This is a genomic window from Agromyces zhanjiangensis (genome assembly GCF_040496055.1).
Taxonomy (GTDB): Bacteria; Actinomycetota; Actinomycetes; order Actinomycetales; family Microbacteriaceae; genus Agromyces; species Agromyces zhanjiangensis.
This window is the reverse complement of sequence record NZ_JBEPKB010000004.1, coordinates 226,599-280,702: the sequence shown is the minus strand read 5'-3', so window position 1 is coordinate 280,702 and position 54,104 is coordinate 226,599. Positions and strand designations below refer to the sequence as shown.

Here is a 54,104-nt window from a genome sequence, read left to right as displayed (position 1 = left end):
TCGCGGCCGTCGCCGACCCGGTGGACGAGACCCGCCTTCTCGAGTGCGGCGGTGTGCTTGTTGAGCAGTTGCGGGGACACGCCCCGATCGGCGGCGACCTGCGACATGCGCGGCGAGTCAGCCCTGGCGGCGAGGTAGACGACGAGGTCGCGTCGCGACCGGTGCGAGAGCGCCGCGAAGACCGCGTCGAGGCGGTCGGCGTCCGGGTCGGCATCGGTGCCCGTCGCGGCGCGCGGCCCGTCACCGCCAGTTGAGTAAACCATGTGGTTTATTATCGGCCGCGTTTCGGCCGAGCACAACCCCCTCGCGGGTCAGCGGACGTCGTCGTCCCAGACCGGGTCGTGCAGCTGCTCCTCGAGGACGCGCGCGGGGAGGCCGGGCGGCACGTCGTCGAGCGTGGGCGGGTCCCACTTCGGCGAGCGGTCCTTGTCGATGACCTGCGCGCGGATGCCCTCGTGCAGGTCGTGCTGCCCGATGAACCAGGACACGGCTCGGAACTCCTGCTCGAGCGCGTCCTCGAGGCTCGGCAGCGTGCGTGCGCGCCGCACCGCCTCCAGCGTGACGGCGAGGGCCGTGGGCGAGAGCGTCTCGAGCTCGTCGGCGGCGGCCGCCGCGTAGGCATGAGCGGGCTGGTCGGCCGGGTGCGCGGACCCGTCGCCCACGCCGGGCACCGCCCCCGCGACATCCATGCGCCCGTCGGCGAACGCCCGCAGCCGGTCGATGATGCCGTGCACGGTCGGCGCCGAGAAGCAGGCGTCGACCCAGGGGCGCGCCGCAGCGAGCACGGACGGTCCGGGCGTCTCGTCGAAGAGCATGACGATCTCGGACGGCGTGCCGGGGTCCGCACGCTCCTCGAGGGCCTGCAGGAGGTGCGGGATGCTCCCGCTCGGCACGAACGCGTCGGCGAAGCCGGCGTGCATGGCGTCGGCGGCGTCCATGGTCCGGGAGTTCAGCGCGAGGTGGGTGCCGAGTTCGCCGGGGGCGCGGCCGAGCAGCCACGTGCCGCCGACGTCGGGCGTGAAGCCGATGCGGGTCTCGGGCATCGCGACGCGCGAGCGCTCGGTGACGATGCGGATCGACGCATGCCCGGCGAGCCCGATGCCGCCGCCCATCGTGATGCCGTCCATGATCGCGACGACGGGCTTCGGGTAGCGCGCGATGGCCGCGTTCAACCGGTACTCGTCGCGGAAGAAGCGGAGGGCCTCGGCGACGTGCCCGCCCGTGGCGTACATGTAGAGCTCGCGGACGTCGCCGCCCGCGCAGAACCCGCGCTCGCCGGCCCCGTCGAGCACGACCATCGAGACCTCGGGGTCGTGCCGCCACGCGTCGAAGACGGCGGTGAGCGCCCGGATCATCTCGTAGCTGAGCGCGTTGAGCGCCTGTGGCCGTTCGAGCGTCAGGTGGCCGACCCCGTCGGCGACGCTCGCGGAGATGTGCTCGCTCACGGTGCAACGGTAGCGGCATCACCGCGCGCCGCGTAGCGTCGGGCGCGGGAGGAACCATGATCGAATCCGCGTTCCCGATCGTCGAGGTGCCCGACATGGAGGCCGCGATGCGGTTCTACCGCGACGGGCTGGGGGCAACGGTGACGTACCGGTACCCGCCGGAGGGCGAACCGCTGTTCGCGACGCTGCAGGCGGGGGCGTCGCAGATCGGCCTGGGTCTCGCCGACGGGGCGACGGCCGGCGAGGGCGCGGGCATCCTGCTGTGGTTCTACGTCGACGACGTCGACGCGGTGACGGCCTCACTCGCGGAGGCCGGGTTCCTCGTCGTGGAGGAACCGTCGGACAGCCAGTGGGGCGAGCGCGTCTCGCTCGTGTCCGACCCGTTCGGCACCCGCGTGCGACTGGGCCAGCCGATCTCGCCGCCGCCCGACGAGGAGTAGCCCCCGGAGGAGCCGCCCGCCGAGGAGCCGCCCGCCGAGGAGCCGCCCGCCGTCGGCGAGCGTAGGATCACCCTCGTGCTCCCCGCATCCAACCTCTGGGCGTTCGTGCTGGCCTCGGTGGTGCTCATCGTCATCCCGGGGCCGAGCGTGCTGTTCGTCATCGGCCGGTCGCTCGCGCTCGGTCGCATGGGCGGGCTCCTGAGCGTCGTCGGCAACGCGATCGGCATGCTGCCGCTCGTCGCCGCCGTCGCGCTCGGCGTCGGCACGGTCGTCGCCCAGTCGGTCGCCCTCTTCACGGCGATCAAGATCGGCGGTGCGCTGTACCTCGCCTACCTCGGCGTGCAGGCGATCCGTCATCGAGCGGATGCCGAGGACGCCGTCACGCGCCAGGTCGCGCCGCGCTCACCGTGGCGCCTCCTCGGCGAGGGCGTCGTCGTGGGCGTCACGAACCCGAAGACGATCGCGTTCTTCGTCGCCGTGCTGCCGCAGTTCGTCGACTTCCACGCGGGCGGCATCCCCCTGCAGATGGCGATGCTCGGCACGGCGTTCGTGGTGCTCGCACTTGCGTGCGACTCGGTCTGGGCGCTCGCGGCCGGAACGGCGCGCGACTGGTTCGCGCGGTCGCCGCGGCGGGCGTCCCAGCTGGCGGCCTCGGGCGGCGTGATGATGATCGGACTCGGCGGAGTGCTGGCGCTGTCGGGGAACAAGCACTAGAACGGTCGGTGGAGGGCCGGCACCGGGGATCGGAGGAGCCATGGCCAAGGCGAAGCAATGGAGCGACCTCAGTCGAGGGCAGCAGGCCAGGGGCGTCATCGGCGCCGTCATCCAGCTCGCACTCGCGTCCGCCGCATGGACCGACCTGGCCCGGCGCGACGCGAGGGACGTGAACGGACGCAAGTGGGTGTGGGCGATCGTCATCGCCGTGAACTACCTCGGCCCGATCTCGTACTTCCTGTTCGGACGACGCGTCGACTGAGGGCCCGGACGCGTCAGTCGCGGTTGACGGTGCCGGTGAGGATGCCGCGCGCCAGCGCGTGCGAGAAGCAGCGGATGCCGAGGACCGCGGGCGTCGAGGCGGGGTCGAGCTCGAGGCTCGGCACGTCGAGCGCGTGCACGACGAACACGTAGCGGTGCTCGCCCGTGCCGCGCGGCGGCGCCGCGCCGCCGAACCCGCGCACGCCGTCCTCGTTCGCGAGCACCATCGCGCCGCCGGGCAACGGCGGCCCGCCCGGCGAGCCGGCGCCCGCCTCGAGGCTCGTGGTCTCGAGCGACAGGTTCAGCACGGCCCAGTGCCACCACCCCGAGCCCGTCGGCGCGTCGACGTCGAGGCAGGTCACCGCGAAGCCGCGCGTGCGCTCCGGGAACCCGCTCCACGCGAGCTGCGGCGAGCGGTCGACGCCGCCGGCGCCGTGGCTCCACTGGGGGCGCGCGAGCGGCCCGCCGTCGACGAAGTCCGTGCTGGTCACCGTGAACGAGTCCACGGGTCGGAGTCGCTGCAACGCTCCGTAGGGGTCCACGTCGAGCATGCGCGATCCTCCTGCTCGGTCGACGGTCGGCCGTGTCGCTGACCGGGTGGTCGTGCGGGCAGGGTACGTCCGACGCCGATGACGCCGCCCGCGCACACGCCGCGTCGCGGCATCCGCCCAGCCTCCGCCCCTAGGATCTCGGGGTGCCGACGCCCAAGATCCTGCTGTTCTACGCCTTCACGCCGCTCGCCGACCCCGACGCGATCCGGCTCTGGCAGCGCGACCTCGCAGAGTCGCTCGGGCTGCGCGGTCGGGTGCTCGTCTCGAAGGACGGCCTGAACGGCACGCTCGGCGGCGAGATGGGCGCGCTCAAGCGCTACGTGCGCAAGACGAAGGAGTACGCGGGCTTCCGCGGGCTCGACGTGAAGTGGAGCGGGGGCACTGGGCTCGACGACGGCCTGCGGAGCGTCGACTTCCCGAAGCTCAGCGTCAAGGTGCGCGACGAGATCGTCTCATTCGGCGCACCGGGCGAGCTCCGCGTCGACGAGGGCGGCGTGGTCGGCGGCGGGGCGCGGCTCTCCCCCGACGCCCTGCACGAACTCGTCGCGGAGCGCGGCGACGAGGTCGTCTTCTTCGACGGACGCAACGCCGTCGAGGCCGCGATCGGACGGTTCCGCGACGCGATCGTGCCGCCGACCGAGACGACGCGCGACTTCATCGGGCTGCTCGACTCGGGGGCGTACGACCACCTGAAGGGCCGCCCGGTCGTGACCTACTGCACCGGCGGCATCCGCTGCGAGGTGCTCTCGAGCCTCATGGCGAACCGCGGCTTCGGCGAGGTGTACCAGCTCGAGGGCGGCATCGTGCGCTACGGCGAGCGCTTCGGCGACGACGGGCTCTGGGAGGGCTCGCTCTACGTGTTCGACGGGCGCGGCTCGGTCGACTTCAGCGAGCACGCCGCGATCGTCGGCGTCTGCGAGGGCTGCGGCGCGGCGACGAACCGCACCGTGAACTGCACGGATGCCTCGTGCCGGACGCAGCTCGTGCGCTGCGACGCGTGCACGCCGGCGCGGTGCGCCGAGCACGCGGCATCCGCCGCCTGACGGGCGACTTCGGCGATCGCCCCGCGCCCACGGCGCTTCGCGGATCAGGGGTCGCCCGCGCGCCATCCGCCGGCGCCCGAGACGCCGTCGAGCAGCGACACGGCGAAGCGATCCACGTGCTCGGCCTCGTTCGAGAGCACGACGACGGCCTGCCCGGCCTCGCGATCGACGAAGAGGGCCGCGGCGAAGCCGCTCGTGATCGCCCGCGTGCCGGTCAGCGTCCGGTCGCCGTCGCGTGCCAGGAACCAGAGATAGCCCATGTGCTGCTGGGAGTTCGGGCCGTCGGCCATCGGCTCCAGCGCAGGGCTGTCGGCGAACGGCCCCGAGAGGATCGCCCGCGCCAGCGCGACGAGGTCCGGGAGCGTGGCGTGCATGCCGAACGTGGGGCCCCAGCCGGCGCCCGTCCACGCCTCCGCCGGGTCGCCCCGCGAGGTGTACCCGTCCGCGTGCGCGCTCGCGACCTCGCCGGGGTCGGCGGGCACGTCCGCGCCGTCCATGCCGAGCGGCTCGAGGATCCGGTCGCGCAGGAGCGAGGCGTAGTCGGTGCCGGCGCCGGCGGCGAGGGCGTGCCCCAGCAGCGCCGCGCCGAGCGAGCTGTACACGGCGCGCTCGGAGGGCTCGGCCGACTCGGCGGCGGCGAGTTCGAGCAGCCCGGCGACGGAGAACGGCGGGAGCGCCCCGCCCGTCGCCACCGCCACGCGGATCCCGGTCAGCAGCTCCTCATCGGTCGTGATCGGCGGCAGCCCGGCGCGATGCGTCGCGAGCTGCTCGAGCGTGCGGGCGGCCACCGGGGCGTCGCCGAGCGGCAGGTAGCGACCGACCGGGTCGTCGAGCGCGACCTCGCCCCGCTCCACGGCGATCGGCAGCAGCAGTCCGGTCACCAGCTTCGTGATCGAGCCGACCTCGAACACCGTGCCCTCGTCGGCGTTGACGTACCCCGTGTGCAGGCGGTCCGCCTCGACGATCGCCGCGGCCGCGCGGTCGCGGTCGGCGGAGAAGTGCGTCTCGAGCTGCCGGATCAGGCCGGGGTCGAGTTCGTCCTCGTAGAACTCGATGCAGCCGGAGAGCGCGAGGACGCCCATGGCGAGCACCGCGGCGAGGGCGGTGCGCCGGAGCCGCGCGGCGAGCTGCACGCCCATGCCAGCAGGCTACGCCCGCTCGCGGGCGCCGTCATCGTGCCCGGCGCGCCGATCTCGACTGTCGCGCGAAGGCCCGCGCGTCACGGCTCGAGAGCGCGAGCAGCAGCAGGATGTCGAGCGCGACGGTGACGAACGTCGTCCGGACGGTGACCTCTGCCGAGCCGGCGAACGACGCGGCCGCCGCGCTCGAGATGCTGATCGTCGCGAAGAGCATCACGGCGATGCGGGAGAAGTTGCCGCCGGCCCAGATCCGCCAGGCGAACAGGGCCTGGATCGCGAGCGAGAGGCCGAAGAAGACGACCACCGCGATGAGCGCACCCCTCGCGATCGCAAGGGACTCCGGGTCGGACGAGACGTCGACGCCGAGTTCGTCCTGCAGCACCTGGTCCCACTGGAGGGCGAGCGCGGCGACCCAGACGATGCCCGCGAGGACGCGGAGGACGACCACCACGACGCCGAACGCGGTCGCGCTCGGCCGGGGCATCCGCCGCACCGGCTCGCGTTCGGCGAGGCGCAGGGGCGACTCGAAGGCGGCGCGCTTCGCGACGCCGTCGGCCGCGCCGGCGGGCTCGGCGACCGTGCGCGAGCCGGCGACGGATGCCTCCGCCTCGCCGATCGCCGAGTGCGGCGCGGCATCCGCGGCCACGACCTCGGTCGGCGCGCCGACCTGCACGACCGGCAGGTCGCCGTCGGTGCGGATCGTGTCCCCGCCGCCGTTGCGCGAGTGGTACCCGGTCGAGAAGTCGCGGAGGACCTCCACCCGGATGCCCGGGACGGACTCCACGAGGGTCGTGACGATGTGGTCGCGCTCGACGTCGATGTCGGCGTCGATCTTGTGCGTGACCTGCAGCGTGAACAGGGAGAACCCGACGGAGCGGTCGAACGTGCCGGCGGCCAGCCAGTCGACGCGGCGCCCGCCGGGCAGCAGCCAGCCGTCGGGCGTCCGCCAGAACCGCACGTGGTGGCGCTTCGCCGGGTTGCCCGCGACCTCCTGCTGGTAGGCGAAGTCCTGCTTCATGCCGAAGAGGAAGAGCGGGCTCACCGGGGCTTCGTCGTAGCTGCGACGCGTGATGGTCGACGTGATGATGCGGCGACTCGAGGAGAGCGTGACGTCGTCGGCCCTGGTCCATCCGGCCGCCCGCATCGCGGCGTGCAGGGCCTCCTCGTCGCCGTCGAACGCGAGGTTGACGGGGTCGCCCAGCAGGCCGTCGCTCGTGCGCGTGCGGCCGATGAAGTAGTCGGGCACGTAGATCGTCGTGAGGATGCGATGCAGCCGGGGCAGCACGAGGTAGGCGAGCACGAGCCAGAACGCGAGGAAGAACCCGATGCCGGCCCAGCCGAACTCGAACGACTGGTTGACGATCAGCCACGCGAGCCAGACGGCGGCGGCGCCGGCGAAGACGAAGAAGAACCCGTCGAGCAGGCTCGTGAACGACGTGCGGGGCGGCAGCGGCGGCGGCGGCTTCTCGTCCGCGACATCCGCCCGCATGCCTGCATGCTAGTCGGCCCGACCGTCCGCCCGCGCGCGTCGCGGGGCCGGGCGGCGGCGCGGCCGATCAGGCCGGCCGGAAGCCGGTCGTCTCGGGCGGCGGCGCGTGCCGGATCATGAGGTGCCGCGTGACCGAGTAGTCGAGCAGCGGCTCGAGCGACATGTCCTTGCCGAAGCCGGAGCCCTTCACCCCGCCGTGCGGGGCCTCCGAGGCGATCGGCAGGTGGTCGTTCACCCAGGTGACGCCGACGTCGAGCGACTGGCTGACGCGCATCGCGCGGGCGACGTCCGAGGTCCAGACCGATGATGCGAGCCCGTAGGCGCTGTCGTTGGCGAGGCGGATGCCCTCGGCCTCGCCGTCGAACGGGAGTGCGACGAGCACGGGCCCGAAGACCTCGCCCTGCACGATCTCGGACGACTGGGCGGCGCCCACCAGGAGCGTCGGCTCGTAGTACGACCCGGTGCGCTCGATCGCGTGGCCGCCGACGAGCGCTTCGGCTCCTTCGGCGACGGCCCGGCGCACGAACCCGTCGACGCGGTCGCGGTGCCCGGGCGAGATGAGCGGGCCGATGTGGGTGTCGGCGTCCATCGGGTCGCCGGCGACGACGCCCGAGAGCGCCTGTCGCAGCGCGGCGACGCCGTCGTCGAACACCGAGCGCTCGAGGTAGACGCGGGTCGCAGCCGTGCAGTCCTGGCCTGTGTTGTAGGTCGCGCCGAGCGCGACGGCCTGCGCCATCGCGCCGAGGTCGGCGTCCGTGAACACGATCACGGGCGCCTTGCCGCCGAGCTCCAGGTGTACGCGCTTGACGCCCTCGACGGCGCCGCGCATGACGGCCTTGCCGGTCTGCGTCGACCCGGTGACGCTCACCATGTCGACTTCGCGGTGCGCGACGAGCGCCTGGCCGACCTCGGCGTCGCCCGTGACGACGTTGAGGAGCCCGGCGGGCAGCCCCGACTCGACGGCGAGCTCCGCGAGGCGGAGCGTGGTGCGCGGCGTCGCGGGGGCCGGCTTCACGATGACGGCGTTTCCCGCGGCGAGCGCGGGCCCGGCCTTCCAGACCGCCATGATGAGCGGGAAGTTCCACGGCGTGATGCCGGCGACGACGCCCACCGGCCGGCGCGTGAGGATCGACGTGTAGCCGTTGGAGAACGAGCCGGCCCCGGTGCCGTCGAGCGAGCGCGCGGCGCCCGCGAAGAACCGCAGGTTGTCGACGGCGAACGGGAGCTCTCCGTCGAACGCGGTGGTCCACGGCTTGCCCGAGTCCTCGACCTCGAGCGTCGCGAGGTGCTCGGCGTCGGCCTCGATCGCGTCCGCGAGGCGGAGCAGGGCGAGCGAGCGCTCCCCCGGCGTCTTCGCCGCCCAGTCCGGCTGCGCCGCGCGGGCCGCGGCCGCCGCCTCGTCGACGTCGGCGAGGCCGGACTCCCGGTAGGCGGCGACCGCCTCCTCGCTCGCGGGGTTCACGATGACGGCGTCGCCGCCCGTGCCGGAGCGGTACTCGCCGATGAAGGTGCCGGTGGTGGTCATGGAGTGGTGCCTTTCAGGAGTTGAAGCCGAGTCCGAAGCGGTCGAGCGTGCGCAGCCAGAGGTTGCGGCGCCCCTGGTGCGCGTCGGCGGCGAGGATGCTGCGGCGCGTGAACTGGATGATCGGGTTGCGGAAGGGCTCGGGCGGGACCGGGAACGGCCGTCGGCGCACGATGTCGTACCGGAGCCTCGACGTGGGTTCGCCCGCGAGGAGGTCGAGGGCGACGTCCGCGCTGAACCGCGAGGCGCCGACGCCGAGGCCCGTGTGCCCGACCGCGTAGGCGACCCGACCGCCGCGGGCCGTGCCGTAGGCGGCGGTGAACCGGGTCGTCGAGTCGATCGGCCCGGCCCAGCGGTGGGTGAACCGCACGCCCTCGAGCTGCGGGAAGGTCTCGGCGAAGTGGCGGGCGAGCAGGGCGTGCGATCCGCCCTGCTGCTCGTACACGCTGTCGACCCGTCCGCCGCGGTGGTAGACGGCATCCCAGCCGCCGAAGAGGATGCGACCGTCGGAGGTCGGCCGGTAGTAGTGGAACTGGTTGCCCGCATCGGTGAGCCCCTGGCCCTCGGCCCAGCCGATCGACCCACGTTGCGCGGCCGTCAGCGGCTCGGTCATCAGCACGTGGTCGTAGAGGGGCATGATGTACGACCCGAGGCGGCGCAACGGACCGGGGTACGCGGCCGTCGCGACGACCGCGCCCCGCGCGACCACCTCGCCGGCATCGGTGCGGACGATCACGCCCGCGCCGTCGCGATCGAGCCCGGTGACGCGCGACCCGTCGTGGATCCGCACGCCGCGCCGCTCGAGCTCGGCCGCCATGCCCCACGCCAGCCGTGCGGGGTCGACGAGCACCGTGCCGGTGCGATCGCGCAGTCCGGCGAGGTAGGTCGGCGAGTGCACGTCGGAGCGCACCTCGTCGCGCGACTGCAGCTCGAGCGCGACGCCGTGCCGGTCACCGAGCTCGACCGCCGCGCGGAGGCCGGCGACCTGCCACTCCTCGACCGCGAGGGTCGTCTTGCCCACCCGACGCAGGTCGCAGTCGATGCCCGCGGCCTCGATCGTCGCGACGAGGTCGGCGAGGTTCCGCTCGCCCTCCTCGTGCAGCGCGCCGACCTGGTCGGGCCAGACCATGGTGCCGTGCGCGAGCCCGTGCGTCAGCGACGAGGCGACGAAGCCGCCGTTGCGCCCGCTGGCCCCGTAGCCCACCCGCTCGGCCTCGAGCACGACGACGGATGCCGCGGCCCCGCGCTCGAGCGCCCGCCACGCGGCCCACAGCCCCGTGAACCCGGCGCCGATGACGACGAGGTCGGCCTCGTGGCGACCGGCCAGCGCCGGACGCGGAGCCGGCGCCTCGGGACGGTCGGTCCAGTAGGGCCGCGGTGCGGCGTCCGCGAGTGCCGCGGCTGCGGCGTCCGTCGTCGAAGGGCTCACTCGGCCCCCGCTGCGGCCGACCCGACACCGGCGCCGACCGGGAGCCCGACGCCCGCGATGATCTCGGCGGCCTTCGCCACGCCGTGGCGAGAGCGGATGGCGGCGCCGGCCGCCTCCGAGCGCGCGCGGAGCGCATCGTCGGCGAGGATGCCCGTGACCGCGTCCCGCAGCTCGTCGGCCGTGAAGCCGTAGGTGTCGAGGCGACGGCCGTAGCCCTGCTCGTCGACACGCTGGGCGTTGTCGTACTGGTCCCAGAAGAGCGGGAGCAGGATCATCGGCTTGCCGAAGTGCATGGCCTCGGTCGTGGTGTTGTTGCCGCCGTGCGTGATGACGAGGTCGGCGAGCGGCAGCAGCTTCGTCTGGGGCAGGAATTCGGCGCCCCACATGTTGTCGGCGAGCTCGAACTCGTCGTGCAGCGGGCCCTTGGAGACGATGACGTTCACGGGCAGCGCGGCGAGGGCGTCGATGACGCGCTTCATGAGGTCGACGTCGGCCGAGCCGAGCGAGCCGAGGCTGAAGTAGACGAGGGGCCGGCTGCCGTCGGTGAACGATGCGGGCAGGTCGGCGGGAGCCTGCTCGGTCTCGCGGACCGACGAGTCGAGCCGGTGCCAGGTCTCGTCGAGCGGGCGCACGTCGGTGTAGTCGAGCTCCTCGGGGAACACGTAGAGGTTCGCGTCGCCCGTGTGGATGAACTCCAGGTCGGGCAGCGGCGGCGCCCCCTGCTCCTGCACCCAGGCGTCGAACGACTCCCAGAGCGGACGGTGCGTGCGGTCGTACTCGGCGCGGAACGCCGACCAGCCCTCGCGGTCGTCCTTGCCGAGTCCGGAGAAGACGGGGGCGATGTCATCGCCAGGGACCTCGAGCGGGTTGCAGCTGACGATGCGCACGAAGGGGACCCCCGCCGTGACGAGTGCGGGGAACGTCAGCACGTTGTCCTCGATGATGACGTCGGGCCGCACGCGGCCGATGATCGCCTGCAGCTGCGGTTCGCAGAACTTGGCGCCGTTGACGAGCTCCTCCCAGATGGGGAGCGTGACGGTCTCGAGTTGCTCGGCGGTGGTCTTGCGGAACTCGGGCGCGACCTCCTTGATGTAGTCCTTCCAGAACTGGCCGGCGTCCTGCTCGACCTCGGCCTCGCCCTCGGCCGGTTCCTCGACAGGCGCGAGGTCGACGAGGTCCTCCTCGAAGCCCAGCGCGGTGAGCTTGCCCTGCCATGACCGCTCGGCGGCGAAGACGACCCGGTGGCCCTGCTTCAGCAGTTCGTTGGCGATGCCGATGCAGTTGTTGGTCGGGCCGTAGGCGCTCTCGGGCATGAAGAGGAAGGTGCGGCGAGCGTCGGACATGGCGACTCCGTTCATCGATTCTTTGCAGCAGGTTATAGAGAATTCAGCGCGGTGAAAACCCTGTATTACTAAGGCATTTCGGGCTAACATTGCGGGGCAGTGCAGACAATCTGTCCGCTCGGGAGGGAGCACCATGGCGAGGCCCAAGCGGCAGGAGGAACGCCGGAGCCAATTGGTGGCCGCGGCACAGCGCGCGATCGCGGCGCACGGTCCCGACGGGGCCCGCCTCAACCGCGTGGCCGAGGAGGCCGGGCTCACCTCCGGCGCGGTGCTGTACTACTACCCCGACATCGACGAGCTCATGTTCGAGGCGAACCGCGCCGGCATGGAGCGCTTCTACGAGGGCCGCGTCCGCATGCTCGAGGGCCTGCCCGACGACCCGGTCGTGCGCCTCGTCGCCCTCATCGACTCCGGCCTGCCGAGCGGCTCCGACGACACCGAGGTACGCCTGCTCTGCGAGCTCGGCGGGTCGGCCGGCCGAAACCCGCTCATGGCGTCGCTGCTCACCACGCTCTACGACCGCCAGGTCGGCATGTACCAAGTCGTGCTCGAGCAGGGCGCCGCCCGCGGCCTCTTCGCGCTCGCCCAGCCGACGCTCGTGATCGCGCGCAACCTCGTCGCGCTCGAGGACGCGTACGGCTACCGCATCGTCGCCAAGCACCCGACGCTCGACCGCGCCGCGGCGGCCGAACTGCTGCGCGAGTACGCGCGGATGGCGACGGGTCACGCGCTGACGTCCTGAGCCTCGTTCACCGGGATCGCGGTGGTCGGCACCGTGGTTCCGAAGGACGCCGGCTGCGCCGGGTCCCGCGTCACGGCCGTCGCCCGCCCGAAGGTCACGCCCACCTCGGCGCCGCGTGCCAGTCGGGTCGCGCCGTGCACGCTCGAGAGCAGCGGCGCCGGGAGCCCCGGGACCTCGACGGAGAGCGTCGAGGCGCCGCCGAGGAAGTACGTGTCGACCACGGTGCCCCGGAGTCCGCCCGAGACCTCGGCGCCGACCGTGACGTCCTCCGGCCGCACGACCGCGGTCGCGGGAGAACCGGCGGACAGGGCGTGCGACGCCGACACGAGCCCGATGCCGGGCACGGCGACCCCGTCGGCGGTCGCGTCGCCGTCGAGCAGGTTCGCGGTGCCGATGAACGCCGCGACGAACCGCGAGACGGGCTCGGCGTAGAGCTCCTGCGGGCTTGCGAGTTGCTCCAGTCGGCCCTCGTTGAGCACCGCGATGCGGTCGGCCATCGACATGGCCTCCTCCTGGTCGTGCGTGACGACGACGAAGGTGAGGCCGACCTCGTGCTGCAGGCGCTTGAGCTCGAGCTGCATCGACGCGCGCACCTGGCGGTCGAGCGCCGACAGCGGCTCGTCGAGCAGCAGCAGCTTCGGCCGCTTGATGATCGCGCGCGCGAGCGCGACCCGCTGCCGCTGGCCACCCGAGAGCTGCGACGGCCGGCGCTTGGCGAGGTGCCCGAGCCGGACGACCTCCATGACCTCGCCGACGCGCGTGCGGATCTCGGCACGGCCGACGCCCTCCGCCTCGAGCCCGTAGGCGATGTTCTTCTCGACCGACAGGTGGGGGAACAGCGCGTAGCTCTGGAACATCATGTTCACGGGCCGCTTGTGCGCGGGCAGCGGCAGCAGGTCGAGGCCGTCGACCGTGATGCGCCCGGCGGCGGGCGTCTCGAAGCCGGCGATCGAGCGCAGCAGCGTCGTCTTGCCGCAGCCCGACGGCCCGAGCAGCGCGAAGAACTCGTTGTGGGCGATGTCGAGCGAGATGTCGTGCAGGGCGACGGTGTCGCCGTACACGGCGCGGACGCCGTCGACGCGGAGCAGGGGTTCGGCGGTCATCGGGAGGTTCCTGTCAGTCGGGTGAGGCGCTGCGCCGAGATCACCGCGACGATGCTCACGAGCAGCAGGAGGGTGGCGAGGGCGTTCACCTCGGGCGTGACGCCGAAGCGCACCATCGAGTAGATGACGATCGGCAGGGTCGGCTGGGTCGGCGCGGTCGTGAAGAACGCGATCACGAACTCGTCGAGCGAGAGCGTGAAGGCGAGGAGGGCGCCCGCGACGATCCCCGGGGCGAGCTGCGGCAGCGTGATCCGCACGAAGGTCTTCGCGGGCCCCATGCCGAGGTCGCGCGAGGCCTCCTCGAGGCTCGGGTCGAGGTTCGCCATGCGCGCGAGCACGATCGCGGTCACGAACGCGGTCGCGAAGACCCCGTGGGCGAGGATCACGGAGTGCAGCCCCAGCGTGAAGCTCAGGAGCGAGAAGAAGGTGAGCAGGCCGATGCCGAGCAGCAGGTCGGGCAGGATCGCCGGCGCGATCGCGAACGCCCGGATGAGCCCGCCCCGCGTGTAGTGGTGGATGCCGTAGGCGAGCAGGGTGCCGAGCACGGTCGCGATCAGGGTCGCACCGGTCGCGACGATGAGCGTGTTCGACAGGCCCTGCATCATGGCGCCGTCGGCGAAGAGCTCCGGGTACCAGCGCAGTGAGAACCCGGTCCAGACGAACAGGTTCCGCGACTCGTTGAAGCTCATCACGACGACCACGAGGATCGGCAGGTATAGGAAGACATAGCCGAGCCACAGGGGCACGAGGATGCCCCGGCGCTTCCGGCCACGCGCGGCCGGAACGGCCGGCGTGGGCACGGCATCCGTCATCGCGGTCTCGTCGGCGCGATCGGTCTCGCGGGCGGTCGACTCAGCCACGACGCGGTCCTTCCGTGATGCGGCGCGACACCGCCGACTGGATCACGATGACGACGACGAGCAGCATCGTGAGCACGAGAGCGAGCGTCGCGCCGAACGGCCAGTCGCGGGCCTCGTAGAACTGGTCGCGCACGAGGTTGCCGACCATGACCGTCTTGCCGCCGCCGATGAGCTCCGGGATCACGAAGTTCGACATCGCCGGGACGAAGACGAAGATGCACCCCGTGAGCGCACCGGGCAGCGACAGCGGCAGCGTGACCGTGCGGAACGCGCGCCACGGCGATGCGCCGAGGTTCGTCGCCGCCTCGCGGAGCGAGGGGTCGAGCTGCTGCAGCGACGCGTAGAGCGGGAGCACCATGAGCGGCAGGTACATGTAGAGGAGCCCCACGACGATGGCCTGCGGCGTGTAGAGCATCGAGATCGGCTCGTCGGTGAGCCCGAGCGCCTGCAGCCACTGGTTCACGAACCCGGCGTTGTTGAGCAGCAGGATCCAGGCGTACGTGCGGATCAGGAAGTTGGTCCAGAACGGCAGCACGACGGCGACGAGGGCCACGGTCCGCCACTTGGGCGAGAGCCCGGCGATCGCGTACGCCATCGGGTAGCCGAGGAGCAGCGCGAGCAGGGTCACGACGAGCGCGAGCCCGATCGACTGCAGGATGACGCCGACGTAGAGCGGTTCGGCGAGCTTCGCCCAGTTGTCGAGGGTGAACTCGAACACCAGGCCGCCGAACCGGCCGCGCTTGAAGAACGTGTAGAACGCGAGCAGCCCGACCGGGATCGCCATGAAGACGATGAGGAAGAGCATGCCGGGCGCGAGGAACGGCGCGGCGGCGAGCCCCCGCCGGGCGCGCTGGGCGCGCACGGCGGGGGTCGCCTGCGGGGTCGTGGTGGTCACGGCGCTCCGGGTCAGTTGGTCGCGAGGACTTCCGCGTTCAGGTCGACGTACTTCAGCGAGTCCTCGCCGAGGTCGACGATCACCTCCTGCTCGAAGAGCTCGTCGACCGTGATGCCGAGCGTCGGGTACGCCTCGATCAGCGTCGGGTCGAGGGCCTCCATGGCGACCTGGTTCGGCACCTTGTAGAGGATGTTCTCGACGACCCACGTCTGCACCTCGGGGTCGAGGATGTAGTCGATGAAGGCCATCGCGGCCTCCTTGTTCTCGGAGCTCTTCAGCACGGTCATCGTGTCGACCCAGAGGTCGGCGCCCTCGTCGGGGACCACGAACTCGATGTCGGGGTTCTCGGCGATGCCGTAGTTGCACCAGCCGTCCCACGCCTCGACCATCGCGGCCTCGCCGGAGACGAGCTTCGAGTAGAAGGTCGTGTCGTCGTAGGCGAGGAGGGTCGGCTTGGTCTCGAGCAGCTGCGCCTTGGCGTCGTCGAGCTCGGCGTCGTCGGTCGTGTTCACCGAGTACCCGGCCGCCTTCAGCGCGGGCAGTGCGAGCCAGCGGTCGGTCGAGAGCATCGTGGTCTTGCCGACGAGCTCGTCGACCGGGTTCAGCAGGTCGTTCCACGACGTCGGGTCGAAGCCCGTGAGGTCGGGCCGGTAGCAGAGGCCCGTCGTGCCCCAGGCGTAGGGCTCGGAGTAGACGTTGCCCTCGTCGTAGGCGAGTTCGAGCGCCTCGGGGTAGAGGTTCTCCTCGTTGGGGATGAGGTCCTTGTCGAGCTCCTGGAGCAGGCCCTGCTCGGCGAGCGCCTGCGCGTACTGGCCCGACACGAAGGCGACGTCGATTCCGGGGTCGGAGCTCGCGGTGAGCTTCGCCACCACGTCCTCGTTGGTGGCGTGGTTCACGATCGTGGTCTTCACGCCCGTGGCCGCCTCGAACTGCTCGGCCAGGTCCTCGGGGTAGTAGTCGGCCCAGATCGAGACGGTCAGGGTCTGCTCGGTGATGTCGGCGCTCGGGTCGATGTCGGACCCGTCGCCGCCGTCACCTCCGGCGCAGGACGAGAGGACGAGTGCAAGTGCAGCGGTGCCGGCCGCTGCGATGGAGATGCGACGCATGGTGGGCATGAGGTACCTCCTGGGGACGTCGGAAAGGTTGAGGAATTGTTGCACCGGGCATCAAGAAACCGCAATGGTTTCCGGGACGCTCTAGAGCCGGTTTTGCACAGTTGTTACAATCCGGATTCAATGAACTCGTTGCTCGCGGGCGAGCGGCCCGAGATCGCCGGCCGCGCGCTCTCCGTCGCGCCCACAGGCGAGGTCTCCGTCGACGGCGCCGGGCCGGCCGCGGGTGACGGCGTCGCCCGTGAGCTCGCGCGACTGGTCGATCCGACCGTGGCGGCGGATGCCGCGGAGCGGGCGATCGCCGTCGACCAGACGAACACGTCGGTCATCGTCGACGAGCGCCTCGTCGTGAAGGTCGTGGGCCGCTGGGCCGCGGCCGACCGCGCCGCGCACCTGCTCGGGCGCCTCGCCGAGGCGGGATCGACGGATGTCGCCGGCTACGCCGGCCGCGTCGACTGGCACCACCCCGAGCTCGGCACCTCGACGCTCGCGATCGTCACCGAGTACCTGCCGGGGGCGCTGGACGGCTGGGACTGGGCGGTCGACGACGTGGTCGCGGTGGTCGGGGGCTCCGGTCCGGAGCCCGACTTCCCGGCGATGCTCGGCGCGACCGTCGCGCGACTGCACGACGTGCTCGGCGCCGACGCGGCCGCCGCCCCCGATGATGCGCCCGCGCAGCGCGAGCGGCGCGCGCTCGCGGCGCTCGACGCCGCACTCGAGGCGACCGGCCGCTCCGGCGGCCCGACGGCCGCGCGCCTGGCCAACCGAGCCGAGGCGCTGCGCGGCGGCATCCGCTCGCTCGGTTCGAGCGCGCCCGGCGTCGCCTTCGACCTGCACGGCGACCTGCACGTCGGGCAGGTGCTGCGCTCCCCCGGCTCGCCGCCGCGGTACACGGTCATCGACTTCGACGGCGACCCTCAGCTCGATGCCCCGGAGCGGGGGCGAACGGATGCCGCCGCGCGCGACGTCGCGCACCTGCTCGTGTCGCTCGACCTCGTCGCGGCCGTCGCGCAGAAGCGACTCGGCCGGGCGGAGCCGGCCGCGTTCGCCTGGGCCGACCGGGCGCGCCGCGCGCTGCTCGAGGCCTACCGCGCAACGCTCGTGCTCGGCGACCTGTTCGACCCCACGCTCGTGCCCGGGCTCGAGGCCGAGCAGCTGGCAGCCGAACTGACGTACGCCGACCGCTTCCTGCCGCGCTGGCGCTACGCGCCCGACGCCGCGATCACGCACCGCTACCCCTCGACCGACCAGCTTCCGGAGGACCCGTGGACACCGCCGCCTTTCGAGCCGACCTCGACCTGATCCCGGAGTCGCTCGGCCGGCTCGCCGACGCGCTCGACGCGGGGCTCGCGGGACTCGACCGCCTGGCGCTGCTCGGTGCCTCGCGCGTGCTCGTCGTCGGCATGGGCTCGAGCCGCTACGCGGCCGATGTCGTCGCCCGGCGCTTCCGCGCCGTCGGGGCGAACGTGCTCGTCGAGCTCGCGAGCGTCGAACTGCTGCCGCCAGCCGCACCCGATCTGGTCGTGGTCGCGGTCTCCGCCACGGGCGGGAGCGTCGAGGTGCTGCGCGCGATCGAGCGCTACCGGGGAACGGGCCGTCTCATCGCGATCACGAACCGGAGCGAGTCGCCGCTCGCCGAGGCAGCCGACGTCGTCGTGCCCCTGCACGCCGGCGTCGAGGCATCCGGCGTCGCGTGCCGCACGTTCCGGGCCACGTTCGCCGTGCTCGACGAGGTGCTCGGCGAGCTCCTCGGCACCGCGCCGGCGACACGATTCGACGGCGCGGCACTGCGGCGCGGCGCCGACGCGAACGCGGCGCTGCTCGAGGCATCCGTCGACTGGCTCGACCCCCTCGCCGACCTGCTCACCGGACCCGACGGGACGTGGACGCTCGCGCCCGCCGAGCGCCTCTCCAGCGCCCAGCAGTCGGCGCTCATGCTGCGCGAGGTGCCACGGCTCGGCGCGTTCGCCTCGGAGACCGGCGACTGGTCGCACGTCGACGTGTACCTGACGAAGACGCAGGACTACCGCGCGCTCGTCTTCGCCGGGTCCGCGTGGGACGCGCAGGCGCTCGACTGGATGCACCAGCGTGGCTCGCGCTTCGCGGCCGTCGGCGGCTCCCTCGACGGCGCGGAGCTCACGGTGCGCTACCCGGGTGACGACGACCCGATCGTCGCGGCCCTCGCCGATTCGCTGCTCGGCGAGCTCGTCGCCGACCGCCGGTCGGCCGTGCCCGCTCACCGCGACTAGTCAGCCAGGAGCAGCAGTCGCAGGGCGACCTCCTCCGCGTCGCCCGGGGCATCCCACAGCACGATCGAGGCCACGTCCGCCCCGCGGTCGACGAACAGCACGCTCGAGTAGCCCCCGGTCTGGCCCGAGTGCCCGGTGACCGTGCGTGCGCTGCGCGACTCGACGAACCAGAGGTAGCCGATCGCGAACCGCGTGTTGATCTCATACACCGGATCGAGTGCGGCACTGTCGGCGAACGGACCCGAGATGACCGAGCGCGCGAGGCCCACGACGTCGTCGAGGGTCCCGGCCACCCCCGCAGCGGGCGCGTAGTCGCCGAAGGTCCACGGCTCGACCGGGATCTGTGCGAGCGTGTAGCCCGGCTGGAGGTCGTCCGGCACCTCGGCATCCGTGCCGACGACCACCGCGCCGTCCATGCTCGCCGGATCGAGGACGCGCTCCCGGAGCAGTTGCGAGTACTCCGTGCCGGCCGCCCCGGCGAGTGCCTGGCCGAGCAGGGCCGGGCCCACGTTGTCGTACGAGAAGTCGGCGTCATCGGGGACTTCGACGGTCATCGCCTGCGCGACGAGCGCGCCCGGCTCGTCCGGGAAGGGGTCGTCGTCGGTCGGCGCGTCCGGGACGACCGGCATCCCCGCCCGATGGGTCGCGAGGCGCTCGAGGGTGGCGGACGCCGCATCCGAGGTCCCGAGCTCGAGGAAGTCGCCGACCGGGTCGTCGACGGCCACCTCGCCCCGTCGGACGGCCTCGGCGAGGAGGAGTCCCGTGAGCGCCTTCGTGATCGATCCGAACTCGAACATCGTCGAGGCGTCGGCGTTCACGAACGCGGTGCGCACCTCGTCGTCGATGACCAAGGCGACCGCCGCGCGATCGACGTCGTCGCCGAACGTGCCGCCGACGGCGGCGAGCAGTTCGGCGTCGCCCGTCGTCGCTGCACCGCCAGATGACTGAGGCAGTGGCGTTGAGGTGCCGGCCGAGCCGGCGGTGGTGTCGCCGACCGAGCACCCGGAGACGACCAGCGCGGCCGCGACGATCATCGACGCGGCACCGAATCGGAGCGGCTCCCGCGCGGCCGACGACGCTACGCCCGCATGCATCACCCCACCTCGGTTCGCACCGAATGGTACTCCGGCGGCTCCAGTGCCGCATCAGGGCGACGAGGTGGAATCGGCCTCCCACTCGGGCACGACGATGAGCGCCGAGCGCGAGACGCCGGTCGCCGGGCCGCCGGGCGCCGGGAAGGGACGCCGTGGCGCCTCAGCCGACCACGAGGCCGAGGAGCGGGCGCAGCCGCAGCCACGGCCATGCCTCCTCCGAGTTCGAGAGCAGCACCGCCGCGCGGCCCGCGCGCTGGTCGGCGAGCACGGCCGCGGTGAACCCCTCGGCGGAGCCCGTGACGTAGACGACCTCGCCGTCGTCCGACGAGATGCGCTCCCAGAACAGTCCGACCTCGATCTGCGGCCACCGGGTGGCGTCGACCGGTTCGAGGGCCGCGCTTCCGGCGAAGGGCCCGTCGAGGATCGCCCGGGCGAGCGCGACCGCATCGTCGATCGTCACCACGGCGCCGACGGCCGGCGCATAGGCCCCGGACCCCCTCGCGGCCACACGTTCGCCCTGCCGGTCGTGCCCCTGCGCGAGGCCGTCGGGCAGCAGGTCGCCGGATTCGACCACCAGGGCGTCCGCCATCCCTGCGGGAGCGAACACGCGCTCGGCGAGCAGGTCGGCGAACCGGGTGCCCGTCGCGGCGGCGACCGCCTGCCCGACGAGTGCGGCGTCGAAGTCGCTCGGGTTGTACTCGAGCTCGGGCACGAGGTCGAGCGAGGCGACCCGGGCGATCAGTGCGTCGAGACCGCCCCGGTCGAGGGCCCGCTCCCCGGGCGCCGCGGCCGGCTCGAACGCCGCCGGCCCGAGCGGGTCCTGCGGGAGCGCCGCGTGGTGGGTCGCGAGGCTGCGGAGGGTCAGCCCGGCTGCGGGCGCATCGCCGAGGTCCAGGTGGGCCGAGACCGGATCGTCGAGCGCGACCTCGCCCCGGTCGATCGCGTCAGCGAGCAGCAGCCCGGTGAGCGCGCTCGTCGCGCCGCCCAGCCCGAACCGCGTCCCGGCGTCGGCCGAGACGAAGGCGATCCGCGCCTCGTCGCCGTCGACCAGGGCCATCGCCACGCGATCGCGCGCGTCGGTGTAGTGCTCGCGGGCGATGGCGAGCAGCTCCTCGTCGCCCGTGAGGAGCTGGTCGTACGGCGGGCCCGCGACGCATCCGCCCATCGCCGTCACCGCGACCACCGCGACGACGACGGACGCGATGCGCGGGTGCGGCGTCCGGTGCGCCACCCGATGCGCGGACATGCCGCGCATGCTACGCGCCCTCCCTGATCGCGTTCGCCGATTAGGCTCGCGCCCATGACCCTCGACGTCGCCCGCATCCGCTCCTGGTTCCCCTCGCTCGAGCACGGCTGGGCCCTCTTCGACGGCCCCGGCGGCACGCAGGCGCCGACGCAGGTCGGCGAGGCGATCGCGGCGACGCTGACCGGCCCGCTCTCCAACCGGGGTCCGCTCGGCGAGTCGGCGCAGCGGGCGGATGCCGCGGTCGCGGCCTTCCGCGACGCCGTGGCCGACTTCACGGGCGCCGACCGGCGCGGCGTCGTGCACGGTCGGAGCGCCACGCAGCTGGTCTACGACTTCACGCGGCACCTCTCCCGTGAGTGGGGCCCCGGCGACGAGGTCGTGGTCACCCGGCTCGACCACGACTCGAACGTCCGCCCCTGGGTGCAGGCGGCGGAGCGCACGGGCGCGACGGTGCGGTGGGTCTCGTTCGACCCGGCCACGGGCGAGCTGCCCGTGGGCGCCGTGGCCGCCGCCCTCAGCGATCGCACCCGGCTCGTCGCGGTCACCGCCGCCTCGAACCTCATCGGCACGATGCCCGACATCCCCGCGATCGCCGAGCAGGTGCACGCGGCCGACGCGCTCCTCTTCGTCGACGGCGTCCACTACGCCGCGCACGAGCTGCCCGACCTCGACGCCCTGGGAGCCGATCTCCTGACCTGCTCGCCGTACAAGTTCCTCGGCCCGCACTGCGGGCTGCTCGTCGCCGACCCGGCGCTCCTCGAGAGCATCACGCCCGACAAGCTCCTCCCCGCGACCGACGTCGTGCCGGAGCGGTTCGAGTTCGGCACGCTCCCCTACGAGCTCCTGGCGGGCGTGACCGCCGCGGTCGACGTGCTCGCCTCGCTCGCCGACGACTCGGAGCCGGGGACCGACGGCACCGGCTCCCGACGGGAGCGGCTCGCCGCGTCGTACGCGGCCCTGCACGAGCACGAGTCGCGCCTCCTCGCCCGGCTCGAGTCGGCGCTCGCCGACCTGCCCGGCACGACCGTGCACTCGCATGCCGCGCGGCGCACGCCGACGCTGCTCGCGACCTTCTCCGGTCACGGGGCGTCCGACGTCTCCGACGCGCTCGGCGCCGACCGGGTGCTCGCGCCGAGCGGGAACTTCTACGCGCTGGAGGCGTCGCGGCACCTCGGGCTCGGCGACGAGGGAGGGCTCCGGATCGGGCTCGCGCCCTACACCGACGACGAGGACGTCGACCGGCTCATCGCGGGCCTCCGCCGGATCACCGGCTGAGTCGCGGCGCGGGCCGACCGGACCACGACCGCGACGAACCGGGGCGATTCCTCCGCCGAACCGCGGCCGGGCAATAGTCTGGGACGCATGACCCCCGCCGAGTCCGGTGCCGAGCTGCGCCGACTGCACGTCGACGACGAGCTGCTGCAGGTCGTCAACGTCTGGGACGTCGTGACCGCGAGGGCTGTCGCCGACCTCCGCGAGACCCGGGCGCTCGCCACGGCGAGCCACTCGATCGCCGCCCTGTACGGCTACCCCGACGGTGAGCAGATCCCCGTCGAACTCATGCTCGACATGGTGGGGCGCATCGCGCGCGCCGTCGACGTGCCCGTCAGCGCCGACCTCGAGGCCGGCTACGGCGACGCCGGCGAGACGATCCGGCGCGCGATCGGCGAGGGCGTCGTCGGCGCGAACCTCGAAGACCAGCTGAAGCCGCTCGCCGACTCGGTGGCCCTCGTGGAGGCCGCCGTGGCCGCCGCAGACGCCGAAGGCGTCCCGTTCGCGCTCAACGCGCGCACCGACGCCTGGCTCCGCGGCAACGACCGCCCGCGCGAGGTGTGGCTCGCGGACGCGGTCGAGCGCGGACGCGCCTACCTCGACGCGGGGGCGACCTGCGTGTTCGTCCCCGGGAACTTCGGCGACGACGTGATCGCCGAGCTCGTCGAGGGCATCGGATGGCGCCGGGTGAGCGTGATCGGGCTGCCCGACGTCCCTCCCCCTGATCGGCTCGCCGAACTCGGCGTCGCACGCATCTCGTACGGGCCGCACCCGCAGCGCGTCGCTCTCGCGTCGCTGCAGGACCTCGCGGCCATGCTGTACGGCGGCGGGGTGCTGCCGCGCGGCATCCGCCCACTGAACTAGGCGGCGCCGGCACCCGGCCGGCCCGCACTCGGAGAGGATCGCGCATGGGTGATGGGACCACCATCGAGATCACCGGACTCACCAAGCGGTTCGGCGCCGTGACGGCGGTGGAGGACCTGACCTTCACGGTGGAACCCGGTCGGGTGACCGGGTTCCTCGGCCCGAACGGCGCCGGGAAGACGACGACGCTTCGCACGCTGCTCGGCCTCGAGCGCCCCACGGCCGGGACGGCGACGTTCGGCGGAACCCGGTATCGCGACCTGGAACGGCCGCTCGAGACGGTGGGCGCGGCACTCGACGCGGCGTTCCATCCGGGACGGACGGCGCGCAACCACCTCCGCGTGACGGCCACCGCCGCCGGCATCCGCTCGTCCCGGGTCGACGAGGTGCTCGAGCAGGTCGGCATGTCGCAGTTCGCGAGCCGGCGCGTCGGCGGGTTCTCGCTCGGCATGCGGCAGCGACTGGCGCTCGCGACGACCCTCCTCGGCGACCCGCGGGTGCTCGTGCTCGACGAGCCGATCAACGGCCTCGATCCCGAGGGGATCAGGTGGATCCGCGGGTTCCTCCATGCGCTCGCGCGCGACGGCCGGACGATCCTCGTGAGCTCGCACCTGCTGAGCGAGGTGCAGCAGTCGGTCGACGAGGTCGTCATCATCTCGCGCGGGCGGCTCGTGCGGACGGGATCGCTGTCGAGCCTCGAGCTCGACGCCTCGCCACGGACCGTGGTCGAGTCGCCCGACCGGGCGCGCCTCGCCGCGGCGCTCGACCAGGCCGGACTCGAGTACACGGAGGGGCGCGGCGGGTTCATCGTCGCCGAGCCCGATCCGGGCATCGTGGGGCACGCCGCCTTCGTCGGCGGCGTCGAGCTGAGTTCGCTGCACCGATTGAAGTCGGGGCTCGAGGAGTCGTTCCTGGCCCTCGTCGGCGAAGGCGAGGGTGAGGGGTGATGTCGTTCGTGCGTTCCATCGGCGCGGAGTTCCTGAAGGTCCTGACCACCCGCATGTGGTGGCTGCTCGCGATCGTGCTCGTCGGGTACGTCGCGATGATGTCGGGCGGCTTCGGCGCCTTCCTCGGGTGGGCGGCGCAGAACCCGGATGCCGCGGCCTCGGCCGGCGGCAGCACCGCGATCCCGCCCGGGGTGGAGCTGGCCCCGCTCCTGTACAGCTTCGCCTCCTCGATCGGGTACGTGTTCCCGGTCCTCCTCGGCGCGCTCGCGGTGACGACGGAGTTCCGCCACCGCACGCTGACGACGACCTTCCTCGCCGAGCCGCACCGCACGACGGTGCTGTCGGGCAAGTTCGCCTCGCAGCTCGTCGTCGGCGCGGTGTTCGGCGTCATCGGCTTCGCCACCTCCGTGGGCCTCGGCGCCGCGGCACTGGCCGCGTTCGACCTCGAGACGGGACTCGACTCCGCCGACACGTGGGCGCTCGTGGGCCGCGGCATCCTCGCGATGGCGCTCTGGGGCGCGATCGGCGTGGGGCTCGGCGCGCTCGTCCCGAACCAGGTGGCGGCGATCGTGATCGTCATCGCCTTCACGCAGTTCCTCGAGCCGGTCCTCCGGCTCGTGTCCTCGCTGAACGACGTCACCGCCTCGGTCGGGCGGTTCCTGCCCGGGGCGGCGAGCGACGCGCTCGTCGGCGCCTCGTTCTACAGCGTGGCCTCCCTCGGCTCGGCCGACTCGCTCGAGTGGTGGCAGGGCGGGCTGGTGCTCCTCGGGATCGCGGTCGCGACGACGATCATCGGCGGGGCGACGACGTGGCGTCGCGACGTATCGTGACCGGCCGCCGCGGGCGTAGCATCCGTCCATGAGCGTCCTCGCGATCGTCGGCAGCATCGTGGTGGTGCTCGCCGCGCTGCTGCACGTCTACATCTTCGTGCTCGAGAGCGTCCGCTGGATGCAGCCGTCGACCTGGCGCGTGTTCGGCGTGCGCGATCGCGCGCAGGCCGAGACGCTGCGGCCGATGGCCTACAACCAGGGCTTCTACAACCTGTTCCTCGCGATCGGGGCGCTCGCCGGCGTCTGGCTGTATTGGACCGACCTGCCTCGCGCGGGGCTCGCGCTCGCCCTGTTCAGCACGGCCTGCATGGCGGCCGCGGCCGTGGTGCTGACGACGACCGGACCGGGCTACCTCCGTCCGGCGCTGATCCAGGGCACGCTGCCCCTCATCGGGTTCGTGCTGCTGCTCCTCGCCTGACCCGTCGCGGCGCGGACGGGACGTGCGGCGTCAGTCGCCGCTCGTCTCCTCCTGCGAGAAGTCGTCGGCGGCGTCCGGACCGGGCGCCGCGGGCTCGGTCGCCTCGGAGTCGCTCGAGCCCGGCTCGGTCGAGTCGTCGTCATCGGCGGGCGCGCCGACCTTGAGCCGGTCGATGAGCTCGGCCGCACGGCTCGTGCTCAGCACGAGCCGGTCGAACTCGCCGTCGGAGAGTTCGAGCACGACGGCCTGGCGCTTGCCCTTGACGAGCACGAAGTCGCTGCCGCTGTGCGTCTTCCAGGCACCGACCGCGATGACGAGCGGCACCTCGGTGCCGCGCCGACGGATGCCGCGCACCCAGATCCACGGGTCGTCGGTGATGGTCGCGGAGCGGATGTCGTCGCGCTGCACGATCACGTCGGCGCTGCGCAGCGCGAGCGACTTCTCGGCCGGCGTGAGGTGCACCTCGAGCCGATCGTTGTGGACGCGCAGGTTGGCCATATCTCCCATCCTGCCCGAGCCCGCGGTCACGGGCTCCGTCGACGCTCCACAAAGGCTCGATCGGTTCCGTGCACGAATCCGACCACGGCGCGGAGTCTCCGGTGGACCGAGCGGACCGATGCGGTCAGGCCGCGGGCGGGCGGGCGGATGCCGCGGCGTGCGCCGCCGCCGGGAGGGCCTCGAGGATGCGCGAGACCGCCGCCTCGTCGTGCGCGGCGGTGACGAACCACGCCTCGAACACGCTGGGCGGCAGCGAGACGCCCGCGTCGAGCATCGCGTGGAAGAACGGCGCATAGCGCCACGACTCCTGCGCGAGCACGCCCGCGTAGTCGTGCGCGCCGCCGACGACGGCCTCGCCGAACAGGAAGCTGAAGAGGTTGCCCGCGACCTGCACACCGTGCGCGACGCCCTCGGCCGACAGGGCCGAGGAGACCTCGCGCTGCAGCAGCGCGCTCACCTCGTCGAGCGTCGCGTAGACGGCGTCGTCGGCGAGGCGCAGCGTCGTGACGCCCGCGGCCACCGCGACCGGGTTCCCCGAGAGCGTGCCCGCCTGGTACACCGGGCCGAGCGGCGCGAGCCGCTCCATGATCTCGGCGCGACCGCCGAGGGCGGCGACGGGCATGCCGCCGCCGACGACCTTGCCGAACGTGACGAGGTCGGGCGTGTACGCGGCGTCCGTCTGGGCCTCGAGGCCCCACCAACCGGCCTTCGAGACGCGGAAGCCAGTGAGCACCTCGTCGCTGATCACGAGCGCGCCGTGCGCGTGCGCGAGCTCGACGAGTTCGCGGTTGAAGCCGGGCAGCGGGGGCACGACGCCCATGTTCGCGGCGGCGGCCTCGGTGATCACGGCGGCGATGCGGCCGCCGTGCTCGGCGAAGACCGCGCGCAGTGCGTCGAGGTCGTTGTAGGGCACCACGAGCGTGAGCGCGGCCACGTCGGCCGGCACGCCCGCCGACCCCGGAAGTGCGAACGTCGCGAGGCCCGACCCGGCCTCGGCGAGCAGGCCGTCTGAGTGGCCGTGGTAGTGCCCGGCGAACTTCACGAGCAGGTCGCGGCCCGTGAACCCGCGGGCGAGGCGGATGGCACTCATCGTCGCCTCGGTGCCCGTCGACACGAGCCGGAGCTTCTCGACCGGGGCGACGCGCTGCTCGATGAGCTCCGCGAGCTCGGTCTCGACCGGAGTGGACGCGCCGAAGGAGAGGCCGCGGGCCGCGGCGTCCTGCACGGCGGCGATCACCTCGGGGTGCGCGTGGCCGAGGATCGCGGGCCCCCAGCCGGCGACGAGGTCGACGTACTCGCGGCCCTCGGCGTCGGTCACGTACGGGCCGCGCGCCGAGACGAGGAAACGCGGTGTGCCGCCCACCGAACGGAACGCCCGGACGGGCGAGTTCACCCCGCCCGGGATCGCGGCCTGCGCGCGGGCGAAGAGGTCGGCGTTGGTCGCCGTCGGTGCGGTGGTCATTCGGTCCCCTCCCGGAGCCATCCGGCGAGCTCGGTCGCCCAGTACGTCAGCACGGCGTCGGCGCCGGCACGGCGGATGCCGCGCACCGACTCGATCACGGCCCGGCGGCGGTCGATCCAGCCGTGCATGGCGGCGGCCTCGATCATCGAGTACTCGCCCGACACCTGGTACGCCCACACCGGCACCTCGCTCGCGGCGGCCACGTCGGCGAGCACGTCGAGGTACGACCCCGCAGGCTTGACCATCACGATGTCGGCGCCCTCGTCGATGTCGATCATCGCCTCGCGGAGGCCCTCGCGACGGTTGCCCGGGTCGAGCTGGTAGGTGCGGCGGTCGCCCTCGAGGGTCGACTCGACGGCGTCGCGGAACGGCCCGTAGAAGGCCGAGGCGTACTTCGCCGAGTAGGCGAGGATCGCGGTGTGCGTGAACCCGGCGTCGTCGAGCGCCTCGCGCACGGCGGCCACCTGGCCGTCCATCATGCCCGACAGCCCGAGCAGCTGCGATCCGGATGCCGCCTGCACGAGCGCCATCTCGCGGTAGCGCTCGAGCGTCGCGTCGTTGTCGACCCGGCCCTGCGCGTCGAGCACGCCGCAGTGGCCGTGGTCGGTGAACTCGTCGAGGCACAGGTCGGTCTGCACGACGAGGGCGTCGCCCACCTCGTCGGCGACGACGCGCGTCGCGACGTTGAGGATGCCGTCCGGGTCGACACCGCACGAGCCGGTCGCATCGCGGGTCTCGGGCACCCCGAACAGCATCACGCCGCCGACGCCGGCGGCCGCGGCATCCGTCACCGCCTGCTTCACCGAGTCGAGCGAGTGCTGCACGACGCCCGGCATCGACGCGATCGGCATCGGCTCGGTCACGCCCTCGCGGACGAAGACCGGCAGGACGAGCTCGGCGGGGTCGAGGCGGGTCTCGGACACGAGGCGGCGCAGGGCCGGCGTCTCACGGAGTCGCCGGGGCCGCACGCGGGGCGCGGGTGCGGAAGTCACCCGGCAAGCCTACGCGTGCGCGGCTGGGCGCCCGGTGGGCGCGGGCGCGGCGGCGGATGCCGCGGGCGGGTCAGGCGCTCGCGAGCGCCGAACTCACGACCGCGTCGATGAGCGACTCGGCCGAGCGCTCGGCGGCGATGACGTCGACGCGCAGGCCGAAGGCCGCGGCATCCTTCTGCGTCTGCGGGCCGATCGCCGCGACGAGGGTCTTCTCGGGCACGGGGCCGAGCTGCGCCTGCACCTGCTCGGCGACGCTGCCCGAGGTCACGAGGATCGCGTCGACCTTGCCGGCCCGCACATCGTCGACGACCTTCTGCGTGACCGGCACGCCGACCGTGCGGTACGCGACCACGGCCTCGACATGATGGCCGATGCGCTCGAGGCCGACCGAGAGCACCTGCTTGGCGATGGCCGAGCGGAGCGCGAGCACGCGCAGCGGCACCACGCCCTCGGTCGCGGCCTCCCACTCCTCGAGGAGCCCGCGCGCGGAGTTCTCCTCGCTCGGGACGATGTCGGCGCGGTAGCCGGCTGCGACGAGGGCGGCCGCGGTGGTCTCCCCCACCGCGGCGACCTTCGTCGACTCCGGGATGACCGCGCCGTACGAGGACAGCACGTCGACCGTCGTCGCGCTCGTGACCGTGACCCAGTCGAAGCCGCCCGCGGCGAGCTTCGCGAGGGCCGCCTCGAGCGCGGACTGGTCGTCGGTGGGCGCGAAGTTGATCATCGGCGCGATGACCGGCGAGGCGCCGCGCGCGCGGAGCGACGCTGCGACCGAGTCGCCCCAGGGTCCCCCGCGGGGCACGAGCACGCGCCATCCCGCCAACGGCTTGGAGCCGTCGGCTCCGGGCAGGTTGATCGCGCCGGTCATCGGTTCGAATTCGGTCACGGCGACTCCTGGGCAGGTGCGAGATCGGCGGCGCCGTTGCCGAGGAGGTCCGCGACGACGCGGGATGCGACATCGCGTGCCGCGTCCGCCAGGTCGGCGGCCGAGCGGCTGTCGGGGGTGGCGGCGTGCGAGCTGGTCAACTGCCGCGCCCCGTCGGCACTGTACACCGTCGCCGTGAGGAACAGAAGTTCGTCCTCCACGAACGCGGTGGCCCCGACCGGAGCCGCGCAACCGGCCTCGAGGCCGGCGAGGACGAGTCGCTCGGCGAGCACCGTGGCCCGCGTCGTGCCGTGGTCGACGGCGTCGAGGGCGCGCTGCAGGTGACGCGAGGCGCGCTCGTTGCGCACCTCGAGCGCGAGGGCGCCCTGCCCGGGAGCGCTCGGCCAGTCGCTGAGCGAGAAGCGCTCGGTCGCGGCATCCGCCCGCCCCAGTCGCCCGAGGCCGGCGGCCGCGAGCATGACGGCGTCGAGCTCGCCCTGCTCGACGAACCCGAGGCGCGTGTCGATGTTGCCGCGCACGTCGACGGCGACCACGTCGGGTCGGGCTGCGCCGAGTTGGGCGATGCGGCGCGGCGAACCCGTGCCGATGCGAGCCCCCTCCGGCAGCTCGGCGAGCGTGAGCCCGTCGCGCGCGCAGAGCGCGTCTCGCGCGTCGGCGCGCTTGGGCACGGCGCCGAGGCGCAGCTGCGGATGGTCGGCGGTCGGCAGGTCCTTGAGGGAGTGCACGACCACGTCGCACTGCCCCGCGATGAGGGCCTCGCGCAGCGCGGCCGCGAACACGCCCGTGCCGCCGATCGACTGCAGCGACGCGCGCGACGTGTCGCCCTGCGTGGTCACGGTGACGATCTCGATGTCGGCGTTCGCGGCCGTGCCGAGTCGCTCGGCGATCTGGTTCGTCTGGGCGAGCGCGAGCGCGCTGCCCCGCGTCCCGACGCGGATCACGTCGCGCTGCACCGCCGCGGCGGTCACGGCGCGATCCCCGCGAGGGCCGGCTTGAAGCCGAGGCGGACGTTCTCGCAGCAGCCCGGTCGGCAGACGTCGTACCAGGGGCCGAGGTCGGTCGCGTGCGGGCGCTCGGCGGTGGGCGTGCCGTTCACGCGCTCGAGCACGAGGTCGACCAGCCCGGCGACGTACGCCGGGTGGACGCCCGGCGTCGGCACGCGGACCGCGGCGAGCCCGTGCTCCCCGGCGGTCTCCATGGCCTCCTCGTCGAGGTCCCACATGACCTCCATGTGGTCGCTCACGAAGCCGAGCGGCACGATCACGACGGCCTTCCGGCCCGCGGCGGGCAGCTCGGCGATCGCGTCGTTGACGTCGGGCTCGAGCCACGGCTGCGTCGGGGGGCCCGAGCGCGACTGGTAGACGAGCTGCCACGGCACGTCGCCGGCACCCGCCTCGCGCATGACGACCTCGGCCACGGCGAGGTGCTGGGCCGCATACGCACCGCCTTCACCGAACCCGCGCTCCGCGGGGCCCGACTTCTCGGCGTCGGTCGTGGGGATCGAGTGCGTCGCGAACAGCACCTCGACGTCGGTCGTGGGGTCGAACGACTCGTGGTCGGCCTCGAGCGTCGCGATGGCCTCGCGCACGCCCTCGACGAACGGGGCGACGAACCCGGGGTGGTCGAAGAACTGGCGGACCTTGTCGATCTGCACGACACCGGCCAGGCCGGTGTCCTCCAGCGCGTCCGCGAAGTCCTCTCGGTACTGGCGGCAGCTCGAGTACGAGGAGTACGCGCTCGTGGCGACGGCGATGAGCTTCGTGAAGCCCCGCTCGCCCGCCTCGCGCAGCGCGTCGTTCATGTACGGGTCCCAGTTGCGATTGCCCCAGATGACCGGTAGGTCGATGCCACGACTGGCCAACTCGGCCTCGAGCGCGGCCTTCAGTTCGCGGTTGTGCTCGTTGATCGGGCTCACGCCGCCGAAGTGGCGGTAGTGGTGCGCGACCTCCTCGAGCCGCTCGTCGGGGATGCCGCGGCCGCGCGTGACGTTCCGGAGGAACGGGATCACGTCGTCCTGGCCCTCGGGGCCGCCGAACCCGGCGAGCAGGATCGCGTCGTACGCGACGGGCGCCTCGACGTGCTCGGGACCGGACTGCGCCGGTTCGGTCGCGCCCGGCACGACCGCGCCGGCGGCGAGGGGGGCGGAGGTCGCGGCCGGGGGCTTCACGCCGCGCAGCGGGTGGCCGGCCGAGGCCGCCCGCGCCCGCTCGGGAGCGTCGGCACCCGCACCTCCGAGGTTGGTCGCGGCCATTACTGCAGCACCTCCACGAGCTCGGCGGTCGTGATGCGGCGGCCCGTGTAGAACGGCAGCTCGTCGCGCACGTGGCGACGGGCGTCGGTCGCGCGGAGGTCGCGCATCATGTCGACGAGGTCGGTGAGCTCGTCGGCCTCCATCGGCAGCAGCCACTCGTAGTCGCCGAGCGAGAACGCCGACACCGTGTTCGCGACGACGCCGCGGAACGCGGCGCCCTTGCGGCCGTGCTCGGCGAGCATGCGGCCCCGCTCCTCGGGCGGGAGCAGGTACCACTCGTAGCTGCGCACGAACGGGTAGATCGTGAGCCACGCCTTGGGTTCGATGCCGCGGAGGAAGCCGGGCACGTGCGCCTTGTTGAACTCGGCGTCGCGGTGCACGCCCATGGCGTTCCACGTGGGCAGCAGCGCACGGAACAGCCGCGAGCGGCGCAGTTCGCGGAGCGCCCACTGCAGCCCCTCGGCGGTCGGGCCGTGCAGCCAGAGCATCACGTCGGCGTCGGCGCGCAGGCCCGACACGTCGTAGATGCCGCGGACCACGACACCCTCGTCCTCGACGACGTTGATCACGCCGTCGAGCTCGCCGACGAAGCGCGGCACGTCGCGGCCGTCGAGGTCGTCGGGTCGCGCCGGGTCCTTTCGGAGCACGGCGAAGAGCGTGTAGCCCTCGGGCGAGGGGGTCGGATCGGACTCGGGTGCGCTCGCGGCTGCCCCTTCGGCAGCGGGGGAAGACATGGCACTATCCTCCCCCCGCAAGCTGAAAGCTCAAAAAGCGGCGACGACGGATGCCGCTTCACCGCGCCGCGCGCTCGATCACGAACTCCGGGGTCTCGGCGAGCGATCGCGCGACGACGCAGAAGCGCTCGGTGCCGGTGCGGAGGCGCTCGAGGGTCGCGTCGTCGGCGTCCGTGTCGACGACGGCGGTCACGACGACGTCGAGGAGCCCGACGGGCACGTCGCGGCTCATGCCGAGCGTGCCCCGCGCATCGAAGACGCCCTCGGCGCGGACCTCGGCGGATCGGATCTCGAGGCCCATCGCGGTGGCCACCGACCGGAGCGTGACGCCCGCGCACCCGACGAGCGCCTGGAGGAGGAGGTCGCCCGAGCAGGCGTCGGAACCGTCGCCGCCCGTCGTGGGATGCAGTCCGGTGCGCACCGGACCCGCCCACCCCTCGACGGTCGCCGTGATGCCGGGCTCGGCGAACGTCGCGCGCGCGGCGACGGGCGCGATGGCGGTGTCGGGGTCGGTGCGGTACTGATCCTTCAGCGGCGCCTGCAGCGCGCGGAGTTCGGCCTGGTCCATTGCGCCATCTTGGTCTCGCGGACCCACGGGCACAAACGCGTGACGCACCGCCCGGCGGGCGGGCGCCTCACGGGTGCAGCCGGGTGAACCGGAACGACGCGAATCCGTCGATCGGCAGCACCTCGGCCGAGGCGAACCCCGCGCTGCCCGCGTATCCCGCGAGGGTCTCCGGGCGCATGACGGTGCCGGTGCCGACCGACCCGGGAGTGGAGAGGCTGTCCGGCAGGCAGACGAGCAGGCTGTAGCCGTACATGATCCGCTCGACCGCGTCGCCGTCGGGGGCGAACCGCTCGGCCACCGCCTCGTCCATGATCACGACGGCGCCGTCGTCGCGCACCACGCGGCGGAGCGCCGCGAGCACCTCGACCGGGTTCGGCATGTCGTGCAGCGCCTCGAAGATGAAGGCCGCGTCGTAGGCGTCCTCCTCGGCGAGGGCTTCGCCGCCGCCGAGGTGGAAGGTCACGCGGTCCGCGAGCTCGGCGTCCTCGGCGTGGCCGCGGGCCGACTCGATCGACGGGCCGTCGATGTCGACGCCGTCGACGACGGCCTCGGGATACGCCCTCGCGAGTGCGAGCGAGGACCAGCCGTGCCCGCAGCCGACATCGAGGATCCGCGCCCCCGGCCGGCTCAGCACCGCGTCGAGCTCGGCGACCGAGGCGAGTGCGCCGGCCAGCTCGCGATCGAACCACGGCCGGTTGATGTCGCCCTGCGCATCGCGCATGTCCTTCCCGAACGACGCCCACGGCACGCCGCCGCCGGTGCGCGCGGCGTCGAGCAGCCCGGGCACCTGCGCTGCTGCACTCGCGACGATGCGCGCGATCGGGGCGAGGTAGGCGAGCGACTCGTCGTCGGTCAGCACCTCGGCGTGCGCGGGCGGCAGCGAGTACCGCCGATCCGATGCCGCGGCATCCGCATCGTCGACCGCGAGGATGCCGCTCACGGCCTGGTGCTCGAGCCATTCCCGGGTGTACCGCTCGCCGGTCCCGGCCGCCTCGGCGAGTTCCGACGAGGTGAGCGATCCGCGTTCGGCGAGGGTCCGGTACCAGTCGAGCCGGTCGCCGAGGTGCACCGAGAGCGTCTCGAACGCGCCGAGCGCGGAGGCGAAGATGCGGTCCGCGAACGCGTCGACGGGGTCGGGAGCGGGAGTGGTGGGGTCGGTGGCTGGCACGACGCCTCCTCAGGGGCGGGCCGCTCAGTCGGTGAGCAGCCGGGTGGAGTGCTCGAGATGGGCGCGCATGGCCTCGGGCCCGCGCTCGAGGAGCTCGACCAGCAGGCGCCGGTGGTCCTCGACGAGGTCGGCGACGCTGGCGTGCCGCCGGATGTGGGCGACGAACAGCAGCATCTCGCTGCCGATCGCCGCGTGGGCTTCGATGATGCGGGCGCTGTCGGATGCCGCGACCAGCGCCGCGTGGTAATCGGCGTGGATCCGCTCGATGCGCCGCCACGCGGCATCCGTCGCGCCGCCCGGGCCACCGTCGCCGGCCCGCTCCATCGCGTCGACCGCCGCCCGGGCGGGTTCGAGCACGTGGTCGGGCAGGGTGCCGCCGAAGCGGGCGAACGCGATGCGCAGCGCCTCGATCTCGAGCGCCGCGCGCAACTGCTGCAGCGCGATGATCTCGCGGTCGTCGAAGCTCGTCACGCGGACGCCGCGATACGGCTCGGCGACGGCGAGTCGCTCGGCGACGAGCCGCTGGAACGCGGCGCGAACGGTGTGGCGGGACACGCCGTGACGGGCTGCCGCCGGCTCCTCGCGGAGCGGGGTGCCCGGGCCGAGCTCGCCGCTCAGGATCTCGTCGCGCAGCACCGAGGTGACGCGCTCGACCGCCGTCGATGCCGCGGCGGCCTCGACGCGACCGGGTTCAGCGGTCGAGGTTGGCACGCACCACGAGCCAGACCCCGACGCCGACGGCGGCCGCGACTCCGACCGCGAGCGCGATCGCCGCGCCGGGCTGTTCGTCGGCGAAGCGCTGCATGCGGCGCTTCGCCCTCGCCGTCGCGCGCGCCGCGCGCTTCGGCACGTTGAGCTTCTCCTCGAGCGCGCTGAGCGTGCCGGCGAGCTGGTCCCGCGCGGCCCGCGCATTGTCGTGGGCCTGCAGCCGCGTGAAGTTCCGCTGCTGCTTCCTGTCGAGCCGGACGACGTCAGTGGCCGCCATAGTCGCCCCTTCCGGTGATCGCGTCGATGTCCTTGCGCACGCTCTCGATGGTCTCGAGCGGTTCGCTGCCGCGTCGGAAGCTCGAGAGCGCGACGCCGACGAGGATCGCGATGATGAGCAGCAGGATGCCGGAGACGGTGAGCGCCGCCGCCCATCCCGGCATCACGAGCGAGAGCGCGAGGATGCCCGTCGCGATGAGCGTGCCGAGCAGGAAGATGCCGACGAACGCCGCGGCGATCACGAGCCCCGCGCCGATGCCGAAGTGCTTGGCCTTGTAGCTCAGCTCGGCCTTGATCTGGTCGATCTCGGCCTTGACGAGCGCTTGGATCTGGTCGGGCAGTTCACCGACCAGGGTGAACAGCGACCGGTCGTCGTTGAGTGGTGCAGCCATCGGGTGTCACCTCCGGTGGTCGGTCAGGACGAGGACGAGGACGACCCGGAGGAGCCCGAGGCCTTGGAGCCCGATGCGCCGGACTTCGCCGAGCCCGAGCGGGTCGACGACCCCGAGCCGGACGACTTCGACGTCGACGACTTCGACGCCGTCGACTTCGACGAGGACGACTTCGACGAGGACGTCTTCGACGCCGTCGACGTCGAGCCGCCCGTCGAGGTCGAACCGGTCTCGGTCGTCGTCGAGGCCTCCGAGATCTGCCGCACCAGCTTCTTGGCGTTGTCGAGCACGGCGTCGCTCACGTCGCCGACGCGCGCCATCGCGAAGTCCTTCACGGTCTGGACGCCGTCCTGGACGGCCGGCTGGTTCCAGACGCCCTGGGCGGCCTTCTGGATCTGTTCGTAGCGTTCCCGCCCCGCTCTCGTGCCGAGCACGTAGCCCACCCCGAGACCGACGACGAAGAGGATCTTGCCCTTCATGTGCACCCCATCCCCCGCTGCGGTTCTTCAGACAGCGTCACTCCAGCGTAGACCCCGGCAGGTGCGGCGCAAGGGGGTTGTCGGGCGATCCGGCGGATCGTATGCCGATCCGGCTATGCATCCTCCGCAATCCGGAGGGACCGACGCCGGATGCGCTCGGCGGCCTCGATGGCGTGCGGCACGACCGAGGCGAGCCCGGTCCCCGCGACCCAGGACCCGGCGATCGCGAGCTCCTCCTCGTGCTCGAGGGCGGCCTCGAGCGCACGCACGCGATCGCGCTGGCCGACCGCGGCCTGCGAGAGCGCGTCGCGCCACGCGGAGCGTCCGTGCGCCCGCAGGCGCGAGGCGTCGAGCTCGACGCCGAGCAGGGCGGATGCGTCGCGCAGGGCGAGCTCCGCGACGGCGTCGTCGTCGCGGCCCTCGAACGGGCTCGCGGCACCGGCGCGCCCGTACGAGAGCCGGACCACGTGCCGGCCGCCCGCGGCCTCGGCGAGCCACGGCCACTTGGCGCTCGAGTGCGTGAGTGCCTTGGCCGTCACCCCGGGGGTGCCGGCCGCGACGAGCACGCCGGTCCCGCGCGGCGCGGCGTCGAGTTCGGGCGCGTCGACCACCAGGGTGACGAGTTCGACGGATGCCGCGGCCGGCCACTCCTCGGCGAGCGCGCCCTCGGGCGCGATGCCCGCGAGCAGCGCGCGCGAGACGTGGGCGGGTGTCGCGACGATCGCGAAGCGCGCATCGACGACGACGGATGCTGCGGCCTCGTCCTCGCCCGGCGGATCGGCCTGGTCGAGCACGGTCTCGCCGATCGCCCGCCACGACGGCGAGGCGGCGCGCGGGTCGGCGTCGCGGGCGGGCCGCCGCTCGAGGGCGGTCGCCCGCACGCCGGTCCGGATGTCGGCGCCGAACCGCTCGAGCTCGGCGATGAGCGCGTCGACCAGCGTGTGCATGCCGCCGCGGAGGCCGAGGACCGCGCTGCCCGCGCGACGCGCCTCCACGAGCTGGCCGACGCCGCCCGAAAGCGACCCGGCGCGGGTCATGGCCTCGTTCAGCCCCGGTGCGACGACGTCGACGTCGAGGTCGTCGGGGTCGGTCGAGTACACGCCCGCCGAGATCGGCGTCACGAGCCGGTCGAGGACCGCGTCGCCCATGCGCTGGCGCACGAGCGGACCGAGCCGCTCGGCCCGGCCGATCTTGAGGATCGGCGTGACGCGGTCGCGCCAGGCGCGCCACGCCCCGCCCCAGCCGATGATCGCGCGGACGTCCTCGCCGAGCGGGTTCGCCGGGATGCCGAGCACGCCCGTGCGCGGCAGCCGGGCCGCTCGGCGCTCCCCGCGGTCGCCCCAGGCCAGCCAGGCGCCGGCCGGGTTCGGCGACTCGACGGCGTCAGCGAGCCCGAGCCGCTCGACGAGCTTCGACACCGAGTCGTTTCGCGTGGCGAACGACTCCGCGCCCGCGTCGAGCGCGAGCCCGTCCACCTCGATGCGCCCGACGCAGCCGCCCGGCCGCTCGGCCTGCTCGAGCACGGTGACGCCCAGGCCGAGGCGCGCGCACTCGAGCGCGGCGACGAGGCCGGCGACGCCGCCGCCGACCACGACGACATCGGTGGACCGGTGATCGGATGCGGCGGGCTCGGTCATCGCCCGGCCTCGTGCACGAGCTCGACGACGCGCGTCAGCACGGTCGGGTCGGTCTCGGGCGGTACGCCGTGCCCGAGGTTGAAGACGTGCGAGGGTGCCGTGCGACCTCGGGCGACCACGTCGCGGACCGAGGCCTCGAGCACGGGCCACGGCGCCGCGAGCAGGGCGGGATCGAGGTTGCCCTGCAGGGGCACGCCCTCTCCGACGCGGAGGGCGGCGACGTCGAGCGGCACGCGGTAGTCGACGCCCACGACGTCGACGCCGACGGACTTCATGGCGCCGAGCAGCTCACCGGTGCCGACGCCGAAGTGCACGACGGGGACCGCGTGGCTGCCGGCCGTGCCGGCGGCATCCGTCGTCTCGTAGGTCAGGTCGTGCACGTGCGCGAGCGCGGCCGCCGAGGCGGGGGCGACGTGCGTCTCGTAGTCGGCGAGCGAGAGGGCGCCCGCCCACGAGTCGAACAGCTGCGCGGCCGACGCGCCCGCGAGGACCTGGGTGCGGAGGAAGCGGCCGGTGAGTTCCGCCGTCCACGTCATGAGGGCGCGCCACGCTCCCGGGTCGGCGTGCATGAGCGTGCGCGCGGCGAGGTGGTCCTTCGAGGGGCCGCCCTCGGCGAGGTAGGCCGCGAGCGTGAACGGCGCGCCCGCGAACCCGATGAGCGGGGTCGAGGTCGGCGCACCCGGCGCGGTGAGCGTCGCGAGCTCGGCGACCGTGCGCTGCACGGCCTCGGTGATCGGGCCGGCGGCCTCGTCGAGGCGGGCCGGGTCGATCGCGGTGAGCTCGGCGACGGCCGCGGCATCCGCGTACGCCCGACCGAAGACGGGGCCACGGCCCGGCTGGATCTCGACGTCGACGCCGACGAGCTTCAGCGGCACGACGATGTCGCTGAAGAAGATGCCCGCGTCGACGCCGTGGCGCCGGACCGGCTGCAGCGTGATCTCGGCCGCCATCGCGGGATCGAGGCACGCGTCGAGCATGCGCGTGCCGACGCGGAGTTCGCGGTACTCGGGCAACGATCGACCGGCCTGTCGCATGAACCACACCGGGAGGGTGTCGCTGCGGAGCCCGCGATAGGCGCGGACGAGGCGCGAGTCATGGGTGAGGCCGGCGGCGAGCGGATGCTGCGGGGAGAGGTTCACCGTGACATCCTCCCCCATCGGGGCTGAGGGGGCCCTGATGCCGGGGGCTCCGCCCGGCCCCTGGCAGTCGGACCGTGTTGGCCGGTCGGAGAACTGGGGCTGGTGGCCGCGCTCCCACGCCGCTAGGGTCGGTCGCGTCGTGCGTCCCCGCCACGACGACGCGCGCCGCGCCACCCACGCGACCGCGCGCCTCCGCCACCCACGGAGAACACCACTGTGTCCAGCATCGCAACGCGGCACCGCACCGGACTCATCGTGCTCGTCGCCCTCGCGGCCGCCGCCGTCGTCGTCGCGCTCGTGCTCGGCGGCCGGCAGCTCGAACGGATCGTGCCGACCCTCCCCGACGTGCCCGGCACCCCCGTCGCACTGGGGCTCGCCGCCGTCGCCGGCCTCATCGTCCTCGTCTCCGCCATCGTCAGGGGCGCGGCATCCGCCCGCGCGCGGGCCCGCCATCGCGCGCTCGACTCGGTGCACGCCGGCGCGGTGAGCTGTGGCATCCGGAATCGCGACCTCGTCGCGCGGCTCGACGAGCTGAGCCGCCCCGGCGCCCGCGCGCACCGCCTGCCCGCACGGTTCTCCGTCGTCGCCGACGACCTCGGCATCTCGTTCTGGGGCGGCGGCCGCAGGCCGAGGCGCGTGGCAGCATTCCCCTGGCGCGAGGTGCGGAACATCCGCGCCGACTCGACGGTCGCGGGCAGCACGAGCGTCCCCGTCGCGGTCGTGCGGATCCGCCGGGACGGCTCGAGCATCGAGCTGCCGATGATGCTGAGCGACCCGCGCCCGGGTCGCTACGCGCTCACCGACGCGCCCTTCTTCGCGAACGTACGGGCGTGGAAGGCACGGCACCGCGCCGCACTCGCAGCCGAGGGCCTCGAGCTCCCACCCGTCACCGGTGCGATCCCGATCATCCGGCAGGACCGCCCCGCGGCCTGAGCGGCCGACCGAGGGCGTGTGACGCGGCCGGTCGGAGCCGGTTTCGACGCCGGGTAGAATCGACCGGTGCTCATCTGTCTCTCCGCGAGCCACAAGAACGCCGGCTTCGACATGCTCGAACGTCTCTCGGCGTCCTCCGAGCACGCCGGACCGCGGTTGACCGACGGGCACGAGGCCGTTCGCGGAGCAGTGGTCGTCTCGACGTGCAACCGCTACGAGGCCTACCTCGACCTCGACGTCCCGCACGGCGACTCCCCCGTCGAGGCCGTGCACGACGCGATCTTCGCGGTCGGCGACGTCGCCGGCCTCTCGACCGACGAATTGCGCAGCACCTTCGACTTCGTGCACGGCAACGCCGTCGCCGGTCACCTGTTCTCGGTCGCCGCGGGCCTCGAGTCGGTCGTCGTCGGCGAGGGCGAGATCGCCGGCCAGGTGCGCCGCTCGCTCGAGCGCGCGCGAACCGAGGGAACGACGACTCCCGAGCTCGAGCGCCTGTTCCAGCGCGCCTCGCAGACCTCGCGGAAGGTGAAGAACCGCACCGGCATCGGGCACGAGGGCCGCTCGCTCGTGCGTCTCGCCCTCGACCTCGCCGAGAGCCGCGTGACCGACTGGTCGGACGTGCGCGTGCTCCTCGTCGGCACCGGCCGCTACGCGGGCGCGTCGCTCGCGGCGCTCCGCGACCGCGGCGTCGTCGACGTCGCCGTGCACTCGGTCTCCGGCCGCGCGGGGCGCTTCGCCGCGAACCACGGCATCGAGGCCGTGTCGAACGCCGACTACGCGATGGCCGCCGCGCGCGCCGACCTCATCGTCACCTGCACCACGGTCGAGCACCACGTCGTCGACCGCGACCTGCTCGACCTCGGCCGCACCGAGCTCGCCGTCGCCGACGGGCGCGCGCCCATCGCGCTGCTGCCGGGCCGCGAGTCGACGGATGCCGCGGCGGCGACGGACGCCTCGGCCGACGCTCCCCGCCAGCTCGTGATCGACCTCGGGCTGCCGCGGAACGTCTCACCCGACGTCGTCGAGCTCGCGGGCGTCGAGCTGCTCGACCTCGAGACGATCAAGATCCACGCACCGCTCGAGGAGTTCGGCTCGACCGACGCGGCCCGCGAGATCGTCGACCGCGCGGCACGGAACTTCGGCCGCGTCGCCGAGGAACTCGACCTCGCCCCCGCCGTCGTGGCGCTCCGCCGCCACGTCTTCGACGTGCTCGACGCCGAGATCGAACGGGCGCGTTCACGCGGCGACGACGACGGTCGCACCGAGGCGGCGCTGCGGCACATGGCCGGGGTCCTCCTGCACACGCCGATGGTCCGGTCGCGCGAGTACGCGCGGGCCGGCGAGCAGCAGGCCTGGCTCGACGGGCTCGAGGCGATCTTCGGCATCTCGCCCGACGGCGAGTCCGCGGCATCCGCCCTCGCGGGTGGCGACGCGGGCGACGCTCGCCCCGCGGCCGATGCCCGCTGACCGCACGGAATGACGCTCCGTCGAACGCAGCCGACGGCGACGTACGCCCCGCTCACGTGACGATGGGCCCGGCCGTGCGGCCGGGCCCATCGTCACGTCCGGGGCCTCCTACGCGTACTGCCGCCACACCGTCGCGATGACGACGTTCGTGATCGACAGCACGGCGAGCGTCGGCAGGACCCACCGGGCGAGCGTCTCGCGCTTGCGGTTCACGAGCGCGATCACGAGGATCGCGATCAGGATCACCAGCTTCACCGTGATCTTCAGGTTGTCGGGCTCGCGGCCGAGCGGGTACTGCAGACCGACGAGGATCACGCCGGTCACGAGCATCGTCCACGCGCCGTGGAGGATCGCGGGGATGATCCGCGCGGTGCCGGTGCGCTGCGCGCCGAGCTGGACGAGCACTCCTCCCAGCAGGCTCGCGACGCCGATGATGTGCACGGCGAGGATGACGTTCTTGAGGATTTCCATGGGGCTCCCGTTCAGGGATGCCGACAGTATGTCGGCATCATACCGACAGTATGTCAGGAACGATTCGTCGCTCCGAATCAGGCGCTGCGCACGATGCCGTGCTCGAGCATGCCGATCAGCCCGGAGGCGGTCGATTGCACGGGCACGCCATGCGAGACGAGCTGCATCGCCGACCCGAGGGCTCCCTGCACGAACGCCCCCGTCGTCCGCGGGTCCGCGACGCCGAGTTCGTCGAGCACGCGGACGAGCGGCGCGGTCAGGCGGTCGTGCACGGCCATCATGTCCTCCCTGCTCGTCGGCGACAGGTCGGCCTCGCGAAGCACGTTCGCGATGCGATGCCGCCCGTCGGCCGTCATCGCGAGGGCTGCCATGACGTAGGCGCGCAAGCGCTCGATCCCGGGCGCGGCCGCGGCGAGCGCGTCGTCGAGCTCCGCGTTCCACTCGTCGAAGACCTGCAGGGCGACGGCGACGAGGAGGTCGTCACGCGAGGCGAAGTACTCGTAGAACGAGGAACGCGAGAGGCCCGCGCGTCGCGTCACCGCGGCCGGCGTCGCGGCCCCCACGCCCTCCGCCTCGAGCAGTTCGCGGGCGGCGAGGAGCAGCGCGGTGCGCTGGGCGGCGCGGTGCTCCGCGACGGTCGGTGCGCTGATCTTCGGCATCCCCCGATTATCCGCCCCGCCGGAGCACCCGGGGTCGGCCGCGGCCGCCGTCGCCCCGCTCAGCCGGGCGCGGTACGCTGCCGATCGATGTCCACGACCCTCCACGCGCTGCCCGACGAGGCGGCCGACGCCGGCCCCCCGGCCCTCCGCCTGCCCTACGACGTTGTCGAGGTCGAGCACCGGCCGTTCACGACCGCTCGGATGACGCTGCGACCGCTCGCGGCGTACGACGCCGACGACGTCTGGGAGTACCAGCGGCTGCCCGAGGTGCTCCGCTACATCCCGTGGCCCGAGCGCGAGCGCGACGAGGCGCGGGAGCACACCGAGGCGCGCGCCGGCATGCGCCGGCTGGTCGCCGACGGCGACGCGACCTTCCTGGCGATGGTGCTCGACGGGCGCGTCATCGGCGACCTGATGGTCCGGCTCGCGAGCGCGCAGCACGCCCGACTCGAGATCGGCTGGGTCGTCCACCCCGACTTCCACGGCCGCGGCCTCGCGACCGAGGCCGCCGACGTGCTGCTCGACCTCGCGTTCGGCCGGCTCGCCGCCCACCGCGTCGTCGCCCACCTCGACGCCCGCAACGCGGCATCCGCCCATCTCTGCGAACGCCTCGGCATGCGGCGCGAGGCGACCCTCGTCGAGGAGGAGTACAACGACGGCGAGTGGCAGGACACCGCCTCGTACGGGATGCTCCGGCGCGAGTGGCGCGCACTGCGCGCAGGCCGCATCGCCTGAACCTCCCAGGGGCGGACAGCGACGGAGGTCCGGCATCCGGACCCTCGTGCCCGACTCAGCCGACCGAGAGCGTCCAGTCCTCCGTCGAGCGGACCGTCACGACCGACGGGCCGGCCGCGAGCGGGACGCTGCCGTCGTAGGCGCCGGTCACGTCGATGAGCGCCGCGCCGCCGAAGGCCTGCTGCGGCTGCTGGGCGACGACGAACGGGTCCTCGGCGTCGTCGCCGGCGTGGGTGGCGGCCAGCGTCGCGGCGCCGCCGCCGTAGAGGTAGACGGCGTCGTCCTCGCCGTTGGCCGCGTTCGGGAGTTCGGACGCCGCCGACATCTGCTGGATGGAGATCGTCCACGAGCCGGTCGCCGTCACCTGCACGCTTCGCGCCGACGAGGCATCCGCCACGCCCCACGCGGTCGTGCCCTGGTAGTCGTCGGTCGTGTCGACGAGCGGATTCCCAGAGGGCTGGTTCGACGCGTCGAGCAGCGTCAACGTGAAGGGGGCGTCGTCGTCGCCGTCGAACGTGGCCGTCACGATGCCGCCCGTGATCCCGTCGGGGATCGCGACGACGTCGTCGCCCGTGCCGTTCGCGTCGACCTCCGCGAAGGTGCCCCAGGTCTGGTCGGCCCACTCCTGCACGGTGGCCGTCGGCGTCTCGGTGGGGGTCTGCGTGGGCGTCTCGGTCGGCGAGGCCGACGGCGAGGCGGACGGTGTCGGCGAGGCGGTCGGCTGGACGCCCGCGCCGATCGCGCCGGTGCCGTAGAGCACGGCCACGATGATCGCCAGCACGAGCGCCGCTCCGGAGACGACCGTGCCCGCAGTCGCGACGCCCTTCGGCCGGTCCGCCTTCGTCAGGCCGACGATGCCCATCACGAGGCCGATCGCCGCGAGCACCGCGGCGGCGATCCACGCCCACTGCCACGCCAACGCCAGCAGGGCGACGACGGCCGCGACGATGCCGACGACGAGCGCCCCGACGCCGACGCCGTTGCGTCCCGCGGGCCGGTCCTCGGGCCCCGGACCCGGCGCGTCGAGCACCTCGGTGCGGCCGTCGTCGGGCGGGTTCGGTCCGGATGCGTTCGTCATCATTCCCCCGTGGATGGCTCGAACGTGCAGTCCCGCGCCATGATGGCAGGCCGACGGAGGGTCGGCAACGATCCCGCGGGCGCGTCAGCCGACGCGCGGCAGCGTGACGGCGAGCACCGCGCCGCCCTCCGGCGCGTTCGACGCCGACGCGTCGCCGCCGTGCGCGCGGGCGATGCCGCGCACGATCGCGAGCCCGAGCCCCGCGCCCCCCGTCACGTCGAGCCGATGCGGCGAGCGCGCGGACGACCCACGCCATCCCGCCTCGAACGCGTGCGCGAGGTCGCCATCGACGAAGCCCGGGCCGCTGTCGGCAACGGCCAGCCGGACCTCGTCGCCCACGCCGTCGATCGTGACCTCGACCCGCCCGCCCGCGGGCGTGTGCTGCAGCGCGTTCGCGAGCAGGTTCGCGACCGCGCGTCCGAGCTGGAGCGCGTCGCCCTCGACCGTCGGCGACGCGTCGGGCGAGACGACGAGGTCGAGCCGGACGCCCGCGCCGTCGGCGAGGCCGCGCAGCTCGGCGACGGCGTCGCTCGCGACATCCGCCAGCGACAGCCGATCGGTGCGCAGGTGCAGGGTGCCCGCGTCGATCTGCGAGACCGCGAAGAGGTCGGCGACGAGCGCGTCGAGGCGGTCGACCTGCGAGGCGATGCGGGCGAGGTAGCGGTCGGGGTCGGGCGCGAGCCCGTCCTGCAGGGCCTCGGCCTGCGCGCGGATGCCGGCGAGCGGCACGCGCAGGTCGTGCGCGACGCGCGTGACGAGCTCGCGACGGGCCTGCTCTTGGCGTTCGACCTCCTCGCGCGCGGCGCGGATGCGGGCGTCGGATGCCGCGAGCTCGTCGAGCACGGCCCGGAACTCGCCGATCGGCAGCGGACGCGACTCGACGGGGATGCCGCGACCCAGGTCCTCGGCCGCCGACCGCAGCACGCGCGCCGCGCGCGCGATCTCGGCCCCGAGGATCGACGCGGTGAGGATCGCGACGACCCCGCTCGTGACCGCGATCGCGAGCGCGATCTGCGCGTCGTGGTCGGAGAGGTACATCGCCTGCGTCGCCACGAGCACGCCGCCGACGACGGACGCCACGGCTGCGACGACCACGGTGACGAGGTGCACGACGATCGGCGCCCACGCGAAGCGGCGGAGCAGCAGCCACGCGATGAAGCCCACGGCCGCGGCGATCGCGGCCGACACGGCGACGACGAGGAGCAGGTCGGTGCCGCTCACGGGCCGGCCTCCCCGCTCGGCGGCTCGGCGACCGGCGCGCCTGCCGGACCGCCCGGTACGCCGGCCCCCGGGTCGTCGAACCGGTAGCCGTACCCCCACACCGTGACCAGCAGTCGCGGGTTCGCGGCATCCGCCTCGATCTTCTCGCGCAGCCGCCGCACGTGCACGGTGACGGTCGAGAGGTCGCCGTGGCTCCAGCCCCAGACGCCCTGCAGCAGGTCCTCGCGCGAGAACACGGTGCCCGGGCGGCGGGCGAGGAAGGCGAGCAGCTCGAACTCGCGCTGCGTGAGCGCGAGCCGGCGGCCGTCGAGGTCGACCGTGTGCGCGGCCGTGTCGATGCGCAGCGGCCCGCGAACGATCACGGCGGCCTCCGAGCCGGCGACCGCCGCGCCCGCCGCCTCCACGGCGAGCGCGCGCCGCAGCACCGACTGCACCCGCAGCGTCAGCTCGCGCGGCGAGAACGGCTTCGAGAGGTAGTCGTCGACGCCCGCCTCGAGCCCCGCGATGCGGTCGTCCTCGCCGCCGAGCGCGGTGAGCATGATGACCGGCACCTGCGAGTGCGCGCGGATGCGTCGGCAGACCTCGATGCCGTCGACGCCGGGCAGCATCCGGTCGAGCACGACGAGGTCGGGCCGCTCGGCGGCGATCCGGTCGAGCGCGACGAACGCGTCCGCCGCCTCCTGCACGCGGAACCCCGCCGACTCGAGGTAGGCGCGACACACCTCGAGCACGGTGGGGTCGTCGTCGACGAGCATCACGAGGCGCCCGTCGAGCAGCAGGTCGACCTGGTCAGCCACCGATCACCTCCTCGAGGCGTGCGATCGGATCGTACAGCCCGGCGTCGAGGATCCACGTCTGCAGCGTCTTGTCGAAGCCGGTCACGACCATGACCCCGACCGCGATGAAGATCACGCCGATCGTGCGGCGGAACCACCCGTCGGGGTTCGCGAGCCACCCGAGCCGGCGCACGAGGCTCCGACCGAGCAGCGCGATGAGCAGCAGCATCGCCGCCAGGCCCACCGCGTACGCGACGACGTACAGCACGCCCTCGCCGAACGACACCGGCAGCACTGCGGCGACGATCAACGCGTAGGTCGGACTGCAGCTCGAGAAGACCGGGCCGAGGGCCGCGCCCGTGAGGATGTCGCCGCCGACGCTCTGCCGTCGGACCGACCGGTCGAGCAGCTCGCCGCTCTTCGCGCCCCACCCGAGCGCGGTCGAGACCCGCTCCCAGAGCCGCGGGAACAGCATGTCGACGCCGAGCACGATCACGATGCCGCCCGCGATCACCTGCCAGACCTGCGGCGGGATGCCGAGCAGCGCGGTGGTCGCCTTGAGCAGCAACGTGAACAGGACGACGGATGCCGCGAGCGACGCCGCGATCACGTACGGGCGGTAGCGCGCACGGCGCTCGTCCCCGTCGCGGACGATCGATCCGCCCACGATCACGGGCAGGAGCGGCAGCACGCACGGCGCCGCGACGGTCAGCACGCCGGCGGCGAGGGCGAGGGTGAGCGATGCGGTCACGTGGCGCCGCCGCCCTACGGCATCGCGGCGACGAGCGACTCGACCGACGGATCCTCGTAGAGCACGACGCTCGAGATCTTCTCGCCCGCGTCGTCGACGAACACGATCGTCGTCTGGATGGTCACGCCGTACTGCTGGCGCAGGTCGGTGCGCGAGTCGTAGTCGACCTTGAAGACGGTGAGCCCGTCGGGCGCGCCCTGCGCCTTCAGGTCCTCGTCGAGCGAACGGCACTTCGGGCACCAGCTCGCGTGGAAGAACAGGGCCTTCGGCCCGGCCGTGGCCTCGATCGCGCCGTCGGCGTAGTCGAGGTAGGCGCCCTCGGCGGGCGCGGCGTCGTCGTCCGTCGGCGTGGCCCCGGCGTCGGATGACGCCGGGCTCTCGGTCGCGTCGGGCGTCGGGTCGGGCGTACTCGCCGCAGAACCCGGCGTGGGAGCGTCGCTCTCGCCCGCGGTCCCGGTCGCGGCACATCCCGTGAGCGCGAGTGCGGCGACGAGCAGCGCGGCGGCTCCGGTGGTTGGTGCGGGTCGTGCAGGCATCGGGCGTCCTCGTCTCGTGCGCGGGCGACATCCGCCCGCCTCACTCCACGCTAACGGGGCGCGGTCGAGCCCGGCCCGCCGTCCGGGTTACGGAATCCTGACGGCGGGACCGGGACCGGGTCGGTGCGTTCGCTCAGTACGGCAGTGACACGGAGGTGCCGCCGTACCGGGCCTCGAGCGTCGTCGTCGTGCCCACGTACTCGATGGAGGTCCACGTGCCGGTGGCTCCGCCGCTGGACGTGCACTCGTCGCCGTCGGTCGGGACGTACCCGCCGCCCCCTCCACCGAAGTAGCCGTGCAGATCGAACCCGCTGGCCTGGCCCGTGCCGCGAACCGTGGAGTCGATGAAGTCGGAGTTGCCGTACCCGAACTGCGTGCTCGTCTCGGAGCCACCGTCGAATACGCAGGTCGCACCCCAGACCCACCTGGTGATCAGCTGGAATGAGACGGATGCCGCCCGCTGCTGGAACTGGGCGTTGTTCCAGGCGAAGGCGTTCTGGACATCGCCCTTGCCGACGAACCCGGTGCCGCTGCCGGGGTCGAAGGTCACCGCCGCCGACGCCGGCACGACGCCGAGCGAGCAGGCGACCGCGAGCGCGGCGCCGAACACGGCGGACTTGGTACGAAGGTTCACGGATCCTCCTCACGCCAGCCGAGTCACGCGGACCCGACGTGCGCCCGCGAGGGCCGGACGAAGCAGCCACACGCTACTCGGGCGGCGATTCCGCCGAGCGTCCCACTTCGAGGGCCAGTTGGCCAGCGCCTTCGAAAGTGCCGCGAGGAGCCGGGTCCCACGCGGCATCCGCCCCGCTCAGGCGCCGACGAGGCGCGCGGCCAGGTACCCCTCGAGCTCGGAGAGCGGCACGCGCTCCTGGCCCATGGTGTCGCGATGGCGCACCGTCACGGCGTCGTCGTCGAGCGAGTCGAAGTCGACCGTGACGCAGAACGGGGTGCCGATCTCGTCCTGGCGGCGGTAGCGGCGGCCGATCGCGCCGGCGTCGTCGAAGTCGACGTTCCAGTGCTTCCGGAGCGTCGCGGCGACCTCGCGCGCGAGCGGCGAGAGCTTCTCGTTGCGCGAGAGCGGCAGCACGGCCGCCTTCACTGGCGCGAGGCGCGGGTCGAGCTTCAGCACCGTGCGGGAGTCGGTGCCGCCCTTGGCGTTCGGCACCTCCTCGACGTGGTACGCGTCCACGAGGAACGCCATGAGCGAGCGCGTGAGGCCCGCAGCCGGCTCGATGACGTACGGGGTCCAGCGCTCGTTCTTCTGCTGGTCGAAGTACGACAGTTCCTTGCCGGAGTGCTTCGCGTGCGTCGACAGGTCGAAGTCGGTGCGGTTCGCGACGCCCTCGAGCTCGCCCCAGTCGCCTCCGGTGAAGCCGAAGCGGTACTCGATGTCGACGGTGCGCTTGGAGTAGTGGCTGAGCTTGTCCTTCGGGTGCTCGAAGAGCCGCAGGTTCTCGGGGTCGATGCCGAGGTCGACGTACCACTGGTACCGGGTGTCGATCCAGTACTGGTGCCATTCCTCGTCGGTGCCGGGCTCGACGAAGAACTCCATCTCCATCTGCTCGAACTCCCGCGTGCGGAAGATGAAGTTGCCGGGCGTGATCTCGTTGCGGAACGACTTGCCGATCTGGCCGATGCCGAAGGGCGGCTTCATGCGCGCGGCCTGCAGGACGTTGCCGAAGTTCACGAAGATGCCCTGCGCGGTCTCGGGGCGCAGGTAGTGCAGGCCCGCCGCGTCGTCGACCGGGCCGAGGAACGTCTTCAGCAGGCCGGAGAACTCGCGCGGCTCGGTCCACTGTCCGCGCGTGCCGCAGTTCGGGCAGACGATGTCGGCCATGCCGTTCTCGGGCGCGCGGCCCTTCTTGTTCTCGAAGGCCTCGATGAGGTGGTCCTCGCGGAAGCGCTTGTGGCAGTGCTGGCACTCGACGAGCGGGTCGCTGAAGACCTCGACGTGGCCCGACGCCTCCCAGACCTGGCGCGGCAGGATGACGCTCGAGTCGAGGCCGACGACGTCGTCGCGGCCCTGCACCATCGTGCGCCACCACTGGCGCTTGATGTTCTCCTTCAGCTCGACGCCGAGGGGGCCGTAGTCCCACGCGGAGCGCGAACCGCCGTAGATCTCACCCGCCTGGAAGACGAAGCCCCGGTGCTGGGCGAGCGTGATGACGGATTCGAGACGGCTGGGTGCGGCCACGGTGGCTCCAATGGTCCAGGGAGGGAATCGGGCGAAGCGCCCGCGAAGTCGCTGTCCATCCTACGAAATGTGAAGCGCGACGGATGCCGCGGCTTCGCGCCGCACGGGCGGCACGCCCGGCCGCGGGCCGCGGGCCGGTGTACAACGGCTCGTGAGGCGGCCGGGCCGGGCCGCCACGGCGGGAGGGAGCGGTCGCATGGGCTTCACCCGGCGCGTCTTCCTGACCGGCGTCGCGGTCGTCGGCGTGCTGGCCGTCGGCCGCGTCATGGCGGAGCGCCAGGAGGTCGAGGAACAGGAGGCCGCGGTCGAGGAGTTCCCGGCTCCCGAGCTCGCGCGGGTCTCCGTCCCCGCGGGCGCGCTCACCGAACTCCCGGCCGACGCGGGGCAGGTCCTCGCCTGGACGGTCGACGATGGGACCGACTCGGCCGTGGTCGGCGCGTACACGGCGTTCGCGGCGGCGAACGGCATCCGCCTCACCTACTTCGTCAACGGCGTGTACCCGTCGTGGGACGACAACGCCGACGCGATCCGCCCCCTCGTCGAGCGCGGGCAGATCCAGCTCGCCAACCACACGTGGTCGCACCCCGACCTGACGACGCTGAGCGACGCCGAGATCCAGTGGCAGCTGCAGCACAACCACGACTACTTGCAGTCGGTGTACGGCGTCGACGCCCGGCCATACTTCCGGCCGCCGTACGGCGTGCACGACGCCCGCGTGGACGCCGCGGCCGCCGCGATCGGCTACACCGTGCCGACGCTCTGGTACGGCTCGCTCGGCGACTCGGGCGAGCTGTCCCAGCAGCAGATCGTCGACCTCGCCGACGAGTGGTTCGACGCCGGCCGGATCGTCATCGGGCACCTGAACCACGATCCGGTGGTCCACGTGCTCCCGCGCCTGAAGGGGATCCTCGACGAGCGCGGGCTCGCCACGGTCACGCTGAACGACGTCTTCACCTCGCCGCAGCATCCGTAGGTCGCTGCGTAGGCTGAACGGATGCCGCTGCCCGACCTGCACGTCGCCGCGATCGCGCTCGTGCGCGACCGTCGCGTGCTCATGGTCACCGCGCGCGGCCGCGACGTGCACTACATGCCGGGCGGCAAGCTCGACGAGGGCGAGACGCCCGCCGAGGCGGCCGCGCGCGAGGCGTTCGAGGAGGTCGGGCTGGTGCTCGACCCGGCGCACCTCGTCGAGGCGTTCACCGTCCGCGAGCTGGCGCACGGGCAGGCCGAGGGCCGGCACGTGAGCATGCACGTCTTCCTCGCCGAGACGGATGCCGAGCCCGTTCCGTCGGGCGAGGTCGGCGAGGTGCACTGGGTCGGCGCGGCCGACGCCGGGCGCTGTCCGCCTGCCGGCGTCGAGGTGCTGCGCCGGCTCGCGGAATCCGGCCTCATCGACTGACGGGCGCGCTGCGGCATCCGGCATGATCGAACCCGGGGCCGGCGGGAGGGGGTGCGGATGTCGCAGACGCGCGAGTTCCGGCGCGGCGACGAGGTGACCGTGATCACCGAGTCGGGCGCGGGGCGACCGACGTACGTGCTCGTGCACGGCATCGGCATGGGGCACCGCTACTGGTCCGACCTCGCCGACGAGCTCGCCCGCGAGGGGCGCGTGCTCGCGCTCGACCTGCCGGGCTTCGGCGACGCGCCCGAGCCGCGGCGGACGCAGACGATCGCGCAGTCGGGCGCGCACCTCGCCACGCTCGTCGAGGCCGAGGGCGGCGGCGAGCCGGTCGTGCTCGTGGGGCACTCGATGGGCACGCAGATCGTGGCCGAGGCCGCCGCGCAGCGACCGGAGCTCGTGGCATCCGTCGTGCTCATCGCGCCGACCGTGAACCCGCGCGAGCGGTCGGCGCTCATGCAGGGCCTGCGCCTGCTCGAGGACCCGTCGCTCACGCGCCCGAAGGTGGTCGCGCTCGGCCTCCACTCCTACCTCCAGGCCGGGCCGCGCTGGTACTTCCGCAAGCTCCGCCGCATGCTCGACCACCGCATCGAGCTCGTGCTACCCGATGTCGCGGCGCCGACGCTCGTGATCCGCGGCGAGCACGACCGGCTCGCGCCGCGCGGGTGGGCCGAGCAGGTCGCCCGGCTGGTGCCGCACGGGCGGTACGTGGAGATCGCGGACCGCGGGCACGAGACCATGGTGACCGCGGGCGAGCGCGTGGCCGACCTCGTCAGGCGGCACGCGCGGGGGGAGCACATCGGGCACGAGGTCGAACGCGTCTCGGAACCGCAGGAGCTCTCGGCGCTCGCACGCGGGTGGTGGTGGGCCCGCGACTACGTCTACGCCGGCATCCGCCAGGTCGCCATCGTGGTCGACGGGTGGAGCCCGCCCGCACGCTGGCGGTCCGGCCGCGGAGACCTGCCCGAGGTGCTGCTCCTGCCCGGGATCTACGAGCACTGGTCGTTCCTGCGGCCGCTCGGCGACGCGCTGAACGGCGCCGGGTACCGCGTCCGAGTGGTGCACGGCATGGGCACGAACCGGCGCGGCATCGCCGACACCGCACGGCGACTGGGCCGGGCGATCGAGCGCCGTCCGGCGCCCGATGCCGGCCGGGTGATCGTCGCGCACAGCAAGGGCGGCCTCGTGGCCAAGCAGCTGCTGGTCTCCTGGGCGGACGGCGCGGACGGCGCGGACGGCGCCGCGCACGTCGCGCGGGGCCCGCACGGCATCGTCGGCCTCGTCGCCGTCGCGACGCCGTTCGCCGGCTCGCGCATGGCCCGGCTCATCCTCGACCCGAGCGTGCGCGCGCTGCTCCCGAGCGACGAGACGATCGTGCTGCTCGGACGCGCGGCATCCGTCAACGCCCGCATCGTCTCCGTGTTCGGCCGGTACGACCCCCACATCCCCGACGGGAGCATGCTCGACGGCGCGACGAACATCCGCGTGCCCGTCGCCGGGCACTTCCGGATCCTCGGCGCCGTCGAGACGCACCGTGCGGTGCTCGAGGGCGTCGCGCACCTCCTCGATCAGGCGGGCTGACCCGGCTGCTCCGGACCGATCCGGTACGGGCGCATCATCTCGTTGTCCTCGTGCTCGACGATGTGGCAGTGCCAGACGTACTGACCGGGGTTGACGAAGGTCGCGCGCACGCGCGTGACCTCGCCGGGGTAGGCGATGACCGTGTCCTTGAAGCCGGTCTCCCACGGTTCGGGCGGCCGCACGTTGCCGTCGGGCTGCACCGGCTGGGCGACCTCGCCGCCGTCGAGGACGAGGCCCTCGCGGTTCACCACCTCGAACACGACCTCGTGCACGTGCATCGGATGCGCGTCGCCCGTCGTGTTGACGAACTCCCAGAGCTCGGTCGCACCGACTGCGGGGTTCTCGGTGACCGGATCCGCCCACACGCGGTCGATCCAGACCCCCGACTGGATGTCGCCGAGCAGCGCCTCGACGGGGCCCTCGTAGACGTCGCCGTCCTCGTTGTGGCCCTCCGCCATCTTCTCGATGAGCGCGAGCGGCCGGACCACCGACTCCATCGGCAGGGGCGCGATCGGCGGGAGGACGAGGTACTGCGGCGGGGTGGTCGTGTCGGCGGCCAGGGCGGGCCCGACCACGAACGACATGACCTGACCGGTCGAGTCCGGGTCCGCCTTCGGGAAGTCGAGATCCGGCACGCCGCCCCCGAACGGCTCGTCGGGACCGACGTTCCCCAGCACGTAGGCGCCGACCGGGACGTTCGTGAAGTCGACGATGACGTCGGCACGCTCGGCGAGCCCCAGGAGCATGCGGTTGCCGTGGTCGACGGTGAGGTTCACCGGGGCGGCGAGGAAGCCGCCCTCGTTGCCGATCTGCCAGACCTCGACCCCGGGGATCGCGTTGAAGTCGAGGATCAGGAACCGGGACTGGCATCCGTTGAGGAACCGCAGGCGGTAGCGGCGTTGCTCCACCTGGTGGAAGGGCCAGGTGTTGCCGTTGACCATCAGCATGTTGCCGAAGAACTCCGGCTGCCAGATCGGCGAGAACTCCCCGGCGGGGATGTACGGCCCGACGATCTCGTCGAAGAACTCCCTGGTGTCGGGGTAGAACAGCGAGCCGTCGTCGTTGAACGAGCGATCCTGCACGACGATCGGGATCTCGAAGTACGTCTTGTTCGGCGGGAACTTGTCGCCCTCCATCGGCGCCGGCGACGGCAGGACCGCGGTCGCTCCGTTCCGCGCGTCGAGCACGGCCTTCTCGCCGTCCGGGCCGCCGCGGACGATGAAGAACCCGGCCGGCCCCGCGTAGACGTTGAGGCGCGTCATCCCGAGTGCGTGGTCGTGGTACCAGAGCGTGGACTCGCGCTGGTCGTTGGGGTACTCGAACTCCGCGAAGCCCGGCCCCCAGCTCGCGCCGAACGAGGCCGCCGCCTTGCCGGCGAAGAACTCGTACCAGGTGCCCTCGGTCGCGTACCCCGCCGGGATGTCGCCGGCGGCGGGCAGGAACCACGCCTCCGCGTAGCCGTCGCTCTCGTCGCCGACGCCGACCGCACCGTGCAGGTGCGTGACGAGCGGGACGGGTCCGGTGTACCGGCCCGGCGTGTCGCCGGTGAAGACCGGCCTGGTGTCGCGCCCGGCGTCCCCGCCCGGCGGGTTCGCCCAGTGCAGCGTGGGGTCGACGGGCAGCAGGTGCGGGAGGGCGTTGCCGTCCGCGTCCACGAGCTCGTTGATCCACTTCACCCGGACGGGACGGCCCCACTTCGACTCGATCGTGAGCGAGGGCGCGTTGTGGATGAGCAGCCCCTTCCTGCTCTCGCTCGAGGTCGCGCCATAGCCCCAGACGGTCGTCGCCGGGAGGCCCGCGGGAAGGATCTGCTGCGTGAACTGCCGCACCGAGATCTCGTAGTAGTCGGCGGGCTTGCCGCCCTTGCGGTTGACCGTGCCGGCCCGCGGCATGACGGGCGGGACGAGCAACGGCGTGACGAACTTCGGCACGTCGCCCGGCGGCAGCGTGCCGCCCGGGATCTGCGCGAGCGCCACGCGTTCGCCGCCCGGCAGCATCGCGTAGAGCATGAACCCCGCGCCGGCCGCGCCGACGGCTGCGATGAACGTGCGTCGACTGATGGGTCGCCCTGTCGGCGTCGCCTCTGACATCCTGCTGTTCCC

The 54,104-nt window shown here is 73.1% G+C and carries 57 protein-coding genes (1 of these 57 only partly in view); 19 read left to right on the top strand and 38 right to left on the bottom strand.

Features of this window, described 5'->3' with window-relative positions:
- Together ABME02_RS10430 and ABME02_RS10425 are read right to left on the bottom strand one after the other, a co-directional pair.
- Positions 1-263: the 5' portion of an ArsR/SmtB family transcription factor gene (locus tag ABME02_RS10430; protein ID WP_353815235.1), read on the bottom strand. 136 nt of this gene lie to the left of the window's left edge; only the first 263 of its 399 coding nucleotides appear in the window; its start codon is at positions 261-263; the stop codon falls past the left edge of the window.
- Positions 264-311: 48 nt separating this feature from the next.
- Positions 312-1,445, bottom strand: coding sequence for an enoyl-CoA hydratase/isomerase family protein (locus ABME02_RS10425; RefSeq protein WP_353815234.1), 1,134 nt, complete (start codon positions 1,443-1,445; stop codon positions 312-314).
- A gap of 56 nt (positions 1,446-1,501) precedes the next feature.
- Here ABME02_RS10425 and ABME02_RS10420 point away from each other — a divergent pair, with 56 nt between their 5' ends.
- From ABME02_RS10420 to ABME02_RS10410, 3 genes are all read left to right on the top strand, one after another.
- Positions 1,502-1,885: a VOC family protein gene (locus ABME02_RS10420; protein ID WP_353815233.1), complete on the top strand. Its 384-nt coding sequence runs from the start codon at positions 1,502-1,504 to the stop codon at positions 1,883-1,885.
- A 75-nt stretch (positions 1,886-1,960) separates the two neighbouring features.
- Positions 1,961-2,599, top strand: coding sequence for a LysE family translocator (locus ABME02_RS10415; RefSeq protein WP_353815232.1), 639 nt, complete (start codon positions 1,961-1,963; stop codon positions 2,597-2,599).
- 40 nt (positions 2,600-2,639) lie between these two features.
- Positions 2,640-2,861, top strand: coding sequence for a PLD nuclease N-terminal domain-containing protein (locus ABME02_RS10410; RefSeq protein WP_353815230.1), 222 nt, complete (start codon positions 2,640-2,642; stop codon positions 2,859-2,861).
- 13 nt (positions 2,862-2,874) lie between these two features.
- Here the strand turns inward: ABME02_RS10410 and ABME02_RS10405 are convergent, their stop codons facing one another.
- The gene (locus ABME02_RS10405) at positions 2,875-3,411 is read right to left on the bottom strand and encodes a YbhB/YbcL family Raf kinase inhibitor-like protein (RefSeq protein WP_353815229.1); all 537 of its coding nucleotides are present in this window, start codon (positions 3,409-3,411) and stop codon (positions 2,875-2,877) included.
- A 143-nt stretch (positions 3,412-3,554) separates the two neighbouring features.
- Between ABME02_RS10405 and trhO the strand changes: the two genes are divergently transcribed.
- Entirely contained in the window at positions 3,555-4,454 is a 900-nt protein-coding gene (gene trhO / locus ABME02_RS10400; protein ID WP_353815227.1) for an oxygen-dependent tRNA uridine(34) hydroxylase TrhO, read from the top strand.
- A gap of 44 nt (positions 4,455-4,498) precedes the next feature.
- Here the strand turns inward: trhO and ABME02_RS10395 are convergent, their stop codons facing one another.
- From ABME02_RS10395 to ABME02_RS10375, 5 genes are all read right to left on the bottom strand, one after another.
- Positions 4,499-5,593 carry a serine hydrolase domain-containing protein gene (locus tag ABME02_RS10395; RefSeq protein ID WP_353815226.1) on the bottom strand — a complete coding sequence of 365 codons (1,095 nt, stop codon included), beginning with the start codon at positions 5,591-5,593 and terminating at the stop codon, positions 4,499-4,501.
- A gap of 31 nt (positions 5,594-5,624) precedes the next feature.
- A complete protein-coding gene (locus tag ABME02_RS10390; protein WP_353815225.1) occupies positions 5,625-7,082 on the bottom strand; it encodes an LssY C-terminal domain-containing protein in 1,458 nt (485 codons plus the stop codon).
- Between the two features lie 67 nt (positions 7,083-7,149).
- Entirely contained in the window at positions 7,150-8,607 is a 1,458-nt protein-coding gene (locus ABME02_RS10385; RefSeq protein WP_353815224.1) for an aminobutyraldehyde dehydrogenase, read from the bottom strand.
- A gap of 13 nt (positions 8,608-8,620) precedes the next feature.
- Positions 8,621-10,033 (bottom strand): NAD(P)/FAD-dependent oxidoreductase, encoded by a 1,413-nt coding sequence (locus ABME02_RS10380; protein ID WP_353815223.1) that lies wholly within the window; start codon positions 10,031-10,033, stop codon positions 8,621-8,623.
- Complete coding sequence (locus ABME02_RS10375; RefSeq protein WP_353815222.1) at positions 10,030-11,376, bottom strand: glycosyltransferase; 1,347 nt, start codon at positions 11,374-11,376, stop codon at positions 10,030-10,032. Before ABME02_RS10375 ends, ABME02_RS10380 begins: the two co-directional genes overlap by 4 nt.
- A gap of 133 nt (positions 11,377-11,509) precedes the next feature.
- On the opposite strand from ABME02_RS10375, the gene ABME02_RS10370 reads away from it, so the two are divergent.
- A complete protein-coding gene (locus ABME02_RS10370) occupies positions 11,510-12,118 on the top strand; it encodes a TetR/AcrR family transcriptional regulator (RefSeq protein WP_353815221.1) in 609 nt (202 codons plus the stop codon).
- Here ABME02_RS10370 and ABME02_RS10365 read toward each other — a convergent pair.
- From ABME02_RS10365 to ABME02_RS10350, 4 genes are read right to left on the bottom strand one after another with little or no spacing between them, the layout of a single operon-like run.
- Positions 12,100-13,221, bottom strand: a complete 1,122-nt coding sequence (locus tag ABME02_RS10365; protein WP_353815219.1) for an ABC transporter ATP-binding protein — start codon at positions 13,219-13,221, stop codon at positions 12,100-12,102. The two genes, ABME02_RS10370 and ABME02_RS10365, sit on opposite strands and share 19 nt — an antisense overlap.
- Complete coding sequence (locus ABME02_RS10360; protein WP_353815218.1) at positions 13,218-14,081, bottom strand: ABC transporter permease; 864 nt, start codon at positions 14,079-14,081, stop codon at positions 13,218-13,220. The genes ABME02_RS10365 and ABME02_RS10360 overlap by 4 nt, the downstream gene beginning before the upstream one ends.
- The gene (locus ABME02_RS10355; RefSeq protein WP_353815217.1) at positions 14,074-14,976 is read right to left on the bottom strand and encodes an ABC transporter permease; all 903 of its coding nucleotides are present in this window, start codon (positions 14,974-14,976) and stop codon (positions 14,074-14,076) included. Before ABME02_RS10355 ends, ABME02_RS10360 begins: the two co-directional genes overlap by 8 nt.
- Positions 14,977-14,987: 11 nt before the next feature.
- Entirely contained in the window at positions 14,988-16,091 is a 1,104-nt protein-coding gene (locus tag ABME02_RS10350; protein ID WP_353815216.1) for a polyamine ABC transporter substrate-binding protein, read from the bottom strand.
- Between the two features lie 120 nt (positions 16,092-16,211).
- Between ABME02_RS10350 and ABME02_RS10345 the strand changes: the two genes are divergently transcribed.
- On the top strand, positions 16,212-17,390 hold the full coding sequence (locus tag ABME02_RS10345) for a hypothetical protein (protein WP_353815215.1): 1,179 nt from the start codon (positions 16,212-16,214) through the stop codon (positions 17,388-17,390).
- Positions 17,354-18,337 carry an SIS domain-containing protein gene (locus tag ABME02_RS10340; protein ID WP_353815214.1) on the top strand — a complete coding sequence of 328 codons (984 nt, stop codon included), beginning with the start codon at positions 17,354-17,356 and terminating at the stop codon, positions 18,335-18,337. Before ABME02_RS10345 ends, ABME02_RS10340 begins: the two co-directional genes overlap by 37 nt.
- Here ABME02_RS10340 and ABME02_RS10335 read toward each other — a convergent pair.
- Complete coding sequence (locus ABME02_RS10335) at positions 18,334-19,431, bottom strand: serine hydrolase domain-containing protein (RefSeq protein WP_353815213.1); 1,098 nt, start codon at positions 19,429-19,431, stop codon at positions 18,334-18,336. The genes ABME02_RS10340 and ABME02_RS10335 overlap by 4 nt on opposite strands.
- A 160-nt stretch (positions 19,432-19,591) precedes the next feature.
- Positions 19,592-20,677: a serine hydrolase domain-containing protein gene (locus ABME02_RS10330; protein WP_353815212.1), complete on the bottom strand. Its 1,086-nt coding sequence runs from the start codon at positions 20,675-20,677 to the stop codon at positions 19,592-19,594.
- Positions 20,678-20,731: 54 nt separating this feature from the next.
- On the opposite strand from ABME02_RS10330, the gene ABME02_RS10325 reads away from it, so the two are divergent.
- From ABME02_RS10325 to ABME02_RS10305, 5 genes are all read left to right on the top strand, one after another.
- Positions 20,732-21,952, top strand: a complete 1,221-nt coding sequence (locus ABME02_RS10325; protein WP_353815211.1) for a cysteine desulfurase-like protein — start codon at positions 20,732-20,734, stop codon at positions 21,950-21,952.
- Positions 21,953-22,039: 87 nt separating this feature from the next.
- Positions 22,040-22,813 (top strand): isocitrate lyase/PEP mutase family protein, encoded by a 774-nt coding sequence (locus ABME02_RS10320; protein ID WP_353815210.1) that lies wholly within the window; start codon positions 22,040-22,042, stop codon positions 22,811-22,813.
- Between the two features lie 44 nt (positions 22,814-22,857).
- The gene (locus tag ABME02_RS10315) at positions 22,858-23,760 is read left to right on the top strand and encodes an ATP-binding cassette domain-containing protein (RefSeq protein ID WP_353815209.1); all 903 of its coding nucleotides are present in this window, start codon (positions 22,858-22,860) and stop codon (positions 23,758-23,760) included.
- Positions 23,760-24,590, top strand: coding sequence for an ABC transporter permease (locus ABME02_RS10310; RefSeq protein ID WP_353815206.1), 831 nt, complete (start codon positions 23,760-23,762; stop codon positions 24,588-24,590). Before ABME02_RS10315 ends, ABME02_RS10310 begins: the two co-directional genes overlap by 1 nt.
- A gap of 28 nt (positions 24,591-24,618) precedes the next feature.
- A complete protein-coding gene (locus ABME02_RS10305; protein ID WP_353815205.1) occupies positions 24,619-25,008 on the top strand; it encodes a DUF1304 domain-containing protein in 390 nt (129 codons plus the stop codon).
- 30 nt (positions 25,009-25,038) lie between these two features.
- Here ABME02_RS10305 and ABME02_RS10300 read toward each other — a convergent pair whose 3' ends face one another.
- The 12 genes from ABME02_RS10300 to ABME02_RS10245 all read right to left on the bottom strand — a co-directional run bounded on the left by ABME02_RS10300 (position 25,039) and on the right by ABME02_RS10245 (position 34,943).
- Positions 25,039-25,506: a hypothetical protein gene (locus tag ABME02_RS10300; protein ID WP_353815204.1), complete on the bottom strand. Its 468-nt coding sequence runs from the start codon at positions 25,504-25,506 to the stop codon at positions 25,039-25,041.
- A gap of 124 nt (positions 25,507-25,630) precedes the next feature.
- Entirely contained in the window at positions 25,631-26,968 is a 1,338-nt protein-coding gene (gene hemL / locus ABME02_RS10295; protein WP_353815203.1) for a glutamate-1-semialdehyde 2,1-aminomutase, read from the bottom strand.
- Positions 26,965-27,960 (bottom strand): porphobilinogen synthase, encoded by a 996-nt coding sequence (gene hemB, locus ABME02_RS10290; RefSeq protein WP_353815202.1) that lies wholly within the window; start codon positions 27,958-27,960, stop codon positions 26,965-26,967. Before hemB ends, hemL begins: the two co-directional genes overlap by 4 nt.
- A gap of 70 nt (positions 27,961-28,030) precedes the next feature.
- On the bottom strand, positions 28,031-28,828 hold the full coding sequence (locus ABME02_RS10285) for a uroporphyrinogen-III synthase (protein WP_353815334.1): 798 nt from the start codon (positions 28,826-28,828) through the stop codon (positions 28,031-28,033).
- Between the two features lie 14 nt (positions 28,829-28,842).
- Complete coding sequence (hemC, locus tag ABME02_RS10280) at positions 28,843-29,814, bottom strand: hydroxymethylbilane synthase (protein WP_353815201.1); 972 nt, start codon at positions 29,812-29,814, stop codon at positions 28,843-28,845.
- Positions 29,811-31,097 carry a ferrochelatase gene (locus ABME02_RS10275; protein ID WP_353815200.1) on the bottom strand — a complete coding sequence of 429 codons (1,287 nt, stop codon included), beginning with the start codon at positions 31,095-31,097 and terminating at the stop codon, positions 29,811-29,813. The genes hemC and ABME02_RS10275 overlap by 4 nt, the downstream gene beginning before the upstream one ends.
- Entirely contained in the window at positions 31,097-31,831 is a 735-nt protein-coding gene (gene hemQ, locus ABME02_RS10270; RefSeq protein WP_353815198.1) for a hydrogen peroxide-dependent heme synthase, read from the bottom strand. Before hemQ ends, ABME02_RS10275 begins: the two co-directional genes overlap by 1 nt.
- A 58-nt stretch (positions 31,832-31,889) precedes the next feature.
- Positions 31,890-32,399 (bottom strand): OsmC family protein, encoded by a 510-nt coding sequence (locus ABME02_RS10265; protein ID WP_353815197.1) that lies wholly within the window; start codon positions 32,397-32,399, stop codon positions 31,890-31,892.
- A 67-nt stretch (positions 32,400-32,466) separates the two neighbouring features.
- Positions 32,467-33,567, bottom strand: coding sequence for a class I SAM-dependent methyltransferase (locus ABME02_RS10260; RefSeq protein WP_353815196.1), 1,101 nt, complete (start codon positions 33,565-33,567; stop codon positions 32,467-32,469).
- A 24-nt stretch (positions 33,568-33,591) separates the two neighbouring features.
- A complete protein-coding gene (locus ABME02_RS10255; RefSeq protein WP_353815195.1) occupies positions 33,592-34,278 on the bottom strand; it encodes a GntR family transcriptional regulator in 687 nt (228 codons plus the stop codon).
- Positions 34,259-34,552, bottom strand: coding sequence for a DUF3618 domain-containing protein (locus ABME02_RS10250; protein WP_353815194.1), 294 nt, complete (start codon positions 34,550-34,552; stop codon positions 34,259-34,261). Before ABME02_RS10250 ends, ABME02_RS10255 begins: the two co-directional genes overlap by 20 nt.
- The gene (locus tag ABME02_RS10245) at positions 34,539-34,943 is read right to left on the bottom strand and encodes a phage holin family protein (RefSeq protein WP_353815193.1); all 405 of its coding nucleotides are present in this window, start codon (positions 34,941-34,943) and stop codon (positions 34,539-34,541) included. The genes ABME02_RS10250 and ABME02_RS10245 overlap by 14 nt, the downstream gene beginning before the upstream one ends.
- 3 nt (positions 34,944-34,946) lie before the next feature.
- Between ABME02_RS10245 and ABME02_RS10240 the strand changes: the two genes are divergently transcribed.
- Positions 34,947-35,348, top strand: coding sequence for a hypothetical protein (locus ABME02_RS10240; RefSeq protein WP_353815192.1), 402 nt, complete (start codon positions 34,947-34,949; stop codon positions 35,346-35,348).
- 187 nt (positions 35,349-35,535) lie between these two features.
- On the opposite strand, the gene hemG is transcribed toward ABME02_RS10240, so the two are convergent.
- Together hemG and hemE are read right to left on the bottom strand one after the other, a co-directional pair.
- A complete protein-coding gene (gene hemG / locus ABME02_RS10235) occupies positions 35,536-37,059 on the bottom strand; it encodes a protoporphyrinogen oxidase (protein WP_353815191.1) in 1,524 nt (507 codons plus the stop codon).
- Positions 37,056-38,216, bottom strand: coding sequence for a uroporphyrinogen decarboxylase (hemE, locus tag ABME02_RS10230; protein ID WP_436408253.1), 1,161 nt, complete (start codon positions 38,214-38,216; stop codon positions 37,056-37,058). Before hemE ends, hemG begins: the two co-directional genes overlap by 4 nt.
- 198 nt (positions 38,217-38,414) lie before the next feature.
- On the opposite strand from hemE, the gene ABME02_RS10225 reads away from it, so the two are divergent.
- Together ABME02_RS10225 and ABME02_RS10220 are read left to right on the top strand one after the other, a co-directional pair.
- A complete protein-coding gene (locus ABME02_RS10225; protein ID WP_353815187.1) occupies positions 38,415-39,131 on the top strand; it encodes a hypothetical protein in 717 nt (238 codons plus the stop codon).
- Positions 39,132-39,197: 66 nt separating this feature from the next.
- A complete protein-coding gene (locus tag ABME02_RS10220; RefSeq protein WP_353815186.1) occupies positions 39,198-40,598 on the top strand; it encodes a glutamyl-tRNA reductase in 1,401 nt (466 codons plus the stop codon).
- A 108-nt stretch (positions 40,599-40,706) separates the two neighbouring features.
- On the opposite strand, the gene ABME02_RS10215 is transcribed toward ABME02_RS10220, so the two are convergent.
- Both ABME02_RS10215 and ABME02_RS10210 read right to left on the bottom strand, forming a co-directional pair.
- Complete coding sequence (locus tag ABME02_RS10215) at positions 40,707-41,069, bottom strand: hypothetical protein (RefSeq protein WP_353815185.1); 363 nt, start codon at positions 41,067-41,069, stop codon at positions 40,707-40,709.
- A 77-nt stretch (positions 41,070-41,146) separates the two neighbouring features.
- Positions 41,147-41,728, bottom strand: coding sequence for a TetR/AcrR family transcriptional regulator (locus ABME02_RS10210; RefSeq protein WP_353815184.1), 582 nt, complete (start codon positions 41,726-41,728; stop codon positions 41,147-41,149).
- 87 nt (positions 41,729-41,815) lie between these two features.
- Here ABME02_RS10210 and ABME02_RS10205 point away from each other — a divergent pair, with 87 nt between their 5' ends.
- Complete coding sequence (locus ABME02_RS10205) at positions 41,816-42,463, top strand: GNAT family N-acetyltransferase (protein ID WP_353815183.1); 648 nt, start codon at positions 41,816-41,818, stop codon at positions 42,461-42,463.
- A gap of 55 nt (positions 42,464-42,518) precedes the next feature.
- On the opposite strand, the gene ABME02_RS10200 is transcribed toward ABME02_RS10205, so the two are convergent.
- The 7 genes from ABME02_RS10200 to ABME02_RS10170 form a co-directional block, all read right to left on the bottom strand.
- Entirely contained in the window at positions 42,519-43,541 is a 1,023-nt protein-coding gene (locus tag ABME02_RS10200; RefSeq protein WP_353815182.1) for a hypothetical protein, read from the bottom strand.
- Positions 43,542-43,625: 84 nt separating this feature from the next.
- Entirely contained in the window at positions 43,626-44,762 is a 1,137-nt protein-coding gene (locus ABME02_RS10195) for a sensor histidine kinase (RefSeq protein WP_353815181.1), read from the bottom strand.
- Positions 44,759-45,517, bottom strand: a complete 759-nt coding sequence (locus tag ABME02_RS10190; protein WP_436408260.1) for a response regulator transcription factor — start codon at positions 45,515-45,517, stop codon at positions 44,759-44,761. The genes ABME02_RS10195 and ABME02_RS10190 overlap by 4 nt, the downstream gene beginning before the upstream one ends.
- A gap of 34 nt (positions 45,518-45,551) precedes the next feature.
- Positions 45,552-46,289 carry a cytochrome c biogenesis CcdA family protein gene (locus ABME02_RS10185; protein ID WP_353815179.1) on the bottom strand — a complete coding sequence of 246 codons (738 nt, stop codon included), beginning with the start codon at positions 46,287-46,289 and terminating at the stop codon, positions 45,552-45,554.
- Between the two features lie 14 nt (positions 46,290-46,303).
- Positions 46,304-46,825 carry a thioredoxin family protein gene (locus tag ABME02_RS10180; RefSeq protein ID WP_353815178.1) on the bottom strand — a complete coding sequence of 174 codons (522 nt, stop codon included), beginning with the start codon at positions 46,823-46,825 and terminating at the stop codon, positions 46,304-46,306.
- A 133-nt stretch (positions 46,826-46,958) separates the two neighbouring features.
- Entirely contained in the window at positions 46,959-47,459 is a 501-nt protein-coding gene (locus ABME02_RS10175) for a hypothetical protein (RefSeq protein ID WP_353815177.1), read from the bottom strand.
- A 177-nt stretch (positions 47,460-47,636) separates the two neighbouring features.
- Positions 47,637-49,022, bottom strand: a complete 1,386-nt coding sequence (locus ABME02_RS10170; protein WP_353815176.1) for a glycine--tRNA ligase — start codon at positions 49,020-49,022, stop codon at positions 47,637-47,639.
- 196 nt (positions 49,023-49,218) lie between these two features.
- On the opposite strand from ABME02_RS10170, the gene ABME02_RS10165 reads away from it, so the two are divergent.
- The 3 genes from ABME02_RS10165 to ABME02_RS10155 are packed head-to-tail and all read left to right on the top strand — an operon-like array spanning position 49,219 to position 52,002.
- The gene (locus ABME02_RS10165; protein WP_353815175.1) at positions 49,219-49,995 is read left to right on the top strand and encodes a polysaccharide deacetylase family protein; all 777 of its coding nucleotides are present in this window, start codon (positions 49,219-49,221) and stop codon (positions 49,993-49,995) included.
- A 21-nt stretch (positions 49,996-50,016) separates the two neighbouring features.
- Positions 50,017-50,421: an NUDIX domain-containing protein gene (locus ABME02_RS10160; RefSeq protein WP_353815174.1), complete on the top strand. Its 405-nt coding sequence runs from the start codon at positions 50,017-50,019 to the stop codon at positions 50,419-50,421.
- Between the two features lie 57 nt (positions 50,422-50,478).
- Positions 50,479-52,002 (top strand): alpha/beta hydrolase, encoded by a 1,524-nt coding sequence (locus ABME02_RS10155; protein ID WP_353815173.1) that lies wholly within the window; start codon positions 50,479-50,481, stop codon positions 52,000-52,002.
- On the opposite strand, the gene ABME02_RS10150 is transcribed toward ABME02_RS10155, so the two are convergent.
- Positions 51,990-54,092 (bottom strand): multicopper oxidase family protein, encoded by a 2,103-nt coding sequence (locus ABME02_RS10150; RefSeq protein ID WP_353815172.1) that lies wholly within the window; start codon positions 54,090-54,092, stop codon positions 51,990-51,992. The genes ABME02_RS10155 and ABME02_RS10150 overlap by 13 nt on opposite strands.
- Positions 54,093-54,104 lie beyond the last annotated feature (12 nt).

What these genes read in the sequence shown, in the direction of transcription:
- ABME02_RS10420 (WP_353815233.1), top strand. Translation starts at nt 1,502, where the DNA reads ATGATCGAATCCGCGTTCCCGATCGTCGAGGTGCCCGACATGGAGGCC.
- hemG (WP_353815191.1), bottom strand. Translation starts at nt 37,059, where the DNA reads ATGACCGAGCCCGCCGCATCCGATCACCGGTCCACCGATGTCGTCGTG.
- ABME02_RS10405 (WP_353815229.1), bottom strand. Translation starts at nt 3,411, where the DNA reads ATGCTCGACGTGGACCCCTACGGAGCGTTGCAGCGACTCCGACCCGTG.
- ABME02_RS10345 (WP_353815215.1), top strand. Translation starts at nt 16,212, where the DNA reads ATGAACTCGTTGCTCGCGGGCGAGCGGCCCGAGATCGCCGGCCGCGCG.
- ABME02_RS10215 (WP_353815185.1), bottom strand. Translation starts at nt 41,069, where the DNA reads ATGGAAATCCTCAAGAACGTCATCCTCGCCGTGCACATCATCGGCGTC.
- ABME02_RS10165 (WP_353815175.1), top strand. Translation starts at nt 49,219, where the DNA reads ATGGGCTTCACCCGGCGCGTCTTCCTGACCGGCGTCGCGGTCGTCGGC.
- ABME02_RS10200 (WP_353815182.1), bottom strand. Translation starts at nt 43,541, where the DNA reads ATGACGAACGCATCCGGACCGAACCCGCCCGACGACGGCCGCACCGAG.
- ABME02_RS10315 (WP_353815209.1), top strand. Translation starts at nt 22,858, where the DNA reads ATGGGTGATGGGACCACCATCGAGATCACCGGACTCACCAAGCGGTTC.
- ABME02_RS10385 (WP_353815224.1), bottom strand. Translation starts at nt 8,607, where the DNA reads ATGACCACCACCGGCACCTTCATCGGCGAGTACCGCTCCGGCACGGGC.
- ABME02_RS10180 (WP_353815178.1), bottom strand. Translation starts at nt 46,825, where the DNA reads ATGCCTGCACGACCCGCACCAACCACCGGAGCCGCCGCGCTGCTCGTC.
- ABME02_RS10320 (WP_353815210.1), top strand. Translation starts at nt 22,040, where the DNA reads ATGACCCCCGCCGAGTCCGGTGCCGAGCTGCGCCGACTGCACGTCGAC.
- ABME02_RS10375 (WP_353815222.1), bottom strand. Translation starts at nt 11,376, where the DNA reads ATGTCCGACGCTCGCCGCACCTTCCTCTTCATGCCCGAGAGCGCCTAC.
- ABME02_RS10325 (WP_353815211.1), top strand. Translation starts at nt 20,732, where the DNA reads ATGACCCTCGACGTCGCCCGCATCCGCTCCTGGTTCCCCTCGCTCGAG.
- ABME02_RS10245 (WP_353815193.1), bottom strand. Translation starts at nt 34,943, where the DNA reads ATGGCTGCACCACTCAACGACGACCGGTCGCTGTTCACCCTGGTCGGT.
- ABME02_RS10275 (WP_353815200.1), bottom strand. Translation starts at nt 31,097, where the DNA reads ATGGCCGCGACCAACCTCGGAGGTGCGGGTGCCGACGCTCCCGAGCGG.
- ABME02_RS10410 (WP_353815230.1), top strand. Translation starts at nt 2,640, where the DNA reads ATGGCCAAGGCGAAGCAATGGAGCGACCTCAGTCGAGGGCAGCAGGCC.
- ABME02_RS10160 (WP_353815174.1), top strand. Translation starts at nt 50,017, where the DNA reads ATGCCGCTGCCCGACCTGCACGTCGCCGCGATCGCGCTCGTGCGCGAC.
- ABME02_RS10390 (WP_353815225.1), bottom strand. Translation starts at nt 7,082, where the DNA reads ATGCGGGCGGATGTCGCGGACGAGAAGCCGCCGCCGCCGCTGCCGCCC.
- hemL (WP_353815203.1), bottom strand. Translation starts at nt 26,968, where the DNA reads ATGACCACCGCACCGACGGCGACCAACGCCGACCTCTTCGCCCGCGCG.
- ABME02_RS10190 (WP_436408260.1), bottom strand. Translation starts at nt 45,517, where the DNA reads ATGCTCGTCGACGACGACCCCACCGTGCTCGAGGTGTGTCGCGCCTAC.
- ABME02_RS10350 (WP_353815216.1), bottom strand. Translation starts at nt 16,091, where the DNA reads ATGCCCACCATGCGTCGCATCTCCATCGCAGCGGCCGGCACCGCTGCA.
- ABME02_RS10300 (WP_353815204.1), bottom strand. Translation starts at nt 25,506, where the DNA reads ATGGCCAACCTGCGCGTCCACAACGATCGGCTCGAGGTGCACCTCACG.
- ABME02_RS10330 (WP_353815212.1), bottom strand. Translation starts at nt 20,677, where the DNA reads ATGTCCGCGCATCGGGTGGCGCACCGGACGCCGCACCCGCGCATCGCG.
- ABME02_RS10155 (WP_353815173.1), top strand. Translation starts at nt 50,479, where the DNA reads ATGTCGCAGACGCGCGAGTTCCGGCGCGGCGACGAGGTGACCGTGATC.
- ABME02_RS10210 (WP_353815184.1), bottom strand. Translation starts at nt 41,728, where the DNA reads ATGCCGAAGATCAGCGCACCGACCGTCGCGGAGCACCGCGCCGCCCAG.
- ABME02_RS10365 (WP_353815219.1), bottom strand. Translation starts at nt 13,221, where the DNA reads ATGACCGCCGAACCCCTGCTCCGCGTCGACGGCGTCCGCGCCGTGTAC.
- ABME02_RS10305 (WP_353815205.1), top strand. Translation starts at nt 24,619, where the DNA reads ATGAGCGTCCTCGCGATCGTCGGCAGCATCGTGGTGGTGCTCGCCGCG.
- ABME02_RS10395 (WP_353815226.1), bottom strand. Translation starts at nt 5,593, where the DNA reads ATGGGCGTGCAGCTCGCCGCGCGGCTCCGGCGCACCGCCCTCGCCGCG.
- ABME02_RS10285 (WP_353815334.1), bottom strand. Translation starts at nt 28,828, where the DNA reads ATGACCGGCGCGATCAACCTGCCCGGAGCCGACGGCTCCAAGCCGTTG.
- ABME02_RS10310 (WP_353815206.1), top strand. Translation starts at nt 23,760, where the DNA reads ATGTCGTTCGTGCGTTCCATCGGCGCGGAGTTCCTGAAGGTCCTGACC.
- hemQ (WP_353815198.1), bottom strand. Translation starts at nt 31,831, where the DNA reads ATGTCTTCCCCCGCTGCCGAAGGGGCAGCCGCGAGCGCACCCGAGTCC.
- ABME02_RS10370 (WP_353815221.1), top strand. Translation starts at nt 11,510, where the DNA reads ATGGCGAGGCCCAAGCGGCAGGAGGAACGCCGGAGCCAATTGGTGGCC.
- ABME02_RS10250 (WP_353815194.1), bottom strand. Translation starts at nt 34,552, where the DNA reads ATGGCGGCCACTGACGTCGTCCGGCTCGACAGGAAGCAGCAGCGGAAC.
- ABME02_RS10265 (WP_353815197.1), bottom strand. Translation starts at nt 32,399, where the DNA reads ATGGACCAGGCCGAACTCCGCGCGCTGCAGGCGCCGCTGAAGGATCAG.
- ABME02_RS10335 (WP_353815213.1), bottom strand. Translation starts at nt 19,431, where the DNA reads ATGCATGCGGGCGTAGCGTCGTCGGCCGCGCGGGAGCCGCTCCGATTC.
- ABME02_RS10205 (WP_353815183.1), top strand. Translation starts at nt 41,816, where the DNA reads ATGTCCACGACCCTCCACGCGCTGCCCGACGAGGCGGCCGACGCCGGC.
- hemE (WP_436408253.1), bottom strand. Translation starts at nt 38,216, where the DNA reads ATGGGGGAGGATGTCACGGTGAACCTCTCCCCGCAGCATCCGCTCGCC.
- ABME02_RS10150 (WP_353815172.1), bottom strand. Translation starts at nt 54,092, where the DNA reads ATGTCAGAGGCGACGCCGACAGGGCGACCCATCAGTCGACGCACGTTC.